General features: G+C 37.3%; 56 protein-coding genes and 1 riboswitch (1 of these 57 running past the window's edge). Of the genes, 29 read left to right on the top strand and 27 right to left on the bottom strand.

Features of this window, described 5'->3' with window-relative positions; all coding sequences use genetic code 11:
* Both IEX65_RS26070 and IEX65_RS26065 read right to left on the bottom strand, forming a co-directional pair.
* Positions 1-266 carry the beginning of a phosphoglycerate mutase family protein gene (locus IEX65_RS26070; RefSeq protein ID WP_188771004.1) on the bottom strand. The gene continues 616 nt to the left of window position 1, outside the view, so the window shows 266 of its 882 coding nt (coding positions 1-266); the start codon lies at positions 264-266; the stop codon falls past the left edge of the window.
* Between the two features lie 77 nt (positions 267-343).
* On the bottom strand, positions 344-1,483 hold the full coding sequence (locus tag IEX65_RS26065) for a DUF3179 domain-containing (seleno)protein (protein WP_188771002.1): 1,140 nt from the start codon (positions 1,481-1,483) through the stop codon (positions 344-346).
* A gap of 198 nt (positions 1,484-1,681) precedes the next feature.
* Here IEX65_RS26065 and IEX65_RS26060 point away from each other — a divergent pair, with 198 nt between their 5' ends.
* A complete protein-coding gene (locus IEX65_RS26060) occupies positions 1,682-2,137 on the top strand; it encodes a helix-turn-helix domain-containing protein (protein ID WP_188771000.1) in 456 nt (151 codons plus the stop codon).
* A 10-nt stretch (positions 2,138-2,147) separates the two neighbouring features.
* On the opposite strand, the gene IEX65_RS26055 is transcribed toward IEX65_RS26060, so the two are convergent.
* The gene (locus tag IEX65_RS26055; protein WP_188770998.1) at positions 2,148-2,552 is read right to left on the bottom strand and encodes a hypothetical protein; all 405 of its coding nucleotides are present in this window, start codon (positions 2,550-2,552) and stop codon (positions 2,148-2,150) included.
* A 73-nt stretch (positions 2,553-2,625) separates the two neighbouring features.
* Here IEX65_RS26055 and IEX65_RS26050 point away from each other — a divergent pair, with 73 nt between their 5' ends.
* Entirely contained in the window at positions 2,626-3,606 is a 981-nt protein-coding gene (locus IEX65_RS26050) for a sulfite exporter TauE/SafE family protein (protein ID WP_188770996.1), read from the top strand.
* 74 nt (positions 3,607-3,680) lie between these two features.
* Here the strand turns inward: IEX65_RS26050 and IEX65_RS26045 are convergent, their stop codons facing one another.
* Both IEX65_RS26045 and IEX65_RS26040 read right to left on the bottom strand, forming a co-directional pair.
* Entirely contained in the window at positions 3,681-4,445 is a 765-nt protein-coding gene (locus IEX65_RS26045; RefSeq protein WP_188770995.1) for a DUF2490 domain-containing protein, read from the bottom strand.
* A gap of 126 nt (positions 4,446-4,571) precedes the next feature.
* On the bottom strand, positions 4,572-5,174 hold the full coding sequence (locus IEX65_RS26040; RefSeq protein ID WP_188770993.1) for a trimeric intracellular cation channel family protein: 603 nt from the start codon (positions 5,172-5,174) through the stop codon (positions 4,572-4,574).
* A gap of 74 nt (positions 5,175-5,248) precedes the next feature.
* Here IEX65_RS26040 and dnaG point away from each other — a divergent pair, with 74 nt between their 5' ends.
* The 3 genes from dnaG to IEX65_RS26025 all read left to right on the top strand — a co-directional run bounded on the left by dnaG (position 5,249) and on the right by IEX65_RS26025 (position 8,731).
* Positions 5,249-7,222 (top strand): DNA primase, encoded by a 1,974-nt coding sequence (dnaG, locus tag IEX65_RS26035; RefSeq protein ID WP_188770991.1) that lies wholly within the window; start codon positions 5,249-5,251, stop codon positions 7,220-7,222.
* Positions 7,223-7,337: 115 nt separating this feature from the next.
* Entirely contained in the window at positions 7,338-7,754 is a 417-nt protein-coding gene (gene arfB / locus IEX65_RS26030; RefSeq protein ID WP_188770989.1) for an alternative ribosome rescue aminoacyl-tRNA hydrolase ArfB, read from the top strand.
* A gap of 80 nt (positions 7,755-7,834) precedes the next feature.
* Entirely contained in the window at positions 7,835-8,731 is an 897-nt protein-coding gene (locus IEX65_RS26025) for a PE-PGRS family protein (protein WP_188770987.1), read from the top strand.
* A 3-nt stretch (positions 8,732-8,734) separates the two neighbouring features.
* On the opposite strand, the gene IEX65_RS26020 is transcribed toward IEX65_RS26025, so the two are convergent.
* The 3 genes from IEX65_RS26020 to IEX65_RS28100 are packed head-to-tail and all read right to left on the bottom strand — an operon-like array spanning position 8,735 to position 10,317.
* The gene (locus IEX65_RS26020) at positions 8,735-9,946 is read right to left on the bottom strand and encodes a M20 metallopeptidase family protein (protein WP_188770985.1); all 1,212 of its coding nucleotides are present in this window, start codon (positions 9,944-9,946) and stop codon (positions 8,735-8,737) included.
* 1 nt (position 9,947) lies between these two features.
* The gene (locus IEX65_RS28105) at positions 9,948-10,109 is read right to left on the bottom strand and encodes a hypothetical protein (protein ID WP_229250912.1); all 162 of its coding nucleotides are present in this window, start codon (positions 10,107-10,109) and stop codon (positions 9,948-9,950) included.
* A gap of 1 nt (position 10,110) precedes the next feature.
* Positions 10,111-10,317 carry a hypothetical protein gene (locus tag IEX65_RS28100; RefSeq protein ID WP_229250910.1) on the bottom strand — a complete coding sequence of 69 codons (207 nt, stop codon included), beginning with the start codon at positions 10,315-10,317 and terminating at the stop codon, positions 10,111-10,113.
* A 108-nt stretch (positions 10,318-10,425) separates the two neighbouring features.
* On the opposite strand from IEX65_RS28100, the gene IEX65_RS26010 reads away from it, so the two are divergent.
* Positions 10,426-11,280, top strand: a complete 855-nt coding sequence (locus IEX65_RS26010; RefSeq protein WP_188770982.1) for a phage tail-like protein — start codon at positions 10,426-10,428, stop codon at positions 11,278-11,280.
* A gap of 70 nt (positions 11,281-11,350) precedes the next feature.
* Here IEX65_RS26010 and ffh read toward each other — a convergent pair whose 3' ends face one another.
* Together ffh and IEX65_RS26000 are read right to left on the bottom strand one after the other, a co-directional pair.
* Complete coding sequence (gene ffh, locus IEX65_RS26005) at positions 11,351-12,667, bottom strand: signal recognition particle protein (RefSeq protein ID WP_188770980.1); 1,317 nt, start codon at positions 12,665-12,667, stop codon at positions 11,351-11,353.
* A gap of 189 nt (positions 12,668-12,856) precedes the next feature.
* On the bottom strand, positions 12,857-13,369 hold the full coding sequence (locus IEX65_RS26000; RefSeq protein WP_188770978.1) for a DUF1697 domain-containing protein: 513 nt from the start codon (positions 13,367-13,369) through the stop codon (positions 12,857-12,859).
* A gap of 144 nt (positions 13,370-13,513) precedes the next feature.
* On the opposite strand from IEX65_RS26000, the gene IEX65_RS25995 reads away from it, so the two are divergent.
* Positions 13,514-15,796 carry a T9SS type A sorting domain-containing protein gene (locus tag IEX65_RS25995; RefSeq protein ID WP_188770976.1) on the top strand — a complete coding sequence of 761 codons (2,283 nt, stop codon included), beginning with the start codon at positions 13,514-13,516 and terminating at the stop codon, positions 15,794-15,796.
* 63 nt (positions 15,797-15,859) lie between these two features.
* Here IEX65_RS25995 and IEX65_RS25990 read toward each other — a convergent pair whose 3' ends face one another.
* The 3 genes from IEX65_RS25990 to IEX65_RS25980 form a co-directional block, all read right to left on the bottom strand.
* Entirely contained in the window at positions 15,860-17,062 is a 1,203-nt protein-coding gene (locus tag IEX65_RS25990) for an NAD(P)/FAD-dependent oxidoreductase (RefSeq protein ID WP_188770974.1), read from the bottom strand.
* A gap of 4 nt (positions 17,063-17,066) precedes the next feature.
* Entirely contained in the window at positions 17,067-17,558 is a 492-nt protein-coding gene (locus IEX65_RS25985; RefSeq protein ID WP_188770972.1) for a pyridoxamine 5'-phosphate oxidase family protein, read from the bottom strand.
* A gap of 103 nt (positions 17,559-17,661) precedes the next feature.
* A complete protein-coding gene (locus tag IEX65_RS25980; protein ID WP_188770970.1) occupies positions 17,662-18,135 on the bottom strand; it encodes a hypothetical protein in 474 nt (157 codons plus the stop codon).
* A gap of 856 nt (positions 18,136-18,991) precedes the next feature.
* On the opposite strand from IEX65_RS25980, the gene IEX65_RS25975 reads away from it, so the two are divergent.
* Positions 18,992-19,729, top strand: coding sequence for a tetratricopeptide repeat protein (locus IEX65_RS25975; RefSeq protein WP_188770968.1), 738 nt, complete (start codon positions 18,992-18,994; stop codon positions 19,727-19,729).
* Between the two features lie 50 nt (positions 19,730-19,779).
* Here IEX65_RS25975 and IEX65_RS25970 read toward each other — a convergent pair whose 3' ends face one another.
* From IEX65_RS25970 to IEX65_RS25940, 7 genes are all read right to left on the bottom strand, one after another.
* The gene (locus IEX65_RS25970; protein WP_188770966.1) at positions 19,780-20,820 is read right to left on the bottom strand and encodes a glycoside hydrolase family 43 protein; all 1,041 of its coding nucleotides are present in this window, start codon (positions 20,818-20,820) and stop codon (positions 19,780-19,782) included.
* A gap of 137 nt (positions 20,821-20,957) precedes the next feature.
* A complete protein-coding gene (locus IEX65_RS25965) occupies positions 20,958-21,542 on the bottom strand; it encodes a hypothetical protein (RefSeq protein WP_188770964.1) in 585 nt (194 codons plus the stop codon).
* Positions 21,543-21,726: 184 nt separating this feature from the next.
* The gene (locus IEX65_RS25960) at positions 21,727-24,732 is read right to left on the bottom strand and encodes a PVC-type heme-binding CxxCH protein (RefSeq protein ID WP_188770962.1); all 3,006 of its coding nucleotides are present in this window, start codon (positions 24,730-24,732) and stop codon (positions 21,727-21,729) included.
* A gap of 191 nt (positions 24,733-24,923) precedes the next feature.
* Positions 24,924-26,120 carry a C40 family peptidase gene (locus IEX65_RS25955; RefSeq protein WP_188770959.1) on the bottom strand — a complete coding sequence of 399 codons (1,197 nt, stop codon included), beginning with the start codon at positions 26,118-26,120 and terminating at the stop codon, positions 24,924-24,926.
* A gap of 129 nt (positions 26,121-26,249) precedes the next feature.
* The gene (locus IEX65_RS25950) at positions 26,250-28,184 is read right to left on the bottom strand and encodes a carboxypeptidase-like regulatory domain-containing protein (protein WP_188770957.1); all 1,935 of its coding nucleotides are present in this window, start codon (positions 28,182-28,184) and stop codon (positions 26,250-26,252) included.
* 179 nt (positions 28,185-28,363) lie between these two features.
* Positions 28,364-29,641 (bottom strand): methionine adenosyltransferase, encoded by a 1,278-nt coding sequence (gene metK, locus IEX65_RS25945; RefSeq protein ID WP_188770955.1) that lies wholly within the window; start codon positions 29,639-29,641, stop codon positions 28,364-28,366.
* Between the two features lie 76 nt (positions 29,642-29,717).
* Positions 29,718-29,823, bottom strand: a riboswitch (SAM-I-IV-variant riboswitch).
* A 296-nt stretch (positions 29,824-30,119) separates the two neighbouring features.
* Positions 30,120-31,076, bottom strand: coding sequence for an ABC transporter ATP-binding protein (locus IEX65_RS25940; protein WP_188770952.1), 957 nt, complete (start codon positions 31,074-31,076; stop codon positions 30,120-30,122).
* 131 nt (positions 31,077-31,207) lie between these two features.
* Between IEX65_RS25940 and IEX65_RS25935 the strand changes: the two genes are divergently transcribed.
* Positions 31,208-31,915 (top strand): NUDIX hydrolase, encoded by a 708-nt coding sequence (locus tag IEX65_RS25935; RefSeq protein WP_188770950.1) that lies wholly within the window; start codon positions 31,208-31,210, stop codon positions 31,913-31,915.
* Positions 31,916-31,978: 63 nt separating this feature from the next.
* Positions 31,979-33,508: a cryptochrome/photolyase family protein gene (locus IEX65_RS25930; RefSeq protein ID WP_188770947.1), complete on the top strand. Its 1,530-nt coding sequence runs from the start codon at positions 31,979-31,981 to the stop codon at positions 33,506-33,508.
* A gap of 29 nt (positions 33,509-33,537) precedes the next feature.
* Here the strand turns inward: IEX65_RS25930 and IEX65_RS25925 are convergent, their stop codons facing one another.
* Complete coding sequence (locus IEX65_RS25925) at positions 33,538-35,058, bottom strand: AAA family ATPase (protein WP_188770944.1); 1,521 nt, start codon at positions 35,056-35,058, stop codon at positions 33,538-33,540.
* A 62-nt stretch (positions 35,059-35,120) separates the two neighbouring features.
* On the opposite strand from IEX65_RS25925, the gene hemN reads away from it, so the two are divergent.
* From hemN to IEX65_RS25905, 4 genes are all read left to right on the top strand, one after another.
* Positions 35,121-36,488: an oxygen-independent coproporphyrinogen III oxidase gene (gene hemN / locus IEX65_RS25920; protein ID WP_188770942.1), complete on the top strand. Its 1,368-nt coding sequence runs from the start codon at positions 35,121-35,123 to the stop codon at positions 36,486-36,488.
* Between the two features lie 213 nt (positions 36,489-36,701).
* Positions 36,702-37,916 carry a serine palmitoyltransferase gene (spt, locus tag IEX65_RS25915; protein WP_188770940.1) on the top strand — a complete coding sequence of 405 codons (1,215 nt, stop codon included), beginning with the start codon at positions 36,702-36,704 and terminating at the stop codon, positions 37,914-37,916.
* Between the two features lie 113 nt (positions 37,917-38,029).
* Positions 38,030-38,488: a nuclear transport factor 2 family protein gene (locus IEX65_RS25910; protein ID WP_188770938.1), complete on the top strand. Its 459-nt coding sequence runs from the start codon at positions 38,030-38,032 to the stop codon at positions 38,486-38,488.
* Between the two features lie 220 nt (positions 38,489-38,708).
* Positions 38,709-39,131, top strand: coding sequence for a VOC family protein (locus IEX65_RS25905; protein ID WP_188770935.1), 423 nt, complete (start codon positions 38,709-38,711; stop codon positions 39,129-39,131).
* A gap of 197 nt (positions 39,132-39,328) precedes the next feature.
* On the opposite strand, the gene IEX65_RS25900 is transcribed toward IEX65_RS25905, so the two are convergent.
* Together IEX65_RS25900 and IEX65_RS25895 are read right to left on the bottom strand one after the other, a co-directional pair.
* Complete coding sequence (locus IEX65_RS25900) at positions 39,329-39,787, bottom strand: nuclear transport factor 2 family protein (RefSeq protein WP_188770933.1); 459 nt, start codon at positions 39,785-39,787, stop codon at positions 39,329-39,331.
* Entirely contained in the window at positions 39,784-40,167 is a 384-nt protein-coding gene (locus IEX65_RS25895; RefSeq protein ID WP_188770931.1) for a hypothetical protein, read from the bottom strand. Before IEX65_RS25895 ends, IEX65_RS25900 begins: the two co-directional genes overlap by 4 nt.
* A gap of 125 nt (positions 40,168-40,292) precedes the next feature.
* Between IEX65_RS25895 and IEX65_RS25890 the strand changes: the two genes are divergently transcribed.
* The 6 genes from IEX65_RS25890 (at position 40,293) to IEX65_RS25865 (ending at position 43,629) form a co-directional block, all read left to right on the top strand.
* Entirely contained in the window at positions 40,293-41,261 is a 969-nt protein-coding gene (locus IEX65_RS25890; protein WP_188770928.1) for a helix-turn-helix transcriptional regulator, read from the top strand.
* Between the two features lie 158 nt (positions 41,262-41,419).
* Positions 41,420-42,019: an HD domain-containing protein gene (locus tag IEX65_RS25885; protein ID WP_188770926.1), complete on the top strand. Its 600-nt coding sequence runs from the start codon at positions 41,420-41,422 to the stop codon at positions 42,017-42,019.
* A 155-nt stretch (positions 42,020-42,174) separates the two neighbouring features.
* A complete protein-coding gene (locus tag IEX65_RS25880; RefSeq protein ID WP_188770924.1) occupies positions 42,175-42,501 on the top strand; it encodes an ArsR/SmtB family transcription factor in 327 nt (108 codons plus the stop codon).
* Complete coding sequence (locus IEX65_RS25875; protein ID WP_188770922.1) at positions 42,491-42,988, top strand: SRPBCC family protein; 498 nt, start codon at positions 42,491-42,493, stop codon at positions 42,986-42,988. Before IEX65_RS25880 ends, IEX65_RS25875 begins: the two co-directional genes overlap by 11 nt.
* Entirely contained in the window at positions 42,985-43,194 is a 210-nt protein-coding gene (locus IEX65_RS25870) for a hypothetical protein (protein WP_188770919.1), read from the top strand. Before IEX65_RS25875 ends, IEX65_RS25870 begins: the two co-directional genes overlap by 4 nt.
* Before the next feature lie 3 nt (positions 43,195-43,197).
* On the top strand, positions 43,198-43,629 hold the full coding sequence (locus IEX65_RS25865; protein ID WP_188770917.1) for a DUF1801 domain-containing protein: 432 nt from the start codon (positions 43,198-43,200) through the stop codon (positions 43,627-43,629).
* 25 nt (positions 43,630-43,654) lie between these two features.
* Here the strand turns inward: IEX65_RS25865 and IEX65_RS25860 are convergent, their stop codons facing one another.
* Both IEX65_RS25860 and IEX65_RS25855 read right to left on the bottom strand, forming a co-directional pair.
* The gene (locus IEX65_RS25860) at positions 43,655-43,846 is read right to left on the bottom strand and encodes a cold-shock protein (protein ID WP_188770915.1); all 192 of its coding nucleotides are present in this window, start codon (positions 43,844-43,846) and stop codon (positions 43,655-43,657) included.
* Between the two features lie 115 nt (positions 43,847-43,961).
* Entirely contained in the window at positions 43,962-46,229 is a 2,268-nt protein-coding gene (locus tag IEX65_RS25855) for a purple acid phosphatase family protein (RefSeq protein ID WP_188770914.1), read from the bottom strand.
* On the opposite strand from IEX65_RS25855, the gene IEX65_RS25850 reads away from it, so the two are divergent.
* The 8 genes from IEX65_RS25850 to IEX65_RS25815 all read left to right on the top strand — a co-directional run bounded on the left by IEX65_RS25850 (position 46,208) and on the right by IEX65_RS25815 (position 55,352).
* Positions 46,208-46,480, top strand: a complete 273-nt coding sequence (locus tag IEX65_RS25850) for a hypothetical protein (RefSeq protein ID WP_188770912.1) — start codon at positions 46,208-46,210, stop codon at positions 46,478-46,480. The two genes, IEX65_RS25855 and IEX65_RS25850, sit on opposite strands and share 22 nt — an antisense overlap.
* 83 nt (positions 46,481-46,563) lie before the next feature.
* Positions 46,564-47,679: an AccI family restriction endonuclease gene (locus IEX65_RS25845; RefSeq protein ID WP_188770910.1), complete on the top strand. Its 1,116-nt coding sequence runs from the start codon at positions 46,564-46,566 to the stop codon at positions 47,677-47,679.
* On the top strand, positions 47,679-49,322 hold the full coding sequence (locus IEX65_RS25840; RefSeq protein WP_188770908.1) for an HsdM family class I SAM-dependent methyltransferase: 1,644 nt from the start codon (positions 47,679-47,681) through the stop codon (positions 49,320-49,322). Before IEX65_RS25845 ends, IEX65_RS25840 begins: the two co-directional genes overlap by 1 nt.
* Positions 49,323-49,444: 122 nt before the next feature.
* Positions 49,445-50,758 (top strand): M20/M25/M40 family metallo-hydrolase, encoded by a 1,314-nt coding sequence (locus tag IEX65_RS25835; RefSeq protein ID WP_188770906.1) that lies wholly within the window; start codon positions 49,445-49,447, stop codon positions 50,756-50,758.
* A gap of 176 nt (positions 50,759-50,934) precedes the next feature.
* Positions 50,935-51,573, top strand: coding sequence for a hypothetical protein (locus IEX65_RS25830; RefSeq protein ID WP_188770905.1), 639 nt, complete (start codon positions 50,935-50,937; stop codon positions 51,571-51,573).
* A 77-nt stretch (positions 51,574-51,650) separates the two neighbouring features.
* Positions 51,651-52,421, top strand: coding sequence for a LuxR C-terminal-related transcriptional regulator (locus IEX65_RS25825; protein ID WP_188770903.1), 771 nt, complete (start codon positions 51,651-51,653; stop codon positions 52,419-52,421).
* Between the two features lie 73 nt (positions 52,422-52,494).
* Positions 52,495-54,831, top strand: a complete 2,337-nt coding sequence (locus IEX65_RS25820; protein WP_188770901.1) for a TonB-dependent receptor — start codon at positions 52,495-52,497, stop codon at positions 54,829-54,831.
* A 56-nt stretch (positions 54,832-54,887) separates the two neighbouring features.
* Positions 54,888-55,352, top strand: a complete 465-nt coding sequence (locus tag IEX65_RS25815; RefSeq protein WP_188770899.1) for a hypothetical protein — start codon at positions 54,888-54,890, stop codon at positions 55,350-55,352.
* Between the two features lie 105 nt (positions 55,353-55,457).
* Here the strand turns inward: IEX65_RS25815 and IEX65_RS25810 are convergent, their stop codons facing one another.
* Positions 55,458-56,057, bottom strand: a complete 600-nt coding sequence (locus tag IEX65_RS25810) for an NAD(P)H-dependent oxidoreductase (protein ID WP_188770897.1) — start codon at positions 56,055-56,057, stop codon at positions 55,458-55,460.
* Between the two features lie 95 nt (positions 56,058-56,152).
* Here IEX65_RS25810 and IEX65_RS25805 point away from each other — a divergent pair, with 95 nt between their 5' ends.
* Entirely contained in the window at positions 56,153-56,518 is a 366-nt protein-coding gene (locus tag IEX65_RS25805; protein ID WP_188770895.1) for a winged helix-turn-helix transcriptional regulator, read from the top strand.
* On the opposite strand, the gene IEX65_RS25800 is transcribed toward IEX65_RS25805, so the two are convergent.
* A complete protein-coding gene (locus IEX65_RS25800; protein WP_188770894.1) occupies positions 56,500-57,375 on the bottom strand; it encodes a winged helix-turn-helix domain-containing protein in 876 nt (291 codons plus the stop codon). The two genes, IEX65_RS25805 and IEX65_RS25800, sit on opposite strands and share 19 nt — an antisense overlap.
* Between the last annotated feature and the right edge of the window lie 296 nt (positions 57,376-57,671).

The following is a 57,671-nucleotide window of genomic DNA, read 5'->3' as shown; positions in this document are numbered from 1 at the left end:
AAAAACTTGGTCTTTGTACCATCAGCCCAAGTTGCCTCAATTTCATGCACAACATTGATGGTTGTTTGTGTAATTAGGCCCGTTTCCGAAATATTAAAACTTGTATTCGTCCCCAATTTCTTGAATGTAGCAGGTTCAGATGTTTTTATCTGATAACTCTGCTGGTCGATAAACAACATACGATTATAAAAATCGGCCGACACGATAACTGGCTTGGGTTTGGCTTCTTCTTTGGTACATTTAAAAGATACAAATGCTATCAGCATTACGCCCAAAAAGGCAAAATTTTTAATCAGTTTTTGTTTTTTTAGATGAAAGCACAACATATTTCTACGCTAAATTTTCAGTATTTTTGGGTTGTAGGGTGGAAAGTCTGCCAACTATGCCAAAACTCTTGATAGGCCTTCACTTTTATGAGTGACTCAGAGCCATTGACTGACTTTCCATTTATCATAAATTTTCGATTATCAACAATAATGGTATCACTTCTGAGTTGAAACTTAGCTTCTTTGCTCGGACGCTCAAAAGCAAAGAAACTTTTATTATCAGCCGCCAAAACTAAGGCAATCGCCTTCGCTCCTACTTGCTCGTTTATGACTCTTTCTTTCTTCAATCGAAGCCAATCGAAGGCCTTACTATCCTTCCCGATTGCTACACCTACTACCCACGATTTCTCTTTCCACGATAACGAATCTGTACGGGTCAAATCGCTCTTGCTTTTGCCTTTTTCGTACTTGGCTGTGCTATCGTATTTTTCCTTAAAATGCTCATCGGGTTGCATAATTAAGCTGTTGGGGTGCAAAGCCAGCCATTTTTCGAGCGATGTTTGTTCCGAAAATAATTCAGGCAATGTTTGTCCTTTCAGCTTTCCGATAATTGCCTCACCGTTGGCTTGTCGCCACCAACTTTTGGTGGTTTCGTCTTCAAACATGGCATTAAAATGGTCCATGCCTACCAAGCGAAACTTTTCGGGTTTTCCGCCAACAATCGGCTCATAAATACGCCCTGTTCGGCAAACGGTGCAGTACGTGACCATTATTTTCTTCCCTGCCAGCGTATCAAGCACTTGATGATGATAGCCAATCAGCGAAATCGGATATGCTCTTGCTTGGCCGTTTAACTCTATACCAATTACAATTCGGTCTTTCTCTATTTTATTTGCTTTCGCTGGCTTCATTTGCAAACTTTGTGGCTGATAGAACATCGTATCGGCCGCCATTTGAAAATTAAACGCATAAATAGCCCCAAAAACTAACACCAAACCACCTAAAGAAAGCCATTTAGAAGTCTTGAATGCTTGCAAAAAACCAACAATCAACAACAAAACAAAGAATCCACGAAACGCCCAACGCCAAGTGTAAAGAAAATACGCTAAGTCGATACTTCGTATTCGCTGGCTACCTGGCAGCGGCATGATGAAATAAACATTCAAGAACTCGAACAGAATTAGTCCGATTATGCCCAAGTAAAAAAGTTTTTTCATCGACTTCGAGTGCTATACTTTTGAATGTAATTGTCTGTGCTTAAAGATTATAAGAGCTTTTAGTATTATTTAATCATTCACTGGTCAATAAATAAGATTTTTTAATCTTTGACGAATTGATTAAATTGCAAAACAAAGTAACAAACATTTAAAATATATTCCAAATTTTCGGAAATAAAATAGTAAAATTCCTAAATAATGGAAAATAAATTCGGCTCGAACCTCAGGATACTACGAAAGAAACAGAAATTAACCTTAGAATCATTAGGAGAAAAACTAAAGATAAGCAAAAGTGCTATTTCAGATTATGAAATCGGCAAAACTTTTCCTCCATTAGATGTTTGTGAATTAATTAGTGATTTTTTTGGAATAAATATCGACGACTTAAGAAATTCCGATTTCACGGAATTAAGTCTTGAACAAATTGAAGAATTATACGGCTCTAAAGCTAAAAATAAGCCTGCAAAAGAAACAGGCGACGATTTCAGTAATGAAAAAAAGCAATTAGAATTCCATAATAAACTACTGAGTCAACAAATAGAAGGGCTGCAAATTCAACTTAAATTGACCAAGCAGATTGTAGAAAGTAAGGATTCTGAGATAAAATCATTACAAATTCAGGTTAGGCTTTTGGAAGAAAAAATAGCTAATTAATAGCCAATTTTTATAAAGTAGAAGGGTCGTTTAAAGGTCTATTTTTTATACTTTCCTGCTTAGATAAAATCAAATTTTCAATAGATTTAGTTGTATCTTCGAGTGTTTCGTTTTCGCCTGTTAGCTTTTTTACTAAATTCAAAACATGAGCTTGTGTCTGTAAGATAACCTCTAATTGAATCTGATTTTGGGCGATTTGCTTCTGATTACGAACAATATTTATCTGATTATTGACAATGATTTCTTGATTACGAATAATCGTAGCTTGGTTATGAATCACCACCTCATGATTATCGGCATTTTGTTGCTGATTCTGAATCATAATATCATAGTTTTCTACGATTCTCCCCTGCATTTCTTTCAAAAAATCTTGCTCAGCAAGCAATTTCTGCAAAATCTCTTCAATATTTTTCATTAGATGGTATGCTTAAAATCAATATTTGCGACTAAATTTGTAAATCACTTTTACAAAAGTAACATATTTTTTTATGTCTGTCGAGAAAACTTCTAAAAACAAAATCCCATATTTATACATCGGCTTCGTGGCCATTGTGCTGAGTTGTTGGGCTTTTTATGTTACCTCGACCGATAGTTTTTATATCTTTGCCAAACATTGGGCAGCGGTTCTGACAATGATATTTGGGGCATTTATCGCAGGCTCAAGCCCCGAAGGAAGTGCAGCTATCGCTTATCCTGTTTTTACCCTTTTGCTCAAAATAGAGCCAGCAGTTGCTCGAAATTTCGCTTTTGCCATTCAAAGCATCGGCATGACTTCAGCATCGTTATTAATCTTGGGACTAAAGATAAAAGTCGATTGGAATTACATCAAATATGTAACATTCGGCGGAGTTTTCGGACTGATTTTTGGCACTTATTATATCGTTCCTCTGATTTCTCCACCACTGGCAAAGCTATTTTTTGTCTCGCTTTGGCTTAGTTTTGGACTAATTTTGTGGTACGAAAACACGAAACCACAACGTGAAGTTTTTGATAAAATTCAGAATTTCATGCATTCGGATATGGTGAGATTAATCTTTTTCGGACTAATCGGAGGTATGATTTCTTCTCTTTTCGGTACAGGAATCAATATTTTTACGTTTTGTCTGATGACTATCTATTACCGAATCAACGAAAAAGTAGCTGTTCCTTCATCGGTAATCATCATGACGCTCGAAACGCTACTTGGTTTCTTCATTCACGGAGCTGTTATCGGTGATTTCCAGCAAGAAGCGTTTGAAATGTGGTTGGCGTGTATTCCGTTTGTGGCATTTTTTGCTCCGCTGGGTTCGTTTGTGATAAGTAAATTACCTCGCAAAGCCATTGCAACTTTCCTCTATATTATTCTGATTGTGCAGTTTATTGGTGCCATGTGGGTACTAAGGCCATCGCTTCCACATTTAGGGCTTTCAGCCATTACGCTCATAGCAGGGCTTGCCACTTTTGCCTATTTGGCACGTTTGAAAAGATGAGAAGATACGAGATATTAGATTCGAGATACGAGAGTTCTCCAATCCCGAATCTCAAATCTCGTATCTAAGAAAAATCAATAATACCAATACTGTACATCGTCCCAGTTGATGGTGGTCGTGAATGATAATTGTAGCAAATTCAAGAAACGCATATCCTGTTTTTTGTTTCTGACCAAAGATTGAAAACCATAGCCCACTTCAATTCGGTTTTTGCCTGTCGTATAACCCAAACCGATATTCGACCAATTTTCTGATAACAAAAGTCCATTCTTTGAGCTAACAGGACCATTTGTTGCACCTTTCAAATACAAAAACACTTCGTTGGAAGCCAAAGCATAAAAGCCTCGCTTATATTTTTTTGTGTCATACAATGGATAATTCAAACCCAGTTGATAACGAAAAATTGAGGCATCGGAGCGAACATTAGTTTGTAAATTCAGTGGACTACGCCATTCAAAACGCCCACGATTATTGGTTGTTAGTTTCCCGATTTTGTAATTATAGGCAGTTTGCAGCACAATCCGATTTTCGTTTTCTCGCAAACCAAAAATATCATGTCGGCCGAAGGCATATCCGCCACCCACATTCCATTTATCGGTCAATTTATAATTTAGCAACAAATGCGGAATAAAATGTGTATGTCCTGATGGAAAGTTTTTCTCTCCTATTTTTAATGTCGAAGTATTCACTACCGACAAAATATGCAGGTTATAGCTAAGTTTGGGCGTGATTCTACCCGTTTGAGAATAATTGGTCGCAATGCCTCTTAAATGCAAATCTTGTGAATTTGCCTGTATGATGGTAAGGAAAGCCATTGCGAAGAAAGTAAGCTTCTTCATGGTTAGTTTTTTTGAAGAAAGCTACTCAAATCTTGTGCCATTCAATGCGTTAACGAATTTTAGGCAAAGAAATATTCGTTTTCACGGCAGTGTAATGTAGCACAATTTTGAAAATTGTGTTACCAATCAATCAACTTTCGGTAATGAAATATTCATTTTTACGGCAATGAGCCTTATTCCGAAAATCGTCAGAATCGTAATAATATCAACAATTTGAGCAGAAACATTGAGTTTTTGAAGTAAAAAGAAGATAATTCCGCCCAAAATACAGGCCGTAGCATAGATTTCTTTTCGGAAAAGCGTTGGAATTTCGTTGAGCAAAATATCTCGAATCACGCCACCAAAACAGGCTGTAATCGTACCCAAAATCAAGCACGAAGGAATATCCAACTGAATAGCAATGCCTTCTTGAATACCTCGGAGCGTAAAAAATCCAAGTCCCAAAGAATCGAAAAAAGTAAGGGTTTTATCCAATTTTTCGATACGGTTTTTAAATAAAACAGTAATGAGTGTAACGCCTGCAATGAGCAGAACAATAGAAGAATCAAGAATCCATTTTACGGGTAAATGACCAATCAGAATATCACGGATTGTTCCACCGCCGACCGAAGTCACGAAAGCCATTACGGCCAGCCCAAAGACATCAAGTTTTTTACGGATTCCTGCCAAAGCACCCGATGCCGCAAAGGCAATTGTTCCGCCAATATTGATAAAAGTATAAAATTCCACCGTACCTTTGTTTTTTTCGGAACAAAAGTAGCACAAAATGTGTCATTTTGATTAAGTAGTGAGTAAATTGCAATATGCGGATAAGTCAAGAAACAGTTCAACAGATTATTCAAGCCGCCGACGTAACGGAAGTTATTGGCGAATACGTTTCTCTCAAAAAACGGGGAGCAAACATGATAGCCTGTTGCCCTTTTCATAACGAAAAAACTCCTTCGTTTTACGTTTCGCCAGCCAAAGGCATTTATAAATGTTTTGGCTGCGGTAAAGCGGGCGATTCAGTGCGTTTTGTGATGGATATCGAAGGCATCGGCTACCCCGAAGCCCTTAAGCATTTGGCAAAAAAATATGGTATTGAAGTAGCCGAAAAAGAAGTAACCAACGAAGAACAACAAGCCCAAAACGAAAAGGAAAGTCTATACATCGTACTGGATTTTGCTAATAAATATTACCAAGACCAACTTTGGAAAAGCCCCGAAGGACAAAGCATTGGGCAGAGCTATTTTAAAGAACGTGGCTTTAATCATACCACGATTCAGCGATTTGAATTGGGTTATAGCCCCGATGGTTGGGATGCGTTCACAAAACACGCTATAAAAAATGGGTTTTCGATAGATATTCTCGAAAAAGCAGGACTTTCGATTGTAAAAGAAGGCAAAGGCCCCATTGATAGATTTAGAGGACGAGTAATTTTTCCGATTCATAATGTAGGAGGAAAACCGATTGCCTTTGGGGCAAGGATTCTGAAAAAAGACCCGAATGCACCAAAATATCTGAACTCACCCGAAACGGCCGTTTACCACAAAAGTTATATCGTTTATGGTATTCAGCAAGCCAAAAATCCGATTCGTGTAGAAGATAATTGTTATTTGGTAGAAGGCTATACCGATGTAGTTTCGTTGAGCCAGTCGGGCGTGGAGAATGTGGTGGCTTCGTCGGGAACTTCGCTTACAAAAGAGCAGATTCAGTTAATTAGGCGTTTTACGAATAATATTACGGTGCTTTACGATGGAGATGCCGCTGGTATCAAGGCCTCGTTGCGTGGAATTGATATTATTTTGGAAGAAGGACTAAACGTAAAAGCCGTAGTTTTTCCCGATGGCGATGACCCCGATAGTTTTATTCAAAAAGTTGGTAGTCAAGCGTTTAAAGAATACGTTCAGCGAACCCAAAAGGATTTTATTCGTTTCAAAACCGAAATTTCACTCAAAGATGTTGGTCACGACCCAATCAAACGAGCAGAAGTAATTAAAGAATTGGTTGAGACCATTTCTAAAATTCCTGATTCTATCAAACGTTCGGTTTTTTATCAAGAAGTAGCCAATCTGATGGGCATCGAAGAGCAAATTTTGATTACGGAAGGAAACAAAATTTCGCTCAAAAAAGTAAACGATGCCGAAAAAGACCGTCAACGCCAAAATCGAGTTCAGCCTCAGCAAGTTGGCGATTTAGATGTTTTGGTTGAGCGTCCAGAAGTTTCGCCCAGTTTTCCTGTTGAAAAAACTGAGGCTCAACGCTCAGCGGTTTCTTACCAAGAAGAAGAATGTATTAGGCTTTTAGTTTGTTATGGCACGCACGTTTTAGACCGAAATGTAGTTGATAATATTGATTTTACGTTGACAGATTATATTTTCAACGAAATCAGAGATATGGTTTTTGAAACGCCAACGTATCAGAAAATCTTGGCGATTTTTCGAGAATTTTATCAGAATCATCAGATTCCTGATACTTCACATTTCACGAGCCACCAAGATAGTGAGATTCAACAACAGGTAATAAACTGGCTTTCAACACCGCACCAATTGAGCGAAAATTGGCTAAAGAAAGAAATTTATATTCCATCAGAAACCGATAAATTGGCCGATTTGGCCTACACGAACGTACTAAGGCTAAAAAAGACTCGTTATGAAGCTGATATGACGAAGCTATCGAACCAGCTTTTGGAAGCCCAAAGCTACGAAGAGCAAGACCAGATTTTGGTAAAAATGATGCAGCTAAAAGAGGTCATTAAGAAGATTGCGGGCTTGCTCGGGACTGTTGTACAGGGCTGAAAAATTACCATTACCCACAGGCTAAAGCCATGTGGCAATTGATTCTATAAGTTGCCACATGGCTTTAGCCTGTGGGTTACTATAAAGTTATTCTTTATCCACAAAAGAATTGAAAATGCAAATAGATATAAAAACCATAGATTTTCTGCCCGAAATTGAATTTCAGACCTCCCGCAGTGGAGGGCCTGGTGGACAGAACGTAAATAAAGTAGAAACAAAAGTAGAGCTGAGATTCAATATTGCCACCTCTACCCTACTGACTGACGAACAGAAAACGAGATTACTCGAAAAATTACAAAGTCAGTTAGTGCAAGAAACAATTCTGAGTATTTCGGCACAAGAAAAACGTAGCCAATTGCAGAATAAAGAGCTGGTTATCAAGAAATTCTATAAAGTTTTAGAAAAGGCTTTTCATGAAAAAAAGAAACGAATTCCATCGAAAACACCACAAGCAGTAGTAGAAAAACGCTTGAAAACGAAGAAAATTGATGGCGAGAAGAAATCACTTCGCAGCCAAAAGATTGATTTTTGATGTTGATTACAACCTTTAAATACTAAAAACCGTCTTTCTGAACATAAACCCAATAGCCGAACCCAAAATTTAAACACACAATGCGGATATTCATTCTCTGTTCAATCATCATTTTTACGCTCAGTTCGTGCGATTGGTTCGGAAAAACGCCTACGCCTACTCCTACCGAAACAATTCCTGATTTTGAAACTACACCTAAAAGTTCGCTATTACCAAACAATATCGCTAATGAAGCATCGGGAGTAGCTGATAGTAGAAGTATGCCAGGCAATGTATGGGTGCAAGAAGACGGCGATAACCCTAATTTATTACATCAGTTTTCACATTCGGGCGAGTACAAGGGAAATATTCAAATGCCTTTCCCAAATCGTGATTGGGAAGATATTAGTATAGGCGTTGGCCCAGAAAGTGGCAAAAACTACGTTTATATTGCTGAAATAGGCGATAATAATGCCGCTTACAACAACCAATATTATATTTATCGTTTTTTAGAACCTCAGTCTCTTGCAGAAAAAGTTACGAATTTTGACAGAATCTCTTTTCAGTATCCCGATGGCAGCCGAGATGCCGAATGTATTTTACTCGACCCTGCTACCAAAGATATTTATATCGTTACGAAACGAGAATTTAATGTAAGAATTTATCAGTTACCTTATCCTCAGTCAACTACCGAAATTCAAACTGCTAAATTCGTACAGGCAATTCCATTTTTAATTATTACAAGTGGCGGAATTTCGAGCGATGGCAAAGAGATTGTACTCAGAAATTATGACGCTCTCTATTATTGGTACAGAAAAGAAGGTGAAAGCATAGCTACTACGCTCGCACGTAATCGAGATAAACTACTACCTTATACAAAAGAACCTCAAGGCGAGGGGTTTTGCTTCGATAGAAACAATAAAGGATACTTCACGAACAGCGAAAGACCAGACGGCACAACTGGGCCTACTTACTTGTATTATTATGCTAAAAAATAAAAGCTATTTTTCGGTAATCTGAACTGCTATTTGATAGAACATATTGCTTCCTATTTCGAGCAATTCATCAGGAAAATCAAAGGTTGAGCTGTGTAGTGGGGGCTGATTAACGCCCGAACCAATACCAAACATAGCACCTTTATATTTCTTGGTAAAAAGTCCAAAATCTTCGCCAAATTCAAATGGTTTTTCGAGGTCGAGAATTTCGAATTTTTGGGCTTTTGCAGCATTTTTTACTTCATTGTAGGCAGTTGCATGATTATTATTTGCATTGAAAGTCTCAAGCCATTTTGCCGAAAATTCAAGCTTATGTTTCTTAGCTACATCTTCAACTTTCTGAATAATCTTGGCTTTTATTGCATCGAATCGTTCGTTTTCCCAAGTCCGAAAAGTATAACCAATAGTAGCTTTTCCTGCTGAAGTTCCATAGGCTTTTTCGCCCATCTCGATATGTATGGGAGTAGCTACAAAGAAATCTGCACTTGATTTATCAGGATTATTCAAAGAATCGAAGTACTGTATGATTTCGGCAATTGCCATTGCAGGATTAATTCCTTTTGATGGCTCGGCAGCGTGGCTTGTTTTACCGATTAACTCAAAGACTCCACTTTCTACACAAGGTGTAAAAAGACCTTTCTTCGCAATGACAGTACCCATCTGAAAACCTGCAAAATTATGATAGGCAAAGGCATAATCTATCTTAAACTGCTTAAAAATGCCAGATTCAATAGCATCTTTCGCACCCGCTCCTATTTCTTCAGCAGATTGAAAAAACAACAGTATTTTACCTTTTTTTAAAGGTTTTTCCATCAATTTTTGAGCAAAACGAAACATCGTAGCAGCATGACCATCGTGTCCACACTTATGAGAAACCCCAGCCTGTGTAGAACGATGAGCAAAATCATTATCTTCTTGAATCGGTAACGCATCTAATTCGCAACGAAACAAAATTGTCGGACCGCCGGGCGACGTTCCGCTTTCTACTCCATCAACTTCAGCCAAAATCGAGTGCATCGAAAAACCTTGATGGATTTTCGTGATGCCCAGTTTCTTCAATTCCGAAATCACATACGCACTGGTATTTTTTTCAAGCGTTGAAAGTTCGGGATTTGCATGAATATGACGACGAAATTCGGTAGCAATGGTCATGTTTTTCTGTGAAAAGGCGTTGAAAGTAATAACGATGACAAAGTGTAATAATAGTTTTCTTAACATTTCAAACAGCTAATAATGTCTCTGCCGAAACCCTCATTTCATTATGAATTTTTCTTATCATTTCGAGAGTTAACTGACGTTTTCTATTTAAAACCACCGAAACTCTACTCACACTTACAAAATATTCCACTAAATCTTTTTTCTTCAACCCATCTTCTTCCATTTTAATTTTCAATTGGGTCTGGAGTTTCGATATGATAATGTTTTGATTCATAATCTTCCACCAAAATAGATACTAATTCCAAAGTTTCTTCTTCGGGGCTACCCTCTTCACAATCAATTAACGAATCATTAATTGCCAAATATACTTTATATTGTTCTTGGCTTTTGATTAGCTTCAATGCTGATTTTATTTCTGATAATGTTTTCATTTTGAATAAACTTTACCGTAGAATAAGTTTAGAGACAACTTATATTGGATAAGATAAATGTGGTAGTTAGTATTGCTTGTTCTAAATCTATATTAAATAAAATTCTTTATGAAAACAGTAATAACACATTTGTTCATGTTATTAAGTTACTACTCTCTTGGACAATCTTTTACATCAAATCCAAATTTTTTATCTATTCCAAATTTAAGCACAAGCCAAAGAAACAACCTGTCTAACCAACAAGCAGGGAATATAATTTTCAATTCTGATAATAAGAATATCAACTATCATAATGGAAGCAATTGGATTTCTTTACAAGGAGAGCAATATTCAAATGTTCAACATTTTACACTTCCTCAATTTATAAATGCAAATAGTGAGTTTACTTGGAATGTTCCAAATGGTATTTCAAAAATATTTGTAGAGATTTATAGCGGCGGAGGCTGTGGAAATGAATATGGTGGAGGCTGTGGTGGAAATTATGGAATAGCAACTATACCTGTGAGTGCAGGTCAGCAAATATTTGTAATGGTTGGTGAAGGTTGTGGTAGAATTGCAAATAATGTTGTTTCTGGAAGAGAAAGTTACATTCGTATCGGAAACTCTTACTTTGTAGTTAAAGGCGGTGGAAATTTCAACTTAACATCTTCTTATGCACCATTTACACTAAATATACCAAATGCAAATGGATACGCTATTTCTGGAGAATCTGGTACATCTACAAAAAACTCTTACTTCTATGATGGTTCAAATTACTACAAAAGAATAGAGTACGGCAACGGAGGAGCAAGTCCTAATCATAATAACGGAGGAAAAGGCGGTACTTCTCAACTAACTTTACCAAACAATGGTGGTAGTTCATTTGGAGCCACTTACGGCGGATTTCCTGGTGGTGGAGGCGGTGGATACGGCCCTAATAGTAATACATTAGGGGGAGATGGATTGATTTCGATATACTACTAATCTAATCTGCAATACAAAAAAGGTCAACGAGCAACCTGCCCATTGACCTTTTCATTTTCTAAGTAAAATCTTATTTGAAAGCCTTCATTTTACCCGATGATTGCATCTGATTTACTTTTTTCATCATGCTTCTCATTTGGTCGAATTGCTTCAAGAGATTATTTACTTGTGTAATATCTGTTCCGCTACCTGCGGCAATTCTTTTCTTACGGCTACCATCAATAATATCTGGTTTTTCACGCTCTTTCGGAGTCATTGATTTGATAATGGCTTCAATTGGCTTAAACGAATCGTTGCTAATATCAATGTCTTTGATTTGTGAACCAACCCCTGGAATCATACCCATCAAATCTTTGATATTTCCCATTTTCTTGATTTGCTCTAATTGCGTCAAGAAGTCGGTCAAATCAAACTTATTCTCACGCATTTTCTTGTTCAAGCGGCGAGATTCGTCTTCGTCGAAAGCTTGTTGAGCTCTTTCTACGAGGGAAATCACGTCACCCATGCCCAAGATTCTACTCGCCATACGGTCTGGGTAGAAGATATCAAGAGCATCCATCTTCTCACCTGTAGAAATAAACTTGATTGGTTTATTTACAACGGCTTTGATTGAAAGGGCTGCACCACCACGAGAATCACCGTCGAGTTTGGTTAGTACTACGCCATCAAAATCAAGTCTTTCGTTGAAGGTCTTAGCAGTATTTACGGCATCTTGACCCGTCATCGAGTCAACTACAAATAAAATCTCACTCGGTGTGATGGCTTTCTTGATTTCCTCTACCTCTTTCATCATCACCTCATCAACTGCCAAACGACCCGCCGTATCGACAATCACAACGCTCTTACCTTTCGATTTTGCGTAAGCAAGTGCATTTTTAGCAATATCAACGGCATTTTTGTTTTCAGGCTCAGCAAAAACTTCTACACCGATTTGCTCGCCCAATACTTGCAATTGCGTGATGGCCGCAGGACGATATACATCACAGGCAACCAGCAATACTTGGCGACCTTGTTTTTTGATGTAAGAAGCAAATTTTCCCGAAAAAGTAGTCTTACCCGAACCTTGCAAACCTGCAATTAAAACCACTGCTGGAGAGCCCTTTAGATTGACACTCTGAGCTTGTCCGCCCATGAGTTCCATTAACTCTTCCTGTACGATTTTTACGAACAATTGCCCTGGCTCAACCGCAATCATCACCTTACGGTCGATTGCTTTTTCACGCACACGGTCGGTTACGTCTTTGGCAACTTTATAGTTTACGTCGGCATCCATCAAAGCACGTCTTACTTCTTTGACGGTGGCTGCCACATTAATATCAGTAATTCTGCCCTGCCCTTTAAGGGTTTTGATGGCTTTATTTAGCTTATCACTTAAATTTTCAAACATTTTTCAGTTAACAATTATCAATTAGCAATTATCACGAACAACAATTGCTACATCGGTGAGTTAAAACAAGTTGCAAAGATAGTTTTTTTAGTGCCAAAAATGTAGAACAATTTTCTAAATTGTTCAATTCATACGATACAATTTAGAAATCGGACTGCCGACGCAGTTGTTCTACAAAACTAAAATTAATTATTCGAGCATTTTTTCGAGTGTATTGATATTCCGAACGGTGGTAGTGCTTTTGTATTTTGCTTTGGCGGTGATTTTAGAAAAAGGAGTATTCAAACTTTCGCCTTTTGGAACTTTCCAATAAAGCACGGTATTTCCTCTGGCTATTTCCTCATCTACACTTTCTGCAATAGTTGCCAGTTCTTCAAAAACAGATTCACTTTCTACAAAAATTACATAAGCGTGATTACTTTCGTCCTTTTGGAATGGGTATTTAACAACGATTTCGTCCAAAACATCAAAGTCATAAAGTAGCACAAAAGCCTGATAATGAAAGGTTTCTGTAAGTCCTTTTTCAAGAATTACCTTTATTTCCGAAATATTTTTCTCCGATTCAAAAACTACATTTCCAGTTTGTAAATAGGTTGCAACATTTTGAAAGCCCATATCTTGAAAGGCATTTTTCAAATCGGGCATTTTGATTCGGATATTTCCGACGTTTATTCCTCTTAGAAAAGCAATGTATTTTTTCATAATTTAGTGTTTATTTGGCTCAAAATTGGACGTTTATTTATTGAGATGCGATAATAGAAAAGTATTTTGTATTTTTATCTAAAAATCTTTACAACTTTTCTCAGAAAATACAGTCAATAACCGCTGAACACTAAATCTAAAAATATGAAAGCACACATTGCTACTCTCCTACTCCTTTTTTCTGCTATTTTCGTAAATGCTCAAGATTTGCTTTTGAGCGAAGACTTTGATTATCCAATTGGTGATAATCTGAATAACCACAACTGGAAACCACTCACGAGTACAAGCGATAATCCAATAAAAATTGTGTCGGGTTTGTCAAAAACAGGCTATTCAGCCTCGGGCGGAGCAGCTTATTTAAATAAAAACGGACAAGATGTTGTTCGGTCATTTACGCCTGTTACTGATGAAAAAATCTACCTTTCGTTTCAAGTGGATGTGAAAAAATATTTTCCAGTTGGTAATACTCATTATCCTAAGCAATTTAGTCCTTTGAGTTATTTTATGTTTTTGAGTTCCAAAGAAAATCCGACTATTCCTTTACTGAAATTTTCATTAGTTTCTACAAATTTTGCAGGAATTAATTGGTATTTAGTCGTACGAGATTCAAAAAATGAGATACTATCATTGATTCCTGTTGGTAATAACACTGCGGATTTTAGTTTTTCATACCAACTTACTGGTACGGGTAGCGGACAAGCGTATTTAAGAAATGAAAGTACCAATATCAGTGCATTTAGTGGCGATGGGTTTTATCCAAGCAAAGCTAAAGTCACAAATATTAGTAATGTTGTTTTAAGCCAGAGCGATATAAATGATGGAACAGAATGTACAATAGATAGAATACGAGTCGGAAAAACATGGGGTAGTGTAATGCCATGTGTGCCAGGTTTAGCTTATAAAGATAAATTTATATCTTCATTATCAGTATGGAAATATCTTGAAAATGGAGGAGCTACAACCCAAAATGTTAATCCCAATGACTTCAAAAAGGATGAAATTATTCTTAAAACGTGTGCTAATGAAGAAATATTATCTAATAGTTTGACGGCATATATACACACAAAGATAGGTGCGGATGTTACTGATTTATCAGTAGTTGCTCCAAGTGGGTTTAAGGCTTTAACAAGTTATTACAATGAAACAAACTATACTTATACCAAAACCAATAATATACTAAAATCATTTTACCATTACTACGACACTAACAACTCTTTGGACATTCTGTTAGTAGGAAATTCTGATAAAATAAGTCCGAATGGCAACCCTATTGCTGGTAGTGCTGGTGTTTATGAAGGTGAAATACACTTTACACCTGTTGGCGGATATTGTGAAAAAACTGTCTGGAAAATAAAAGGTATTATCGAAGACTGTGATAATAAAGCCGATTTACTACTTAAAGAAGATTTTGACTACACAAAGGGGGAAACACTTACCCAAAATAACTGGGAGGCACTCACGCCATCAAATACTAATCCGATAAAAGTCGTTGATGGTTTGGTCAAGAAAAACTATACCGCTTCGGGTGGAGCCGCTTATTTGAATAGAAACGGACAAGATGTAAAACGAGCTTTAAAAGCACCAGCCAATGACCAGATTTTCGTTAGTTTTCAGCTCAATTATAAAGCCATGCAGCGAATCAATAGTTTAGGTTGGAATTTCAGATGTGATGAATATCTAACTTCATTTCTGAACCCATCAAACTATTTTATGTTTCTTAGCTCAAAAGAAGAACCTACACGACCACTTCTCAAATTTTCTTTGGTAAATACCCCCGTGTGTTTCGATTACATTACTTTTAATTCACTCGTTGTAAGGGATAAAAATGACCAAATTATTGCTGCTATCTCATTAGGAAATGAGGATTTAACAAAAAAGCAACCAAGCCCTGTCATAGACATAAATTTTAGTTATTTTCTATCGGGAGACAAAATAGGAACTTCGAGTTTGACAACTTCTTATAGAGATTATTATTCTGGAAGGGTTTTAAATCAATCAGTGAGTAAAGTGCGTATTCCAAATTTATCAAATATTGTATTATCGCAAAGCAATATACTTGTAGGTTCGGAAGTGATTGTTGACCGAATCAGGGTTGGTAAAACACTCAAAAGTATAACTGACGGCGTTTCTACTGTTGCTCAGACACAAAGCGATTTAGACACAGAGCCCACCTCACTCAATGCCACTGTTTTCCCAAATACCACTGATGGAAAAATTGATTTATTAATCAATGAAAAAGCACCCGAAGGAGAATTTGAAATAATGATGAGCGATAAAATGGGCAATAAACTATACCAAAACTCAGGTACTTGGGAAAGCCAAAAGTCTGCGATTGAAGAAATTTTAAGCAAAAATGCTTCGGGACAGTATTTTTTGAGCATAAAACAAAATAATAATACAAAGACTATTCGGGTGTTTAGACAATAAACCACTCATGGATTTTCTCCAAGAAGCAAACGAGGCTACGTTTTGAATGTAGCCTCGTTTGCTTTATCTATCAAATCCAAAGATTTTTGCATCATTATTTTGTTTTCCTGTCAATTCATCTCGAATGATTTCGGCCGCTAAAAGGCTAAAAACGATGCCATTTCCGCCAAAACCCATAGCAAAATAAGTATTGGGGCGTTCGTCTACTGCTCCGATATACGGTAAACCATCTTTTGTTTCGGCAAAAGTACCAGCCCATTTAAAATCAGTTCTGAAAAGCAAATCAGGAAAGAGTTTATCGAATTCTTTTTCTAACTGCATCGCCTTTTTATCGTTGAGGGCATCTCGTTTTTTAGGATTATAAAATTCTTCGTCTTTTCCGCCAATCAAAACACGGTTATCATCAGTTGTGCGTAAATACAAATACGGCCGAGCGGTTTCCCAAATGAGGCAGTTATCCAGCCAAAGTTCTTTTTGCTCGAAAGGCTCGCTCACGATTGCAAACGAAGAATTGAATTGTACTACTTTTTTTGATAAAAACTGCTGAGATTCATACCCACTGGCAATAATTAACTTCTTTGCATCTATTTTTAAACCATATTTAGTCGTTAGTTCGACACTACTTTTATGGTGTTTTATTTCGGTAACTTCTGAGTCATCAAAAACTTGCACACCGTTTTTCTGAGCAAAATCTAATAGATGGTGTGTAAATGAATAAGCATCAATTTGAGCTCCATCTTTCGACATCAAGGCGGCTGGGGCCGAAAAACCAAATTTGTTTTTGATTTCTTCTTCTTCCCAGTATTCTAAATCAATGCCTATTTGCTTTCTTAATTCATATTCTTTAGGCAGTTCTTTTGCATCGCTTTTATTCGATGCGTAGTAGAAACTTTTACGCTCCGAAAAACCTACCTCAACGTTTAGTTCTTTTACTATTTTCTCTATTTTAGCAATGGCCTCGATACAAAGTTGGTAGCTACGAGCGGCGTTTTCAAAACCTACGTATTCTTGTAATTCTTGCAATGGAGTATCTATTTCGTATTGTAAAAGAGCAGTACTCGCACAAGTGCTACCCATACCGATTTTACGTTTGTCGATTAATATAGCCGAAATCCCAGCCTTTGCTAAATAATAGGCTATTAATGAGCCAGTTATGCCTCCGCCTAAAATTACTACTTCCGTACTTGCCGATTTCTTTATGGATGGGAAAGACTGAATAATTCCGCTTCTCATCAACCAGAAAGGTTCTTCTGTTCTTAAATCCATTGCATTACATTTTTATAACTTTGTGCGAATCATCGTCCGCTTCAAACCTTTCTGAATTAAAAATCGCTTTTACAATCTTCGCCAGCGAAAGAATCCTATTTGAGCCACTGTCCCAAACCTCAGCTTCATTCACTTTTATCTTTACCAAAACCAAATTGGGGTCGTCAACTCCTTTCGGGAACCATGCTTTGGCCAAAGGTGTCCACAATTCTTCTTTCTTGGCTTTATTGTTGATGATTTCGGCATCGCCATTGATTGAAATATATACATTATCCGTTGGCTCGGCGTATGAGAGCTGTATGCTATCTTTGAGCGAGATTTCTTTCACTAAATCGGTTTCGATACTCGTAAAAAACCAAATGTATCCGTTGTCTTCTATCTGACTGGTGGTCATTGGGCGGCTATGTATTTTATTGCCTTTGCCAAGCGTTGACAACATACCAAACTTCACCGAATCAATGATTTGAGCGATTTCTTTAAATTCTTGATTTTCCATTTTGTTGTATGTTTAGTAAAAAAGTAAACGTAACACGAAACTGAAACAAAAATTGATTGTCAGCAACGTGCCACGTTTTAATCTGGATATATATAAATCCTTGCTATGAAGGAAGAAGTTTATTATCCGAAAAGGTTATTTCTAAAACCTGCATCATGTGATGGATATTTGAAACATACTTATTCATGATGTTTTTTAGCTTCGGAAAATACCTAAAATCAAAAAACTGCATAGCTTTTTGGTATTTGCCTTTGAGGTATTCGTCACCAAATTTGCAAGAAATAACTATCGTCGGAATATTATCCGAGTTTTGAGCCATGCCAAAATAAAACTGAGGTTGGCTTAGTTGTAAGTCTTCAAATAGCACTTTCTTTTCGCTGTCTTCTATGGCCTCATTGAATATCAATTCAAGCTCTTTTACCATTCGATTAGAATCATTTAACTGTTCCTGAAAATGGCTATTCAAATCATGGTTTGCTGTCATGCCCAAGAGTTTTTCGTAAACACGGGCTCTTGATAAATTGATTTTGAAAATGCTTACCAGCTCCCTCAAAATGTCTTTGCTATTGTTTTGCATTTTTATATTTGGCTTAAATCGTTTACTTGTTTGTATATGATTTCCATAAAGCAGCAGCCAGCTAAGAACATCATTTTGGAATATTTTTTATCTAAAACCAAAATTTCAAATAAACAAAAGAACTAATTATAGGGGTAGCAGATTTAAAAGTTGTGCAGATTTTGTTATCCCTATATATAAACAAAAATGTAATTTTAAAGCCGTATGAATTTTAGGTTGTGTTGTAATGGATTTTAATGTTTTTGATTGAGAATTTAGTAACACACTAATAGTCAAAAAAACTATTCCATATAACAAATGGCTATATTTTGGGGAAGTTTTGCAATGAAAGAGAGTTCTTTTGGGGATTTTTTTACACTGATGTGCGGTAATTTTAGTTGTAAATAAAAATGCACAAGCCTACCTAATAGACTTGTGCATTACTGAAATATCTAAAAAATCAATTTACTTTCACCTCCCAGAAGGAACAGCCAATACTTCATTTTCTTTTACTGGGACTCCAAAATTCGGTGTACCGTGTAACTGAATTATGCCTTATTGTAAATCCAACTTTTCATCCGGAGGCTTCTTATTTAGCACCACAAAATAATCCGATTCCAAAAAGCTATAAAGACTAAAAATGTGAGTTTTCACAAAGCCTGACATGGTAAACAAGCCACTTACGTGAGAATTGTTTCAGATATTAATTAATAATGTAGAAAACGCTTTAAAACACCAGTTAGAAGTATTTTTAGTACGTATATTGATGTTTATGGTAATTAGTGATTACATTTCAATAAAATGTTGTATTTGAAAAAACTGATGTTATAATTACATTTGTATTTTATAACTACATCCAATTCAAAAACCATCAGCTGTGTTTAACTTTTTTGATTACACTGACTACTACTACATCATTCTTGCTTTACAAGCATTTTGTTTATTTCACGCATATCGAAATCATAATGACCAAAAATGGTATTGGCTTATTGTGTTCTTGCCTTTGATTGGTAGCCTTATCTACTTATATGAAAATTTCTATAACAGAAAAAATGTACGTAATGTCAAGGAAGGGTTTAAAGGGCTAATTTATAGTAACTATGCTTTAGAAAAATTAGAAAAGGCAGTAAAGTTTTCAGAATCATATACAAATAAAATTAATCTTGGTGACGCATATACAGAAAGAGGGAGATATGAAGAGGCTATAAAATTATATGAGTCTTGTAGAAATGGTATTTTTAATAATAATCTTGAGCTTACCCAAAAATTATCAAATGCCTATTTCTTAAATAAAGAATACAATAAAGTTATCGAATTAAGTAAGGAAATTGAACCATTGGGAGAAGCTAAAATAGCTTATGCTTGGGCATTACACTACACAGGAGATACCGAAAAAGCTGAAAGTATTTTCAAACAAATGGATAGACGTTTTTCTAATTATGCAGCTCGATTAGAATATGCTTCTTTTATGATAGAATCAGGACAATCAAATAAAGCATCAAATTATTTAGATAATATCATTGAAGAATTTGATTCCATACACACTTACGAGAAAAAACTAAAAAGTATAGTTTTAAAAGAAGCCAAAAGATTAAAGAAAAGTATTAATAAATAGAGCAAGTAGAGGTTGCTCTATTTATTTTACAAAATACCAGTTCACGATAACTACTTCCCCGAAGGAACAGCCAATACTTCATTTTCCTTCACAGGAACTCCAAAATTCGGCGTACCGTCGGCATTCCAAGTAAACTTTTGCATTCTTGGTGAACGAAATTTGCCACAACCTTGATTAGGCTCGGAATTGGCATGGTAAAGAATCCAATCTTCTTTACCATCGGCCGATTTGAAAAAGGAATTATGTCCTGGTGCAAAAACTTTATTTTCGGGAGATTGCTTGAATAATGGTTCTGGAGATTTCTTCCAACTTTTCGGATTCATCAAATCGGCATTGGCATCGGCTGTGAGCATTCCAAGAGCATAAAAATCTGTCCAGCAGCCACTTGCTGAATAAATAATGAATAATTTCTTGCCGTGTTTCAATATTTGTGGACCTTCGTTTACGTTTACGTGTTTAAGATTTGGCTCATTCAAATCACCGTGCTTTTCCCAGTCAAAGTCTGAGCCAGATATTTTCGAGCGTCCGCCCGTAATCGTCCACGGATTTTTCATTTTAGCAATATAAATGTTTTGTTGACCATTTTTGTCACCTTCCCAGCCTGACCAAACCATGTATAATTGCCCACGATGCTCAAAAACATCGCCATCAATCGCCCATTTATCGGCCGACTCGTCGGCAACTTTCCCTTTAAATGTCCAATCGCCTTTCATTGGGTCAGGCGAAGGATTTTCAAGCACATACATTCGGTGATGATTGTTATCGCCATCATCACCCGCAAAATACATATACCATTTTCCTTGAATAAAATGTATTTCGGGAGCCCACAATTCTTTTGAGTACATCGTTCCAGTGGGCGGTGTCCAAATTGTCTTCGACTCAGCGGTTTTCAAATCTGCTAAGTTTTTGGTTTTCCAAATCGTCAGCTTGTTTTGTTGTGTGTGGGTGTAATAATAATAGCCGTCTTTATAAAAACTATACGGGTCTGCTCCTGACGGTAATAATGGATTGGTAAAAGTAGAGGAGTTTTGGGCAAATAGAGCATTGATAAACATCAAAGCAAAGCATAGACTCAGAACATTTTTTTTCATAGGATGTTTTGTTTAATAGACTGGATTTTGCAAAACTACTCAAAAATAAAACAGGAGCATAACGATTGCTATGCTCCTGTTTATCTATAAAAAATAATATTGTTTTACTGCTTCTTCAAAGTACGTAATTTCAAGTTTTAGTAAATTAAGTACTTCAACTTTAATACACCATCTATTTTTCCTAATTCATCAAAAGTACCTCTAATTTTATACGTAGCCCAAAAAGTTTTTGGGAAATAACCTTGCTGGATTTTATTTCTTTCCGTAGTGACTTCACGAACTTCTACTACCTCAATGTTTTTATTTTCTCCTTCAAGAAGTTTAATGTTATTTGCTTTTTTGTAGTAAACATTCCATGATAATCGTTGTCCTACTATATTTTCAGCCTTCTGACCAACAACTAAAGAGTTTTTAAGAAATTTATATAAACTATCTTTTGGGTTTTCGGCATGAGCATAAGCATTAAAAAACCAAGCACCAACAGTAATACAATCATCTCCACTAAAGAATAACGAATTAGTGACAATGGCTCCAGTATATTCTCCATTAGGGTTCACGCCCAACACTCTTACAGTATTTATATTAGCACTATCTTTCTCAGATATTACCACTTGCTTTCCAAATAACTCTCCTTTAAACTCGGAATATTCTTTTGGAACAGTTTCTTGCCTACTACAAGACCCAAAAGTCAAGAACAATATTAATACAAACGTGTATTTCACAATAAATAAATTTAGTTATTCGGAATCGAGTAATTAATTTAAAGTAAAAGAGTTAATAGAATATTGATGTGTGTGATTTAACGGCTTTAATCTGATTTAATGGTAAAAATAATCATTTTTTCATAAACAAAACAGGAGCATAACGATTGCTATGCTCCTGTTTATCTATGAAAATAATGGTGTTTTACTGCTTCTTCAAGGTACGCAAATACTCCACTAAATCAACCATTTCTTGTTTTTGTAGTGGGAATTTCGGCATTAGCGATTCTTCGTTTTCTTCCATCGAAACAATATCAGCACGCTTGAAAGCAGTTGGGTTTGTGCTACCGATTTGCTTAACATTTATATCGTTTTCGGTTTTACTCAAAATCATTCCTTCTACTTCTGTGCCATCTTTGAGCTTGAGTTTGTAGCCTTCATAACCAAAACTAATACCTTGACTTGGGTTGATGATAGCCGAGTAAAGGGCAGTTTTGGATAATTTACTGCCGATTTCGGTCAATGCAGGGCCGAAGTTTACACCCTCACCTTTTACTTGGTGGCAAGCCGTACAATACATTTTAAATACTTTTTGTCCGCTTGCTACATTTCCTACACCTTTTGCCAGTTCGTTGATATCGCCCAATTCTTTGTCCAATTCCGCACCAAACATTTTCATGGCATCAGTACGAATATCGCTGTGCCATGTTCCCAACAAAATCTTCTTGGCAATCGGCATTACTTCTTCCGAAACCTTATTGGCTTTTACTAAATTCCACAAAATTTCTTCACTATTCCAGCCGTACATGGCGTACATTGCTTGGTTACGTACACCTTTGCTGAGATTTTTGTTATTGAATAAAGTTACTAAATAATCGGTTACAGGTTTTTCGTCAACGCCACCATAAACGCCAATTGCTTTACGTACAATATCTTCATCTTTGTTTTGAGTAAGCTTTTGAAATTCACCTAAACCATTCATTTTTATTTGAATTTTGGCCGCTTCTCCACCTAAAACCGAATCTTTCATTGCCATTTCTGTTAGGCGAGCCACTTGGTCTTTTAATTCGTAGCGTTTTACTAAATCCAGATAATCGGTTGGATTTTTTATACCATCCAAAACTTTTGGTAGAAGACTCTTGAAAAGTGGGTCTTGCTTGGCAGTATTCATATCTAAATGCTTGAAAACCAAAGTCATGATGTCACCCGTTGCATTTCCGCCATCAAGCATTCCGAGTAAAATTTTTGTTTTCTCTGGATTACTTTGGAAATCAAAAGCACGGAAATAACGCAGGTTATCTTTGCTTGATTTTGCCAATTCGGCCAATCGGAAAATATTATCAGTTGAGCGACTACGCCATACTAAGTCCTTAGCAGCAGCATCTGTTTTCCATTTTTCGCCTGCTTTTGCCAAATAACTCGCAAAAAACGTATCCCACTGATTATCAGCCGAAATACCGAGTGCTTCTAAATACCATCTATCCTTGCCATCATATTGGCTGGCCAGTATTGCCCAAATATTGGCAGCGGCTGACGAAGTTTTATGATGAATTGCTAAAGCAACTTCACGACGCACTTGTGCCGATGGGTCGGTAGCGAGTTTTTGAAGCAATGCAGTGTTATCAGTGCTTAATTCACGAGATAAACGAATAGCCGTGATGCGAATATCTTCGTCAGCATCATTGGCAGCTTCTTGCAAATACTTCGCTTCTTTTCCCTTTATTTTACCTAACAACCATAAGGCTCTGGCACGCATTCTTGAATCATCATCTTTCCATAATTTCAATAGTGCTTCTTCGGCTTTTTCTTGCATTGAGTTCAGTTTTGTCCAAGCCAAGTAACGTACGGCTACATTGGCATTTTGGAGGGCTTCAACACAGCCTTCGGCGGTTTCAAAATCAAACTTTGGCACAGAATAGGCCTCACCTTTGGGAGCAATTCTATAAATACGTCCACGAAGCGAATCGCCCATAGCATGACCACCCACACCTGGGTCGTACCAATCGGCTACGAAGATTGAACCATCTGGGGCAGTCGTAACATCTGATGGGCGGAACCATTGGTCACGCTTCGAGCCATCTAAGATATTATTGATTGTTGCCGTAAAACCAGCACCATTTTTAGTAACTGGATACGAACGCACAATGCTCGGGCCAGCATCACAGTGAATGACTTGGTTTTGGTATTTTTCAGGTAAAAGCTTTCCTTCATAAACAATCATACCTGTTGGCGAACCAGCACCTGTTTGCAATAAATTTGGCACAACGCCAGGGTCGTTTAAATGCCAGTGACGAAGTGGAATTTCAGACTCCCAATTAGTGCGGCGTTCTTGCCAGCTTGCACCTGTCATTTCATCTTTGTAGCCATAATTGCCATAGTCCATTACGTAGTTGATACGCACGCCTTTGTTGCCATCATCATCATTATCCGACTGCCACATACGGCCGTATGAATCAAGGGCTACTTCGTAATTATTACGGAAATTATGCCCCAGAATCTCAACATTTGAGCCATCAATATCGCATCTGAAAACTTTTCCTTGCTTGTAAGTAGAAAATGGTCGACCTAAATCATCGGTTAATTCTTTACCGTTTTTATCGCTGAGCGTTTGTACTTCATTGCCACCATTGAAATAGAGTTTTCCGTCAGGCCCAAACGTAAAAGCATGAATGGCGTGGTCGTGCTGAACACCCTTCAAACCAGTGAAAATAACTTCTTTTTTATCGGCTTTGCCATCGTTGTTTTCGTCAGTAAACAAAAATACATTTGGCGAGCAAGAAACGATTGCTTTATTACCCAAAACTGAAATTCCGAGAGCAGAATTGATGTCTTCACCTTGATAAAAAACCGTACTTTTATCGGCTTTTCCATCTTGATTAGTATCTTCCATAATCAAGATTCTATCACCCTTTTTGTTGTACGGATTCTTCGGATTTAGTTTATTTCTGTAATTATATCCTTCACAAATCCAGACTCGTCCCTTGGCATCAATGTCCATATTGGTCGGGTTCATCATCATTGGTTCGGACGCAAAAAGCGTTACTTCCAAATCAGAGTCAGCCAACTGAATACCATCAAGAGCGTGTTCTACCTTACGCTTTTCGTCGTCGGTTAGCTTAGAATAACTTTCATCTGAAAGCGTTTTCTGGGTTTGCTTACAGGCAAAAACCACAAGGAGCGTAAAGACTGAAAAAATGATTGATTTTTTCATTTTTATATAATTAGTTGAATATTTTTATGAATGTACGAAGTTATGCAATAAGTGTAAGTTTGACAAATAACTTTGGTTTGTTTTAACGTCGGCAAGGCTTCGAGCCTTGCCGACGTTTGTAAATCACTTCTTAACTTAGACTTTGAGCGAACTGAAATTGCAACGGCGAACTAAAAGTTCGCTCCACAAAGCTATTTCTTTAACGAAACAATTCCTTTATCTGTACCTAAGATGCGTCTGGCTCGTAAATATCGGCCAGCATTATGGGCGTCGTAGCGTGGCGAACGCTCATCAAAACTACTGATTTTTACCATACCCGATGAATGAATAAATTCTTTGTTGCCCAACCACATGCCTACATGTACGACACGTTCTGACTTTTCGGGCGTAGCTTTTTCGCCAAAAAACAATAAATCTCCTACTTGAAGGCTATCAAAAGGCACTTCTACACCCGACCAGACTTGTTGTGAGGCATCACGGGGCAATAGAATTCCGTTTGATTGATAAATCATGCGAGTAAAACCGCTACAATCTACGCCTTTCCATGAAGTTCCGCCCCATAAATAGGGTAAACCTTGCATTCTGAAAGCCGCATTAACTAAATTTTGTTCGGAAGCCGTAACTGACTGTTTCCATTCTTGATGTCCGATGGCTTCTTTTTTCAAGATAAAAGCATTGCGGCCATCGGGGTAGATTACTTCATAAAAGTCTTGTAATGTATCTTTTACAGCCAAAACATTGCCCCAAGTAAGGTCAGAAATGGTCTGAGAATTTTCGTCGGCTTTGGAATACGAAAAACCGTAAGGCTTGGCAAACATCAAAAATTTATTGGCTTGATAACGGTCGAACTGGTATTGAGTAATGCGAGCGAAAGTCGAGCCATCTGTCCACCCAATGTAATTATCGGGGGTTTGAATCATGTACCAATTTCGCTCTCTATCAAGCACTTTTAAAGGCGTTCCGAGTAAGGCTTGCGAAGCTAATTCGGCAGATTCTTTGGGCTGACTACGTAAATTTAGCACCGAAATATTGGCAATACCACAATTACGATTTTCGAGCAGTTCGTTATCGGGTAATAATTTCACAGCATCAAGCAAACTATAACCATTTGATTTTAAGCGATTTAACAAGTCTTTTTTAGCTGCGGGCAAATTGGTTTTACCCACAATTCGGTTAGAGTCAAGTTCGGCCTGAAAAAATGCTACTCGCTTATCAGGAGCGTATTTTTTACGCACTTGCTCGATGATTGCATAAACGGTTGGTTTTGATGGCGGTGGAGTTGAGGTTTGAGGAACGGTTGTAGGTTTGGCAATCTGAGCCATTGTCGAGAGCGATAACAGACAAAGCAGACTCAGAATAATACTCCTATTTTGTTTATTGAGTTTCATTCAGATTGATAGTTTTTGCTGCGAAATTACTCATTCTTTTTCAGATTGAACAATGTGTTTTGGGCGAATGTTTTATGACTGTGTATCGCAGCAAAAAGTAATTTGTTAAAATACTTTTTATTAACTCATTTATAATCTCACTCTATAAGTAAGACCAAACCAAAAGTTGCTACTTATCTTTGGAAGTTGTAGATTAGATTGATGGGACATCGTTAGTCGGCTATCATCTAAACTTATCTTAACTTTACTTGGAAACAACTCAAAAAAGCCTATTTCCTTTATCTGGAATGATGGGATAGAGCTATTCAATGGGTACATATAATCAATACTTAAAATAAGTTGTTTTGATTTTTTGGAATATATACTTCCCGCAACCCCCAATTTTATTCCTTCAGTTTGTTGGTAAATACCTGTTAATATTGATTTTGAATTAAACTTTTGTTTATCAATAATAATATTTTTCATAGGATTATCAATTCCACCAAAATCAACTCCATATTGAACATTAGCATACTTAATACTCGACTCAACAATGATGGGTTTTCGAGCGGCATTTAGGATTAAACGATACGCTAAACCAATATCATTTTGTTTTATTGAGGTATTACTAAAACGCTTAAAGGAACTACCTAATTGATATGTTATCAGCCAATGTCTATTCAGTTTATAAGACCAACTAACGCCAAAGATGATAGGTAAATTATTCGATTTAGTTACAGATGTTAGATGAAGATTATTGTAAAAAGTATTATTCAGATTTAAGTCAAAATTAGCATCGAACGATTGAATTGGACAATAAGACAAATTCCAATCTAATTGTAGGTTAGAGAGTATTTTTCTGAAATAGTTTACTTCTGTTGAGTGAGGTAGCTTAGTTTCTGTCTTGGTACTGTCAATATCTTGAGACTGAACAGCCCGTCTTAACGAATCAATCACGTTAGTTTTAAAAGCTAAGTCTATCTGTTTTTTTAGGTCTTGGGTTTGGTCAATTACACTATTGTATTCATTAAAGAAATCGTCGGATGTATTCGATTCATAGCGACTAATTACATCCACATAATTAAATTGTTTATCATACGAAAATACTTTAACAGAGTCAGAATCAACGGAAGTAGTTACATATTCTGCTGTCAATGAAAACCTTTCTTTTGTAGCCTTAAAATTACCTACTCCTTTGTAGTACTTTAGGTACCAAAAATCATCTTTTTTATCGAAAATGATAGTTTCGGTATAATCTAAACGGATAAATTTAAGTTCTTTTTTATCTAACTGCTTGAAAGTTTCGATTTTGAGATATGCTAAATCCGTTTTATCAATATAGATTTTGCCGTTGAAAACACTGTCTTTGTCCGCAAACGCAACGACATAAACTGGCTTTCCTTCATACGAAGTTATTTTTTCAAGTTCGTAATTATATCTTCTGTAAGACTTCGGATTAATTATGCTTTCTCTCTTCAAAACCCTATCACCTCTAATAGATAAATAAGGTCCACCATGAAACCTTACACCATTTTTCTCATAGGTTGGATGAACGATTTTACGAGTTTTCAGTACCTGTACTTGCCCTTGATACTCCGCTCCTGCCAATGTGTAGGGAGGCTTGTAAGTTTTAAACACACTTTCCGAAAAATAATTAAATCTACTTGAATCAATGCTTTCGTTTACTTCTCGATAAAAACCTGTCAAATACGTTGCTTTTTGAGGATAGTTTTTTGTGATATTCTTATAGGCATTTTTCAGCAATACTCGAAGTGCCGAGTCGGGCATTATCACAACTTCCTTGAGTTGATTATTTTCCGAAAGAAAAACCGTATCGGGTAAAGCATTTGAAGCTATATTTTTCGACAAATATCCTATGTAGGAAATAATAAAAGTTCCCTTCTTCACCGAAAGCGAAAACTTCCCATCGTCATTGGTAGTCGTTCCTAAATTGGTATCTTTTACTCTGATGCTCGCTGACGGTAAAGGCTGCTTCGTGAAACTATCACATACAACTGCACGAAAAGTTTGAGTGTGGGATTTTAAAGCAAAAAGAAGTAAAATCGATAAAAGTCGTAGCTTCATCAGTAATTGCAAATAGTTGTTTTTTATTAAATTTTGCAATATTACTCATTCTTTTTCAGATTGAACAATGTATTTTAGGGGAATGTTTTGACGCAAAACCACAAGTTAAAAACTTGTGCTACTATAAACAAAAAACGGAAGCCTCTCGACATCCGTTTTTCTATCTTAAACTTAAAGAATTATAGACCAAATTTTGCTTTTACAGCATCAACGTAATCCAATTTTTCCCAAGTGAAAAGTTCTACTTCTTTCGTAACTGTTGTGCCATCTGGCCCTTTGAAAGTTTTAGTTACTACTTCGTTTTTACGTCCCATGTGGCCATAAGCGGCTGTTTCTGAGTAGATTGGGTTACGTAATTTCAAACGTTGCTCGATTGCGTACGGACGCATATCGAAGATTTCAGCTACTTTTTGAGCGATTTCACCATCAGTCATATCAACCTTAGCAGTTCCGTAAGTATCAATAAACAAACCACATGGTTTTGCAACACCGATAGCGTAAGAAACTTGTACGAGTACTTCGTCGCATAGACCAGCCGCTACTAAGTTTTTAGCTACGTGGCGAGTGGCATAAGCTGCCGAACGGTCAACTTTTGAAGGGTCTTTTCCAGAGAAAGCACCACCACCGTGAGCACCTTTACCACCGTAAGTATCAACGATAATTTTACGGCCTGTCAAACCTGTATCTCCGTGTGGTCCACCGATTACGAATTTACCAGTTGGATTGATGTGGTACGTGATTTGGTCGTTGAATAAAGCCTGTAAATCAGCTTTCAACTTAGCTTGTACACGTGGGATAACGATATTGATAACGTCAGCCTTGATTTTTGCCAACATTTCTTCATCAGCCGCAAAATCATCGTGCTGCGTAGAAACTACGATTGTATCAATTCTTTGTGGAACGTTATCGTCAGAATATTCGATTGTTACCTGAGATTTTGCATCTGGACGTAAATAAGGAATCAAATTTGGCTCATTATTACGGATATATGACATTTCTTGGAGAATAGTGTGAGCTAAATCCAAAGCCAATGGCATATAATTATCAGTTTCACGAGTGGCATAACCAAACATCATACCTTGGTCACCAGCACCTTGAGCATTTGCTTTTGATTCGAAATCATCAGCAGTTTTACGGTCAACACCTTGGTTGATGTCTGCCGATTGGTCGTGAATAGCCGAGATAATTCCGCAAGAATTTGCTTCAAACATATACTCTGACTTCGTATAACCGATTTTACGGATTACTTCACGAGCAATAGATTGTACGTCAAGATACGTTTGTGTTTTTACTTCTCCTGCCAAAACTACTAAACCTGTCGTTACTAAAGTTTCACAAGCTACTTTAGAAGAAGGGTCAAACGCCATAAAATTATCAATGAGGGCGTCTGAGATTTGGTCCGATACTTTATCTGGGTGGCCTTCCGATACAGATTCAGAAGTGAATAAATAAGGCATAAATGCTATGTTTTTTAAATGATTTTAAAATAAATTGGTAGTTTCCAAGAAATTGAAGAGGGCTTTTTTGAAGAGAAAAACAAAACATTTTTGACTTTAGAACAGCCCGCATCTTTTGACCACCGTAGCGTTTGCGACTCGGTTGGTTTTCTAAAATTAATTAGAAATTCTTGATACCGATACAAAGTTGGGAATTTACCGATACAAAACCAAAAGTTTAGAATAAATTTTTATCTAAATTTTATTCAACGTACACAGAAAATATCTACTTTGGTTTTTGAGAATAGATTTTTTATCTATTTAATATTGATTGAAAAGATATTTTAACTTAAAACTATATTCATTTTTTGCCACAATAGATACCAATAAGACATGATTAACCTCAGTAGAGACAGGGCATGCCCTGTCTCTACATCAATATCTATGCTTTGTCTCTACGTAAATATCGACGGCGTCATAGAAAATGTTTAATAACCAATTAATCAAGTTGCCTGATTTTAATTCCTATTTTTTCCCCAACATTAAGTTTATCAAAACTATACATTTTTAGATTGAAATCTTCAACTTCTAAAATTACCTCATAATACGCTCCCAAAAATTTAACCGATACAACCGTACCTTTGATAGCTGACTTTTCAGAAACTCGAATCTGCGAGGGGCGAAGGAAAGTTCTGAGTTCTGAGTGCTGAGTGCTGAGTTTTAACTCAGAACTCAAAGAAGTTTCCCCCGTAATCTCAGCCACATACTGATTGCTTGGGTTTCGATAAATTTCTTCGGGCGAGCCAAGTTGCAGAGCATTACCGTTTTGCATGATTAGCAATTCATCGGCCATTCCGTAGGCATCAGTAACATCGTGCGTTACGAAAATACAACTTACTTCTTCGGCTTTGATGAGGTTTAATACTTCGTTTTTTAGTCGGCGTTTATTTACAGCATCCAAATGGCTGAAAGGCTCATCAAGCAACAGTAATTTTGGTTCTTCGGCAATGGCTTTAACGATGGTAGCACGCTGCTGTTCTCCTCCCGAAACTTGTCGAGGCACATGATGTTGCACATGAGTTAAACCACTAATTTCAAGGAGTTTATCTACTCTTTCATTCCTGTAATTTTCTTCATAATAACGCAATTCATACGCAATATTGGCACGGATTGACATATTCGGAAAAAGTCCGTAGTCTTGCCGAACGAGTTTAATGTCTGGATGCCCAGCAATCAGTTTTTCGGAGGGTGGTGTAATACGTTCATTATCAAGCAGAAGTGTTCCAGAGTCGGGTTCGTAGAGAGCCGCAATTAAGTGCAGAAGAGTTGTTTTTCCTGAGCCACTTTCGCCCAAAATCGCTAAAATTCTACCTTTTTCGAGCGTGATTGAAATATCATTAACTGCCTTTACTCCCTCGAAAGACTTATGTAAATTATTGATTTTTAGCAATGACATTTAGGCTTTTTTGTGCAAAAATACGAGTTTTTTAGAGAAAATACCTACTTTTGTTGTGCATGGATGGCTACTTCCTTATATTGCTAATAATTCATGACACTGACCTACAATTATAATCTATAAAACCCTGAATGTTAGAACTTTATAAACAACAGACCAAATGTTTGGTAGCTCTCGACTCCATCATTTTTGGTTTTGATGGCGAAGAATTAAAACTTTTGTTGGTAAAACGAGGTGTACAAACCGACCACGATACATGGTCGTTGATGGGTGGCTGGCTCAAACCCAACGAAAGCCTCGACCAAGCAGCCGAGCGAATTTTATTTGAATTAACGGGAGTGACAGGCATTTTTTTGGAGCAACTCAATGCCTTTGGCGACCCCAGCCGTGACCCTGTTGAGCGTACAGTTGCGGTGGCGTATTATGCGTTGGTCAATGTGAAAGACTACGAAACCAAGATTTCGGATACGCACCATGCTCAATGGTTTTCGATGCAAGATTTACCTGAATTACTCTTCGACCACCGAGAGATGATAAAAATTGCCATCGAACGCTTGCGTTATAAAGCAGCTTTTCATCCGATTGGCTTTGAATTAATGCCCGAGAAATTTACGATTCCGCAGATATTAAATCTCTATGAAGCGATTTATGGCAGTAATTTCGATAAGCGAAATTTTAGCAGAAAAATCCTATCGACAGGGCTTTTGATTAAGTTAAAGGAAAAACAAAAAGGTTTCTCGAAAAAAGGGGCATTTCTTTATACACTCGACACCGAAAAATATAAAAAACACAGTGATTCGTTCTTGAATTTTATCCCAAATCCTGAAGGATTGGTTTAATCACGTGTAAACAAATAAGTGTATAATTAGTTAAACCCATGAAACATTTACGAAAAAATTTTCATGGTTCTTCGACTAATACTGGGCGACCAGCTCAATCATAATCACTCTTGGTTTCAAGATAAAAGCACTAATATTTTGTATGTAATGATGGAAATGAGGCAGGAAACTGACTACGTGAAGCATCATATACAAAAGGTCATAGGCTTCTTTTCGGCTATGCGTTCGTTTGCTCAAAACCTTGAAAATCAAGAACATAGCATCATTTATTTACGTTTGGACGATGAGCGAAACACACAATCGCTGACCAAAAATCTTGAGTGGATTATTGAGCAAAATCAAATTACAGAATTTGAATATCAACTTCCCGATGAATATCGCCTTGATGAACAATTGAAGGCTTTTTCAAGCACGCTTAATATTTCTACAAAAGTTTATGATACTGAACATTTCTTGAGCCGAAGAAACGAATTGGGTGATTTTTTCAAAGGAAAAAAGACTTTTCTGATGGAAAGTTTCTACCGTATGATGCGAAAGAAATACGGGATTCTGATGGATGGAAACGAACCACTCACAGGACAATGGAACTACGATGCCGACAACCGCAAAAAACTTCCAAAAGAACACCGTCCCGTTGAGCCTTTGGTTTTCAGTCGAGATGTTTCGGAGATTTACCAACTTGTACAAAACCAAGAAGTCAAGACCATTGGTAGCGTAAACGCCAAGAATTTCTTTTGGCCAGTAACTCGACAAGAATCCTTACAATTATTGGAGTTTTTTGTGAGAAATTGCTTACCGAATTTTGGCACTTACGAAGATGCCATGGCCATGCAATATTGGTCGATTTACCATTCACGATTATCGTTTTCGATGAATATAAAATTGCTTTCACCATTGGAAGTGGTTGAGCGAGCAGTTGAGCATTGGCAACAAAATCAAGATGATATTTCAATCGCTCAAATCGAAGGTTTTGTAAGGCAGATTATCGGTTGGCGAGAATACATGAGGGGTATTTATTGGAACAAAATGCCTGATTTTCAAACACTTAATTATTTTGAACATCAACAAAAACTCCCCGATTTCTTTTGGACTGGCAAAACCAAAATGAATTGCATGAAACATTCCGTTGGTCAATCATTGAATCTGGCTTATGCACACCATATTCAACGATTAATGGTCATTGGCAATTTTTGTTTGCTGGCGGGCATCAATCCCGATGAAATTGATGAGTGGTATTTGGGCATTTACATTGATGCCATTGAGTGGGTCGAAATTACGAATACTCGTGGTATGAGCCAATATGCCGATGGCGGAATTGTTGGCTCAAAACCTTACGTTGCCTCGGCTAATTATATTGATAAAATGAGCGATTATTGTGGCTCGTGTTTTTATGATAAAAGCAAGAAAGTTGGTCATAAATCGTGTCCGTTTAACTCGCTTTACTGGCATTTTTATGAACGAAATCGTGCTAAACTCGAACGAAATCCACGCATCGGTATGGCTTACGTTACCCTCAATAAAATGCCCGACCAACAAAGAAATGAAGTTTTACAACAAGCCGAAATTTATTTAAAAAATATTGAAGAATTGTAAACCCGTAGGAACGTCCAAACTGGACGTTCCTATGAATCCATCACAGGAATATCCTCTACTTTTATCAAACTAATATCCGCTTTTTCAATGCCTTCACTCACAAGGCGATTCGCTTGTTTTTCGTAAGTTTTCTCAAAAATATTACGAGCCAGACGACCATTTCCGAAAGATGCATCTCGGTCTTCGTAAAGTTCTTTGAATAACTTATAGACTTTTTCTTGTGCATCATCATTTACTTTCAGTTGCACTTTGGCGGTTTGCAACAAGAAAATATCGACCAATTCTTCGGGTGTATAATCTTTAAAGGCAATGTACTTATTAAACCTCGAATGTAAACCAGGGTTTGAGTTGATAAATTCTGTCATTTTTTCTTCATAACCCGCCACAATCACTACAAAATCATCACGATTATCTTCCATAAATTTCACAATCGTGTTCACAGCTTCGGGGCCATAAGTGTCTTCGGTATTGAGAGCGTAGGCTTCGTCAATAAACAAAATTCCTCCCATCGCTTTTTGGCAAACTTCACGCACTTTCAGCGATGTTTGTCCAGTATAACCAGCTACCAAGCCACTGCGGTCGGTTTCATATAATTGTCCTTTGCTCAGTACGCCCAAAGCTTTGAAAATTTTAGCCAAAAGCCTCGCAATCGTTGTTTTTCCCGTACCAGGATTTCCATGAAAAACCATGTGCAACGAGCGGTCGGGCAGCGTAATGCCTTGCTCTTTTCTGATTTTCTCGATTTTTAGCACATTTACTAAACTTTTCACTTCTTCTTTCACATTCTCCAAACCTACCAAAGCGTTCAATTCCGCCAAAAGTTCATCCAATGTTTTTTCTGGTTCGGTTGATTGTTTTGTTCCTTTCACGGTGGCTTGAGAATCTTCAGTTAGTGACTGCTGTTTATTTTCTTCGGCCTGCGGAACTATCATTTTTGAAAGTCCATCAAGTCCACGTAAAATGACATGAAATGGATTATTTGTTTGCGGTAAAGGCTCACCAGTTTGTTCTTCTTGTGCGTAAATATCTCTTTCACGATAAAGTTGTGGTTCTTTTCCTGCCAATCTATCTTGCACAACTGCATAGAAAGCCGCAATGTATTCTTCGAGCGTATTATCAACTTTTACCTTACGTTCTGCCGTACCAAAAACTACTGAATCGGCCGTTGGACAACGCACCGTAACGCTTTTATCATAAGGAAATTCTATCACTTCAACATCGCCGTAGTTATCGCTATCAACCAATAAAATGCGTTGCGTTGTAGCCAAAAGTAACACATGTCGAGTATTCCAATAACCATGCACCGAGGCATCAATGTATTCGTTTTCGTGAATAATGCTTGGTAAAGCCTTTAGTTCATTCCGAAGCATTAATTCAGCAAAAGGGTTCAAATCTATTTGGCGTTTGATTTGGTTGTAGGTTCGCATTGATAAAAATATTTGAATAAAATCTTTCGATAAATATAAGCGATTCTTGAATGAAACTTTATTATTTTTTTGACCAAAGGCTGATTTTGAGTTCTGTATCTTAGTTTCTGATTTTGGAAACATGACATTCCTCATCATTTTCCAGAAACATAACTTCTATTTTTGCGTGAAAATTAAGTAAACGCATGGCAGATTCTTCGCTTATAAAAAAATATGATGTAGCTGGCCCCAGATACACCAGTTACCCGACTGTACCACATTGGCAAAACGAAACTTTCGATGCTCATAAATGGCAGAATCGTTTGGTTGAAACCTTTTCCGCAACTAATACAACTTCGGGCATAAGCCTCTATATTCATTTACCGTATTGCGAAAGTCTGTGTACGTTTTGTGCTTGCCACAAGCGAATCACCAAAAATCATGCGGTAGAAGAGCCTTATATTCAAGCAGTTTTGAAAGAATGGGCCTTGTATTTGGCTATTTTTCCCGAAAAACCGCAGATTGCCGAAATACATTTGGGAGGTGGAACTCCCAGTTTTTTTGCTCCAGAAACTCTCCGAATGCTTATCGAAGGCATTTTGAAAGATGCCACAGTAAGCCCCGAACACGAATTTAGTTTTGAAGGACACCCCAACAATACAAGTGCCGAACATCTCCAAACGCTCTATGATTTAGGTTTCCGAAGAGTAAGTTTTGGTGTGCAAGATTATGACCCAAAAGTTCAGTTGGCCATTCACCGCATTCAGCCTTTCGAGAATGTCAAAAAAGTGACTGAACTCGCCCGTGCGATAGGCTATACGTCCATCAGTCACGATTTGGTTTTTGGTTTGCCGTTTCAGCAACTTTCTTCCATCGAAGATACGATTCAGAAAACCCTCACGCTAAAACCCGACCGCATTGCGTTTTACTCGTACGCACACGTGCCGTGGATTAAGGGTAACGGACAACGTGGATTTGATGAAAGTAATTTGCCAAGTGGCGAAGAAAAACGAGCTTTATATGAGCGTGGGCGAGCAATTTTTGAGGCAAATAATTACGCAGAAATTGGCATGGACCATTTTTCGCTTCCGCACGATAGTTTATATAAAGCCCAAGAAAATGGCACACTTCACCGCAACTTCATGGGTTATACCACCACCCAATCGAAAGTTTTGTTGGGACTTGGGGCATCGTCAATAAGCGATAGCTGGACGGCTTTTGCACAAAATATCAAAGAAATTGAGCCTTATATCGAAAAAGTAAACGGTGGAGAACTCCCTGTGTTGAAAGGACACATTCTCAGCAAAAAAGATTTATTTATTCGTGAACAAATTTTGAATATTATTTGTAATTTAGTAACTTCATGGAAAATTTCAGATTGGACGGCAGCAGAGAAAGAAACACTGCTCGAAAAGCTGGAAGATTTTGCTGATGATGAACTCATCATCTACAATGAGTTTGGGCTAAAAGTTCTGCCAGCAGGAAAAGCCTTTATTAGGAATATTTGCATGGCATTCGATGAGCATTTAGCACAGACCAACTCGACACAGAAATTGTTTTCAAAGACGATATAAAAACCTTTACTACGTAACCCAAAAAGCCTTTACAAATTCTTGTGAGGGCTTTTTTTATACTTTTAAGTCTGATTTGTATTCATAAAATCCACTTTTCGCTATTTTTTAGCAAAAAAGTATTTCTTTCAGATACGAACAAACTTATAATTTTTTGAGGAAAGGCCCCCATCCTAACCTCAATTTTGATGTCCCATCCCAAAATTCCAAAAATCAATGAAAAACCAACATGCAACACAACGATTGCAGTTAAACGCTCGTATTACGGGCATGAAAAATGCGGGTATTTACCCCTATTTTCGCCCAATTACATCTGACCAAGACACTGCCGTGAGAATCAACGGCAAAGATGTTTTAATGTTTGGCTCAAATAGCTACTTGGGCTTAACCAACCACCCGTACGTTCAAGACGCCGCCAAGGCTGCCATCGACAAATATGGCACAGGGTGTGCGGGTTCAAGGTTTCTGAATGGCACGCTCGACATCCACGTCGAGCTGGAAGAAAAACTGGCAAGATTTCTGGGCAAAGAATCAGCACTGATTTTTAGTACAGGTTTTCAAGCAAATCTGGGTGTTGTGTCGTCGATAACTGGCCGACACGACTACATCATCATTGATGAAGCCGACCACGCTTCTATCTATGAAGGTACACGGCTTTCGTTTTCAAAGGTACTGAAGTTCAAGCATAATAATCTCGAAAGTCTCGAACGCATCCTTTCATCGCTTCCCGAAGAGCCCATCAAACTCGTGATTGTTGATGGCGTGTTTAGTATGGAAGGTGATATTGTGAAACTACCCGCAATGATTGATTTATGCCACAAGTATCAGGCAATGATTATGATTGACGATGCTCACGGACTGGGCGTTTTGGGCGAACAAGGCCGAGGAACAGCCAATCATTTTGGTTTGACCAGCGAGACCGACTTAATCGTAGGAACATTCAGCAAGTCATTGGCTTCGTTGGGTGGTTTTGTGGCAGCCGATGCCAAAGTGATTGACCACATCAAGCATACTGCTCGTTCGCTTATTTTTAGTGCCAGTGCTACCCCTGCTTCTATTGCCAGTGCTTCGGCAGCCTTAGATGTGATGCAAAACGAATCGTGGAGGATAGATGCCTTGTGGGATAACACTCGCTTTGCGGTGGACTATTTGCAATATTTAGGTTTTGATATTGGCGAAACACAATCGCCGATTATTCCAATCTATATCCGTGACGATAATAAGACCTATCTGATGACCAAAATGCTGATGGAAGAACAAGTTTTTGTGAATCCAGTAGTTACGCCTGCGGTGAGGGCAGAAGATAGTCTGATACGACTTTCGTTGATGGCAACGCACAACTACGAGCAAATAGAAACGGCCATCGATAAAATTTACAAGATTGCCCAAAAGCTTGATATACCACTTTACGAATACGCAACAGCCGTATAGAGGGTATCGTATAGATTAGTGTTTTATTGCCAAAATACTTTGAATTTTCGGAGTATTTTGGCAATTTTGGTTTAGTACGCAACTTAGAACTTTTAACCCGTAAATCTCAAGACATGAAAAGGCTAATCCTCACCCTCCTGCTATTCAGTTTTATTATTTCTTGCACAAAAAAAGAAACTACAACCGAAAAGCCAGCCACAACACAAAACCCTAACGAGGCTCTCATTAAACAATACTATGAATATTTTAATACTCATGAATGGACGAAAATGGCTGAAATGTATGCCGATACTGCTGATTTTAAAGACCCATCGTTCGGAACAGAAATTGTGAAGCAAACGCACCAACAAACCAGCACAAAATATGCTGAACTAAACAAGATTTTCCCAAATCTACATGATGAAGTAGTGGCAATTTATCCTTCTGGTGAAAAACACATTACAGTTGAATTTATCTCGACAGGAACGGCAGCCGATGGCTCAAAGTTTGTGCTACCCATTTGTACGATTTTCACGATAGAAAATGGCAAAATCACTAAGGACTTTACTTACTATGATAATTTTCAGGAGTAGGCTTAGTGAGTTTTAACAATGGAAAAAATACTACCGCACGGGCAGCCCCGAAAACCTTCGCAAATTTGAGAGTTAGCGGTCATTTTAAAATGGAGAAATAACTAACCTACTTGAGCTGAAGAATACTTTGCCGTAAATACGCCTTAAAATTGTCGGATTGCCCACCCTTAAATAATTCAAAAGAAAGTTTATTTTGAGGAATATTTAAACAAAATAGACAATGAAACAAATTTTCATCAATTTACCAGTAAAAGATGTGGAAGCATCAATGGCCTTTTACACACAATTAGGCTTTAAAGTCAATCCTTTATTTACATTTGATGACCAAAAATGTATGGTTTGGAGTGAGCAAATATATGTGATGCTGCAAACGCTGAAAATGGCTGAATCAGGAAATAAAAAAAATCTTACTGACCCGAAAAAAAATACAATTGCAACCTTTACACTTCCTGTAGAAAGCCTTGACAAGGTTAATGAAATTATTGAAAATGGTTTGAAAGCTGGAGGCACAGAACCAACACCCATGATTGACGAAGGGTTTATGCAGGTAAGAAATCTTGAAGACTTAGATGGTCATATTTGGGGAATAATATACTTGGACATCGACAAATTTAAGGAAATGACTAACAAAAAAACAGAGTAATGCCCCCCTAAAATCATATCAATAGTGCTATTAAACAGCATTTATATCTCTTTTAGGGTGCATTCAAATCCATAGTGATATTGTCAGACCTTCCAACATCCGTTTTTACAAAAATAAACCACTAAATTAAATCAAGTTAAAATTTATAACAGAACGCTTGAGTCACAAATTGATACTCAAACGTTCTGCTTTGTTTATCATTTCCCATAAAAATAATCTTCCTGCTTAATATCCGCAGAATAAATCTTGGCCGTAATTATCTTACCATTTTCGATGCTATATACATCATAATTGATAACATCTAATACTGCCCCAGCTTGTCTGGCAGCTTTGAAATGTAGTTGACAAAGCACTTCGTTTGTGCCAGTGGCTATAATTTTAAAATCGACTAATTGAAAGGTCTTTGAAGTAGCTACGTTGATGGCTTTTGACATTGCCAGCACTTCTACCAAACCCTTTTTGGTGCCTGATGTAAGGTTATTTCCTGGTTGTATCCACTCAATGTTTTCGTCCAAAACTTTTCTGAATGTTTCAGCATCATGATTTTTTACGGCTGCAAGAAAAGTAGTCACCAGCACCTCATTCGGTTCATTTTGTGCCGTGCTGCTATTCAAGAAGAATAATTGCACGGTCATATAGAGTAATAGCTTTTTCATTGGGGGCTTGTGGTTAATTTTAAAGATTTATATTGCAAGAAGGCCATCAGAGCTACCCACAACCCAACAGCAGTTATAAGAGCATAGCCAATAGTAGATAATTTAAATAACCCCAAAGACACAATCAGTAAACTGGCAGCAACCCAAAGGCAATCCAATGAAACAATCAGCTTTACAAATAGTATTTTAATCGGCTCTTGAAGGCTTGTTATGAAAACTAAGCCTGCAAAAAATATCAAGAAAATACCTACTTCTGATACTGCCCAAGCATGAGGCGTGCCGAATAAATCAGCCAAATATTGGTTGAAAATAACTAACAAAATACCTGTTGCACCCGAACTGGTAGCATTAATGAGCAATACTTTTTTTAAATTTGACATAACGATACAATTGTTTAGAAAATCATTCAAATGGCTTATTTGTCATATAATATCAACTACTAAATGACACAGCAAAGGTACATTTGTGAAAAAAGAGCGAATTGACAAAAAACGACAAAATGAAAATGAACGCATCATTTGTGCTAAACCTAATTGAGTACGCACAGACAAGAGGAATAGATAAAAAACTAATTGACGACGAGATACCTAATCTACCAAAGAATTGGCATAGCGATAATGCCACAGTTAAAGTCGAAGATTTTTATAAAATCGTGAGCCTTATCCAAAAATCATTATCGGAAGACGGCTTAGGCATACGAATAGGTAATTTCTTTAATTTGCAGGCATTGGGACTGATATACCAAATTTCTTTACAGTCAAGTTCGATTACCGAGGCTTTTCACTATTTGAAGAACTTTGCCACGATTGCTTTTCCGTTCCTCCAATTAACAGTATATATATCGCAAACTGATGCTAAAATCCTAATTTTGGCTGATAATCAATTTGTTAAAGAAAACACTATTGTCTTAGAATCAATCATGACTATCATCAGTCGTGAATTGACTTTGATGGCTGATATTGACTTAAAAATCATAAAAACTTCGCCCAATGTTACAGCCGACTACCCACCGGACTGGCAATTTGGAGAATTTTACTCACTCAGTTTTACTCCCAATATCTTGAAAGCGGCCTTGCAAGATAGAACCAAACAGCAGTTAGAATTTTTAGTACCTGCCTTCATGAAGCTCATGGAATCGTATAAAGAAGACGAAACATTCTGCACAAAAACCAAGTTGATGGCCTTGCATTTAGCCAAACCCGAACTCCCCAATTTGGAAACGGTGGCCGATGCGTTTTATTTAACCCCACGAACATTCCAAAGACGACTATCGTCTGAAAACCAATCTTTTAGGTTTATTATTGAAGAATTAAGAAAAGAAATTTCCTCCAATCTAATTCTACACAAGCGATTTTCGATTACAGATATTACCTATATTTTGGGCTATTCCGAGCCTGCTGTTTTTATTCGTTCCTTCAAAAAATGGTTTGGTAATTCGCCCGATAGAATGAGAAATATTACTGCACTAATTTAAGATTAATGCCTTCTTTAATCTAAGTTTATAGTTATTTTTGTGTTAGGTACTTTACGAAAACACTCCATTCATCGCTGAAAATATTTAGCCAAACTAAGCTTTTATACTACCTTTGAGTTTCTTAATCTGGCACCAACAAAAACGCCTCAATATAAAAAATGCAAACCGACAATTTATTAAAACAAGTAGCTTTCATCAAAGAAATTGATAAACTGAAGTACATTCAACGTAAAACCAAGCTTTTTAATAGCGATAGACACGAAAACGATGCCGAACATAGTTGGCACTTGGCAATGATGACCATTGTATTGGCCGAACATTCTGACAAGCCAATTGATGTGCTGAAAGTGTTAAAAATGGTTTTGATTCACGACATCGTAGAAATTGATGCAGGCGATACTTTTATGTATGACACTCAGAAAAACCACACTAACACCGACGAAGAATTAATGGCTGCCAAACGAATTTTTGGGCTTTTGCCGACCGAACAAGCCGAAGAGTTTATTTCAATCTGGCAAGAATTTGAAGAAGGGCTGACCGACGAAGCAAAATTCGCAAAATCAATGGACCGTTTTGAGCCTTTACTCCAAAATACCTCAAATAATGGTGGCACTTGGACTGAATTTAATGTGCCGTATCAGAAAGTTTATGACAAAAAAAAGGCAATCAAAAATGGTTCGGCTACTATCTGGAACTATGCCGAAAACCTAATCAACGAAAGTGTTAAAAAAGGAATTTTGAAAAAACACGTCGAATAAAAATATACTTCCATCCTACTAAGCCTCGAAGGGGTAATACCTTGCCCCTTCTATCTCTCAAACTCCAATAATCAGAAAAAAATCAAAATAAATTTGCGAAACCGAAAAGTTGCACATAAATTCGCAACCAATTAGTTTCGTAAACGATAAAACACATGAGAAGAGATATTTTTCAAGCAATTGCAGACCCAACCAGACGAGGCATCATTGCCTTGATTGCCTTACAGTCAATGACACCCAACGCCATTGCCGAAAACTTCAACACGACACGCCAAGCGGTGTCGAAACATTTACGTATTCTCACCGAATGTGAGCTTGTCAAACAAGAGCATCATGGCCGAGAAATTTATTATACGCTCGAAATCGAAAAAATGAAAGAAATAGACCAGTGGCTGGAGCAATACCGCAAGATTTGGGAAACTCGATTCAATCAACTCGATGATTTACTATTAACAATTAAAACACAAAAGAATGAAAAATGACTTATTTTTTGATTTTACTGTTGACAAAACAGCCAAAACGGTATTCATCACTCGTGAGTTTGCTGCCGAACTACCGTTAGTGTGGGATGCGTTTACGAAACAAGAATTACTCGACCAATGGGTAGCTCCTGCACCATTTGTATCAAAAACAAAATACATGAATTTTGAGGTGGGTGGTCAAAGATTTTATGCCATGATAAGTCCAGAAGGGCAAGCACGTTGGGCGATTCAGAAATACACATCAATTACTCCGAAGACCAATTTTAAGATGTACAATGTATTTGCCGACGAAAACGAAAACCCAGAACAGTTTGGCTCTGACTGGGATTATAATTTCAGCGAAGAAAACGGCATTACCAAAGTTAGCATTACAGTTTTTAATGAATCGTTTGAGCGTATGGAAAGCATCCTCGAAGGCTTCCGACTTGGCTTTACGGCATCTTTACAAAACTTGGAAAGTCTATTAGCAGCTTCATCGGCACAATGATTTTTGTTTTCAAAACATCGGTAAAAACTAAGAAACAGATAAAAGCATTTAAGCCACAAATCGACAATATTTTGCCAAAAGCCAAATGGAATTTTGACCTTGAAGATTGTGACAAAATCTTGCGAATTGAGAGCGAAGAGAATATCGTGCATGAAATTCAGAAATTGCTAACTATCCATAGTTTTTACTGCGAAGAATTAGACTGACACATGGAAATTCAAGAACAAATCGTGGGCTATATTGATAGCCAAACCGAGCCAAAGCAGCGTGATATGCAGGCATTACATCAGCTTATGTTGCAAGCTTTACCCGACTGTAAACTTTGGTTTTTTGATGGTAAAAACGGCGATAACAAAACTGTTACCAATCCAACTATTGGGTACGGAGTTCACACCATCAAATATGCAAATGGGAAAACAAATGAGTGGTTTAAGATTGGAATGAGTGCCAACACAACTGGCATTTCTGTTTATATTCTTGGTATCGAAGATAAAAAATACTTAGCCCAAACTTACGGGCAAAGGCTGGGAAAGGCAAGCATTAGTGGGTATTGTATAAAATTCAAAGCTTTGAAAGACATAAACATTGGTGTACTTGCAGAGGCAATTAGCACGGAAGCTCACCAAACCGCAAAACCATGATGGCGATGCGGTTTGGCTGAGAAATTTAGGCTTGTCTTACATTTACAGCGTTAGGCCCTTTTCTGCCTTGTGTAACATCATATTCTACCTCATCATTTTCACTGATATCCTCTTTTAAGCCTGTCACATGTACAAAAATTTCTTCCCCTGTGTCATGTGAAGTGATAAATCCAAAACCTTTTGCTGCATTGTAAAATTTTACTTTTCCCCTTGCCATTATAAAATTGATTAAAATTAAAAATTAGTCCAATATACAAGGAATTATTGTATTTACAATAGCTGTAAGAAATAGCCCAATTTTGAAGCATAAAATCACAATAAATCAGCCAAATCTATGGGCTTCGTTTGTCAACACTCGTTCGGGCATTTGCGTTTGTACAACCTGTGATGCTCGCACTAAATTTCACGCCACTTTGTGCCTGAAATCCAGGTAAAAGCATCACATTATTAGCCGCTTTATAGCGGACATCAGCCCCTGCATTTATCAAATTACTAGCCGAAATGCTCTGCCCAGCTTCGTATTTGAGCAGTGAGTTGGCCGTAATAGCACTCGACAAATTCCATGCTTGTTGACAATTTTGAGTAGTTATCTGAATCAAAAAAGTATCGGCTAAGCACTCAGCACCATCTTTCACGATATACTGCGTATTATTGATAGGCGAAACCACCAAACTACGACTCGTAAAACCACCATTTGGCCAAGTGTAATCACCTATCCATGAGGCATTTAGCGTAATATTAGATAAGTTAGTGGACTGAGTGATGGTTTGTTTGAGGTTTACGTCTTTCATCATCGTAAACTTATCTCTGATTACCTCATCATCGGCAATCCATTTAGCATCGAGTCGGTTTGCTTCGATTTCTAAATACAACGAGCCACCATTGGCAGTGTGCGAAAAATACATAGCATCGTGCGGATACGTAGCCTGTGTACTGGTAGCCCAACCAGCCGAACCTGCCACCACATACATAATACCCGTATTGGGTAAGCTCGAAGTTTTGATATACGGACAAGAATCGGGCGAACCATCGTATTTCCCACTCGACGAAGTTGGGTTATGAATACTCGCATTGAAACTCGGTTCAAGCCCCGTGTGACCTTTCATGAGACGAGAACGTTCGTAGTTGTGGCTATGTCCGCAAAGCACTAAATCTACTTTGTACTGCTCCAAAATCGGTACTACATTTTGGCGGATAAATTTCAGTTCGTTTTCGGTATCGGAGTTGTGGCTGCCCATTGTGTATGGTGGATGATGCCAGTACAAAATCGTCCATTTTTGGGTATTGGCGGCCAAATCGGCTTTCAACCACGTAATTTGTGGACTTGTAGCATCATAAATTCGATAATTATTGGCGGTTTCGGTGCCGTACGAATCCAAACTTACGAAATGAATATTGGCGTAATTATATGAATAATACTCTTTGTGATTCGATGCCACCCCTCCTACTTCGGCATTACTTGGCAAACTAAAATTGCTGTAATAAGGCGTTATGTGGTCTTGTTGTGCAGTTCCTGTGGCATAATAATCATGGTTGCCAGGAGTCGGAAAAAGCACCGTTTGCTTCATGATTCGGTCGTTTTGGTAGGGCTGAAAGAAATTCGTTTGGTATTCCGAATCCAGTCCCGAACTGTAAGCGTTATCGCCCAGAAGTAGCCATAAATCAATGTATTGGTTGCCTACATACTCCAAAAACTTGTTTTTTACAGCCGTTTGGGTGGTAGTTCCCGTTCCGCAGTCGCCCGTTACCCACACACGGGTTTTCTTTTCAGTGCCAATCACTGGGGCGGTTAAGAAATAGTTTTGAGCAGTGCCTTGCAGCACCTCAGTTGTGGTGCCGATTGAGTAATAATATTGCGTATTGGGCGAAAGTCCCGACAGATTGACAATATGCTCGGTAGTAAGTGTGGCATCGCTTACGCTACTGCCCAGATTGGCGGCACTCGTGCCATAGCTGACTTTGGTAGTAGAAGCCACGTTGGTTCGCCAGCGAATCTGCATACTGTTTGAAGTTCCCATCTGCAAATACGGCCCACGACTAACGGTATAGCTTGAAGTAAGTAATTCGCAATCGAACGAAATATCTGAACTGGTGATGGCCGTTTGATGAATCTCGACGGCCACTACGTTGTTTCCTACTTGAAAATTGGAGGCCGAAATGCTGGTTTCGAGCCACGTATTGCCATCATCGGTAGCGTTGGTTGCGAGTGTTTGGTAGTTGGGGCTGGCCGCCAAATTATCTCTAAAAACCTCTACTCCATTGACATAAACCGCCACGCCATCGTCTCGCTTGATGCGGAGAAGATAGCTTGTAGACAACGATGAAATACTAACAGTTTTCCGAAAATAGGTAGTGATATATTTATTGCTGGCATTACCACCGTAGCCCACAACGGTTGCTTCATCGCCATCACCGTAGCCGAGTTGTGAAGGCCCCGAAGCCCACGAGGCATCATTGAAACCTACGCCTCGCCATACTGTGCCTTGGTCGGTGCCATTATCAAGGTATTTCCAGCTTTGTCCGCTCGAAATGACTGGTGTTTGGGCAAAAACAGACATCGCCAACAAACACAAAAACAATGTATAGTACCTCGCAATCATTGGGAAGAAGGTTAATAGGTTATTATACAAAGTTTATGATTTTTAGGCGAAAAACCCTACAAAAACACGCTTTATTTTGGTATCTCTACCGTAAGATAAATATAGTTTTGATTGTTTGGTTTGAGGTTGGGATTTTTGGAAATTGCAGGTGGAGTAAAGTATATAATTATACTTTGGCTTTGTTTTTCAACGATGTAAAAAGTAAGACTGGGTTTTTGCATATTTCAAACGTTAAGCGTAATTTGCTGTAAACACCAATACAAACATTCAACTAAGTGCAAAAACTGCCCAAAAAGGTTTAACTTTGCAGAATAAACTTTCATAGTTGAAGAAGATGAATTATTACGAAAGAATTCGAGAATTAACAAAAAGTGTTCCTGTAGAATTGGTGGACTTTGAACAACCAAGAGACCCAGCAAGAACCCCTACCCAAGCATCTTCCAATTTCATCACAAATAAAGAACAAGGCGATTGGGCTGAAAATCTTGTTACACGAGCAATTAATGAAACTTCAAATAACTTTATAGCTGTGAAATATGGTAAATCTGATGATTTAGTAGCAGGGGAAGATGGCTTTGATACTTTTTATCAAGACTTTCAAACCGAACTTGATACCATAGGTAAACGACCAGACTTATTAATTTTCAAAAAAGTAGATTTTGACAGCAGTTTAGGCTTTGATATTAGCCAAATTCCTCACAATCAAATAACAAATTATGTTAAGAAAGCCGTTGCGGGTATTGAAGTTAGGTCAAGTGCATTTTTAATAGACCGTTACGAAGAAGCAATGCAAGTAAGAACTGAAAAGTTTACTCAAATTGCATTACAAATAAAAGACCAAATTCTTTCTGAATTTTTAGACGTTTTACAACATCCTGCAAGGCAGAGTTATATTGACTTATTAAACGGAATTACATCAAAAACACTTAATATTACGGATTTTAGAACACCAAGTTGGAGTTCTTCCGAAAGATTAATTCAAGTAAAAGAGCTTTTTAAACAATTAAAAATAGCTATAAAAGAAATTCAAAAAAGAGATTATCTTTCAATTACCCCAAAAGTTGAAGATATAAAAGTTGTTTATAAATGGATTGAAACCTTCAATGTTCCTCATTTTTACTTTCAAGTATTCTTCGACAAAGTTTATGGTATTTCCTTTGAACAAATTCTGACAATTATATCAGATTCTGACAATGATGGAGTAATATTTTCGGTAGAGACTGACACAAAAAACCAAAATAAAACAACTATAAAAATCAATTCAAAGTCTGGAATACCTATTGCTTCAAGAGTTGATGAGCCTTTACACGAAAGCGTAAGAAAAGAAATGGACAGAGGAAGATTACTCTTTTATGTAACTTTCAAAGGTGGTACTGCATACCTTAATATAGAGAATTTAAAAACTATTTTAGGAATTAAAACGGGCGACGATTCGCAAAACGATTTCTGATGATAGTTATCAAACAACATATTTTAAACAATTCGCTTGAAAATGATTATTCAAAATCAATTTCATTTGAGCATCGTAAAAGTTTTGCCCAATTTTTCACTCCTTTTTCTATTGCAGATTTAATGGCAAAATGGATTTTAGGAAATGAAAAACTTCATTCTGTTTTGGAACCTGCTTTTGGATTAGGCGTATTTTCAAGAGCAATTTTGAACCATAAAGAAGATGTTCAAATCAAAGGCTTTGAAATTGATACTACTATTTATGAAAATGCAAAACTGTATTTTGAAGATAATGAAAATGTAAATCTTCTTTTACAAGATTATATGTACAATGATTGGAAAAATAAGTATGATGGAATTATTTGTAATCCACCATATTTTAAATTTCACGATTATGACAACAAGAGCATTTTAAAAGAAATTGAAACAAACCTAAAGTGTAAATTAAATGGTTTTACTAATCTCTACACTTTATTTCTTTTAAAATCTATACATCAATTAAAACCAAATGGACGTTGTGCTTACATTATTCCTTCGGAATTTTTAAACTCTGATTACGGAAAATTAGTAAAAAACTATTTAGTAAAAAGCAAAACATTAAGACACATAATTGTAATTGACTTTGAAGAAAATGTATTTGATGGTGCCATAACTACTGCATCAATTATCCTTTGTGCAAATGATAATCTAACCGATAGAGTTCAGTTTAGTAATATTCAATCAATACAGGATTTGAGTAAAATAGATGCTCTAATTACAACTTATCCTAACTTTTCAGACACAGAACAGCGGAATGCCGCCCAAACCTATAATTTTTCGGAATTAAATCCAGAAGTTAAATGGAAAGCCTATTATCAGAAGCAGAATAGCATTAAATTTAAAAACCTTGTACCTTTTTCAACTTATGCAAAAGTAGTTCGAGGAATTGCTACAGGCTCAAATGAGTATTTTACTTTTAATAAATCAAAAGCCCAAGAGTATGGTATTGACGAACAATATTTATTGCCTTGTATATGTAGTGCAAAAGACGCAAAAACAGCTTTTTTTACAACACAAGATTTTGAAGCGTTAAAGAATAATGACAAACCTGTATTTCTTTTTAATGCTCGAAACGCAACAGAAAAAAGCATACTTTCCTATATACAAAAAGGAGAAAAAGAAGAAATAAATAAACGATTTCTAACAGCAAGTAGAACACCTTGGTATTCTTTAGAAAATAGAAAGCCAGCACCAATTTGGGTTTCAGTATTTAATAGAACTGGGTTACGATTCATAAGAAATGAAGCAAATATTTCTAATTTAACTTCTTATCATTGTATTTACCCCAAACAGACAGACTTGTTTTCAGCAATTAGCATTGATTTACTTTTTGCTTATCTTTTGACAGATACTGCCAAGCAAATTTTTGAAGATAATAGCCGACAATACGGTAATGGTTTGCAGAAATTTGAACCCAACGACATTAATAAAGGAATGATGCTTGATTTGGGATTACTCAACACGCAGACTCAACACAAGATTTTAGATTTATATAATGAGTATCGACTTGCAATACTTAATAATCAAAATGGAGAAAAAATAATAAGCGAAATTGACAAAATATTAACCAACGAATATGTCGAAAAAGGTATAACCCTTCGTTAGACGGAATTTATAAACATTATGAATCCACCTATTCTTACCCCATCACCAAAAACTAAAAATCCTAACAACTACTTGCTGAAAAATCACTAAATTGGCGTTCACTTTCAATAAACTAAACATCTATGAGAATATCTTTAAGTATAAGCCTTGTTTTGTGTGTATTCTTTGCCTCGTTCGAGAACGCCTTTTCGCAAGAAGATGAGGCGGGCAAAACGGGCAAAATCGCTCCTGAGTATCAGAAAGAAATTGCCCAATTGGCTCAAAACAAGCAAATTCAAGCAGCTTTTCAAGTCATTTTATCAGAAAATAAGCGAAACCGAGAAGACCTAATTATGCTCAACGAAATTCCTGCTCCGCCATATAAGGAAGAAAAAAGAGCGGCTCGTTTTGCGGCCATGCTCAAAGAAGCAGGTGCCGATTCGGTCTGGATTGATAAAGTTGGCAATGTAATAGCCCTACGCAAAGGCAAAAACTCCAACCGTTGCGTGGGTTTTGATGCTCACCTCGACACCGTTTTTCCCATCGAAACTGATGTAAAAGTAAAATTCAAAGGCGATACGCTCTACGCTCCTGGTATTGGCGATAATACTCGTGGTTTGATTTTACTTCCTTCTATTTTACGAGCAATGGAGGCCGCAAAAATCGAAACTCAAGCTGATGTTTTGTTTATCGGAACTGTCGGTGAAGAAGGGCTGGGCGATTTACGTGGTATAAAATATTTGTTCAATGGCGAAGGCCGAAAAATAGATTCTTGGATTGCAGTTGATGGCGGAGAAATTAGCCGAGTAAACACAATGGGACTTGGTTCGTATCGCTACCGAATCACTTTCCGTGGGCCGGGTGGACACTCGTGGGGAGCGTTTGGTTTGGCTAATCCGCAGCACGCTTTGGGTTCGGCTATTCATTATTTTTCTACTTCGGCCGATAAATACACCAAATCAGGTGCCAGAACCAGCTATAATGTGGGCAGAATCGGTGGTGGTACTTCGGTCAATTCGATTGCGTTTGAATCTTGGATGGAAATTGATATGCGTTCGGAGTTTCCCGATAATCTCAATCAAGTCGATGCTATTTTGAAGGCTTCGGTAAAAAAAGCTCTCGACGAACACAACGCCATGAAACGTATGGGGCCAGCCCTAACGGTAGATATTGTAAAAATTGGCGACCGTCCATCGGGTGAATTACCAGAAACCCTTCCATTGATTCAAAAAACAATGGCGGTTTCAACATTTTTTGGCGAAACTCCACAAATCACTCGTGGTTCGACCAATTCAAATATTCCGATTTCAAAAGGAATTCCAGCCGTTACGATTGGCCGAGGTGGCAAAAGCGGCAACGCTCACTCGCTCAACGAATGGTGGTACGACTTTGAAGGTCATAAAGCCATTCAAGCGGCTTTGCTTACGTTGGTTGCTGAAGCTGGTTTGGCGAAATAATATTAAGCAAATATGGTACACTATTTTTCTCAGAATTGTAGGTGTACCATATTTACAACTTTGTATCCGTTAGGCTAAATGTTTATTCCGTCTATGTATCTGCTCTTGCCGTAAATTCCTCAAAACCATACATTTATGCCATTCGGTGAGCGATAAAACCACCAAATAAAACGTAAATGCTAAAAAAACACTCGGTTCTGATTGGAACAACAGCTTCGTTGTTGTTGCTATCTATCGCCATGATGGTTTACCCAGGAGGCTCGGTCTTCGATAACAACGCTGTTGGCTTCGACCTAACAAAAAACTTTATCAGTAATCTTTTCGGAGCAAAAGCCTTGAATGGCTCAGACAACCCAGCAAGATATTGGGCAGATGCAGGAATGATTTTTTTTGCGGTGAGTTTTGCGATGTTTTTTATGAGATTTTCGGAGAAAATTCCGCAAAAAAGTGCTGCCAATGTTATAAAATACGCAGGGGCGGGCGGAATGATTTTTACGTTTTTAGTCGTTACACCATTGCATGATATAATGATTACGATAGCCAGTACAATGTTTCTGCTAAGTATTTTTTATATCACAGTTTTTGTTCTAAAATCAAAACTCTATTTCCTCAAAGTCTTGTGCGTTATCAGTATGCTGAATTTTTATTTTACTTTATACCTTTATGGTTTTGGCAACTTAGTTTATTTGCCAATCATGCAGAAAATCACCTATTTTAGCATGATAATCTTGATTTTATTGCTTGATTATTTTACTACGAAAGAAGATTTTGAGCATATCAAAATTAGCAATTCGCATAAAAACGTAGCTAATTAATCAGAATCTTTGTTGCTAATATGCAATTACTATAAGCTGTAAAAACGTTATTATAAAAGGCCAATTTTTAAATTAAAATGTCAGAGCATAATATCATACAAGAAGTTTTTTTCAAGTTTTTGATGCAGTATAAATACGATGAAAAAGATTTAGATTATTCATCAATACCCAAATACATAAGCACGTTTCAAATCTTATCTGATATTGGTAATTCGGGTATCAGCGTTTTCGATATCAACAAAAAAGAAATGGCATTTTATTCGGCAAACTACGGTAAACTGCTTGGTTATGTTCCGTCTGATTATGCTGAGACAAGTTTCCAGTTTTTTGATGATAAAATTCACCCAGACGATAAACCAAAGTTGGTTTTGAATGGTATCTCGATTCTAAAAATGTTCAACCAATTTTCGAGCGACGAAAAACTTAATCATAAGTTAATTAACGAATACCGAATGCTCAATGCTCAACAGAAATACATACGACTCATTGAGCAACATCAAATACTGGCATTGGATAAAAAAGGTCAGGTTTGGTTACTGCTGGGTATTGTTGATATTTCGCCCAATCAAGAAGAAAACGACCACGTTAAAAGCCAATTATTGAACTTCCGAACAGGCAGTTTTATTCCTTTCGAAGTATCTCAAAAAGCTGATTTGGAACTTACAAAACGAGAAATAGAGATTTTAAAATTGGTAAAAGAAGGCCTTTTGAGCAAAGAAATTTCAGATAAACTCTCGATAAGTGTGCATACCGTCAATACGCACCGTCAAAGGTTTTTAGAAAAACTCGGAGCCAATAACTCAATGGAAGCAGTTATGTTTGCCTCAAAATTTGGATTGTTAGATTAAAAATAATGATAAATCAGTATTGTAGAAAATTGGGTTTAGAAAGACTTTTGTGCTTTCTAAAATACTCAAAATTATGACTCGTAAAGCTATTATTATTTTTATCTTTTTATTTACAAAGCAGTTATTCGCACAACCTACTCAACGGATTTTCGGCACGGTCATCAACAGTGCCTCGAATGCACCCGTTCCATTTGCTTCAGTAGTACATCTCTCGGTAAAACCCCTATTTGGTACTACAACCGATTCGCTCGGTAATTTTACCATCACCAATGTTCCCGTCGGACGATACGACCTGAAAGTAACTTCGGTAGGCTTCGAGCCAACGATTATCAGAGAAATACTCGTGATTTCGGCCAAACAAACTTTTTTAAACATTCAATTAACCGAAAAAAGCTCATCACTCAATGAAGTAACAATCAGACCACGAGTAAGCAAAGAGCAGCCGCTCAATACAATGGCAACCGTCAGTGCCAGAATGTTGAGCGTTGAAGAAGCCAAACGCTATGCAGGAGGATTCGACGACCCCGCTCGTTTAGCATCTTCATTTGCTGGCGTTGCGGGCAATACCGACGTCAATGGAATTATTGTAAGAGGCAATGCTCCCAAATTTTTACAATGGAAAATGGAGGGTATAGAAATACCAAACCCTAACCATTATGGCGATTTGAAGAGTTTTGGCGGAGGCTCGTTTACGGCACTCAGCAGCCAGATGTTGGCCAACTCCGATTTTTTTACGGGAGCATTTCCCGCAGAATATAGCAATGCACTATCGGGTGTATTTGATATTGCCATGAGAAAAGGCAATAATCAAAAAAGCGAACACACTTTCCAAGCTGGGCTTATTGGTATCGACGCATCGTCGGAAGGACCTTTCAAAAAAGGTTCTCAGGCTTCTTATCTATTCAATTATCGGTACTCAACTTTGGCTTTGTTAGGCCCAATACTTCCCGAAAATGTCGGTGGTTTAAAGTTTCAAGACCTTTCGTTCAAACTAAATTTTCCTACCACGAAAATGGGTGTATTTTCGATATGGGGAATCGGACTGGCAGATAAAACAGGGGCAAAAGCAAAAACTGATAGCACCCAATGGAAATACTATAACGATAGAGAGCAAGACAACATTCAGCAATATATGGGTGCCTTAGGAGTAAGCCACAAACTATTTTTGAGAAATAATGCGTATATCAAAACAACCTTAGCCACCACCACCAACGGAACAGATTGGACTACCGAAAAACTTAATACTCAACTAAATCTACTGCCAAAAAGTAAGATTTCGGTAGCAAATTCAAACTTTGTAGTATCATCATTTATTAATAAGACTTTCGGTACTAAACACACCAATAAAACTGGAATACTGCTAACAGGAATGATGTACGATTTGCTATTAAGTAAATCATTTTCGGCCGATTTACCTCAGAAAGAAATCATCAATTCAAGTGGTTTCAGTTCTTTGCTATCAGCTTATAGCAACTCATCGGTTAGTTTATCAGATAAATTATTGGTGAATATCGGCATTAATGGTCAGTTTTTTACTTTGAATAAGCATTACACCATTGAGCCGAGGTTCGGGCTACGTTATCAAGTAAAACAAAATCATTCGATTGGACTTGCCTATGGGCTACACAGTCGCTTAGAAAGACTAAACTATTATTTCAATAATTCATTGGCAACGGGGCAAACCGCCGTAAACAAAAACCTCGACTTCACGAAAGCACATCACTTCATACTAAGTTATGACTGGAACATTTCAGATTTAGTCCATTTCAGAATCGAGCCTTACTATCAACAATTATTTTCTGTTCCAGTCGTGGCCAATAGTTCATTTTCGTTCATTAATCTCCAAAACGATTGGTTTTTTGCCGATAAATTAGAAAATACTGGTAAAGGTAAAAATTACGGCATTGACATTACGGTTGAAAAATATATCTCGAAAGGTTATTATTATTTACTAACAGGCTCGTTGTTTAGCTCAACTTACAAAGGCGGCGATAATGTATGGCGTGACACGAGGTTCAACCGCAATTACGTATTCAATTTTTTAATTGGAAAAGAGTGGCAAATCGGACAAAGCAAACAAAACACCTTGAGTTTAAATACTCGAATAACTTATCAAGGTGGTAATCATTACTCGCCAATCAATATTGCCGCCTCAACCACATCACAAGAAGTTATTTTTGATGAAACCAATGCTTTCAAGATGCAATCAGAGCCATCATTAAATGTGCATTTTACGGCAAGTTATAAAATCAACAAAAACAAAAGTTCTCGTGAAATAGCCCTAAAAGTATTGAATATGACAAACCAACCCGATTTCAATGGGTTTCATTATAACCTTATCCAACGCAGGGTCGATAAAGACTTAACATCAGTAGCCATTCCGAATTTAAGTTACAAAATAGAGTTTTAGATAAAACTGAAACTAAGCAACTATTAAACATCGTTATTTGGCAAAAAGCCTATAACATGACTATTAAAGCAACAAATTCGATAATTATCGCTAAAGCTATTAAAAGTGTATTTGAGTTTATTTCTAACCTTGAAAACGACAAACTTTGGAGAAAAGAAATAAATAACACTACAATGAGTAGCAAGCCACAAATCAACGCTCTTGCAATCGAAAACTCTTTTTTATCAAAGCGAGTGCCCAATCATATTTTGCAGTTAAAATGCACAGAGTTTAGTGAAAACAAACAGGTTATTTATCAGACTTTACCCGACTCGCCATTCTTTTTGAAAAGTGATAGACGGGTAGAGTTTATTTCATTCAATGAAACAAAGGTGATATACGGCATTGAATTTGATAAAAATATTGTTCGACATGGCTTAGGTTTTACTCTCCCAACATTCATCATTAATTGGGTTACAAAAACCGATATGCAGAAGTATTTGACTAAATTGAAGGCCGTAATTGAGGGTACAGAATCATGACTATACTCTTTATAAAATATAAGTTGTAACCTCAAAAAATTAAAACAGAGAATCCATCTTTGTTTCATAAATCTTATTGGGTTACAACCTAAATTTATCTATTCACTACACCAATTCTACCACATTTTCTAAAGCCAAGCGAGTCTTTGGCTTCACCGATGGTTGGTTGGCATCTTCGGCGGCTCTGTATCCGATGGCTACTGCAAAAAGCGTTGTGTAACCTTCAATATTCAAAATTTTGTCATATTCTTCGGTTTTGATTCCTTCCATTGGGGTCGAATCAATGCCTAAGGCTGCACACGCCGAAAGGAAAAAACCTAGCGAAAGATACACCTGATGCCCAAACCAAGCCTTGATTTCGGCTTCGGGTTTTGGTTTTATAAACTGATTGAAATAACCGACTGCTCCTTCAGGCAAATTTTGCTTGATTTGCTGCTCAAATTTCTCCACATCATCAATCGCACTAAAAACTACCAAGTGGCTTGCATCTCTGATTTTTGGTTCGTTGAAAAACGAAACACTGGCCAACTCATTTTTGAGTTTTTCGTCAGAAATGATACTAAACTTCCACGGTTGGCTATTGATTGATGAAGGGCTTAAACGCAAAACCTCACTGAGTTGATTAATTTTCTCTTCCGAAATCTTTTCATTCGGATTATACTTTTTAGTAGTGTAGCGGCTTTCGGCCAACGCTAAAAAATCCATTTTCTATTGGTTTAAATTAAACTATCATTTTTATAGTTGCAAAACTAAGTATAGTAGTTTAACTTTGCAAGAACGGTCAAAATGTATAGTATAAAATGTATTTGATAGACAACAAAGAATATCCGTGTAGTACAAGCCTAACGATGAAGTATATAGGCGGAAAATGGAAGTCGGTTATTTTGATTCATTTGCTTCAAAGAAAGCGATACAATGAATTAAGGAAAGAATTACCGATGGTTACGGAACGAACGCTAAGTTTGCAACTCAAGGAGTTAGAAGCAGATGGACTGATTATCCGCACGGTTTATACATCCAAACCTCCTTTGAAAGTTGAATACGAGTTAACCGACTTCGGGAAAACCCTCATTCCGCTGCTGAAAGCCATTGCGGAATGGGGAAAAGAAGCCGCACAAACCAACGAAAATATAAGCGTGGCGAGCTGTCAGACCTCCAGTTTGTAGCCTTTTCCGTGAATATTGGTGAGTTTTACGGCAGGGTCTTGCTCCAGTTTTTTGCGAAGTTTCGAGATAAACATATCCAAACTTCGGCCTACAATTACGCCTTCGTCTTCCCAAACCTCTTTTTGTAGGCGGTTGCGGTCAACGATTTGGTTGAGATTGCTCGCAAAAATGCTTAATAATTTAGCCTCTTTGATGGTAAGCGAGATTTTCTCCGATTCAAAAATCAACAATAACTCTTCGGGCAAAAACTCAAACCGTCCAATTTGTATAGCAGCTTTACTTATTGGTAATTCTTCGTTGATTTCATTGCTTGAAGATTCTGTTTTTCTGAATCTTTGAGCAACAAAAGCAATAAGTCCAACACCAAGTAAACCAAGCCCCAACAGATATAAATGTTTACTAAACCAGTTTGATTCCTCAAATTTTATATTGATACAATAACGTTTGCTGGGTTGCTGACGCCCTAAACAAGGCACAATATTTTTCTGATTTACACCCAAAATTGCATAACCAAAAATCACCTTTGAAGTATTACATTCGATAACATTTACAATATAATTACGTGGTAAATCATTGCTCGAAATTACTCTGTCAATGATACTCACCAACGAATCAGGCTTGAACGTAAATCCACTTTCAAACGGAATCTCGAACTCATTATCGGCCAAACGATTAATTGGCAACACCGTTGAGGTAGTATCGCCCGTATAACGTAACACTCGGTTGGAAATTTCACGCATGATGATTACCTCCTTTGCCGCTTCAAAATCACTCTTATCTGATTTCTCTGCCACAAACGAAACTATCGTGAAAAGCAAACAGCTTACGATGAAAAAGGGTAGAATCTTTGACTTCATAAAACAAAAATAAACAATCTACGTCACAAATAATTGCTTTTACAATCATTTTACAAGTCGTTTACAGTCTATTTACAAGGCTTTTAGCAATTTTATGATTTGAAGCCAGTAGATTTGTCAAAAATCTGAGGGTTAGTTCAACGTATTTGTACTGCATAAACTTTAAAAGGAAATGTATTGTCTGATAATTAAAAAAACAAATCAGATATTGTCACGCATAGAGACAAGGCATGTGCCGAGCGAAGTAGGGTTGAACCCTATTAAGGCGAAATGGAGTTGTCCTTTTTAATTAAAAT

The organism is Emticicia aquatilis (genome assembly GCF_014644295.1).
GTDB lineage: Bacteria > Bacteroidota > Bacteroidia > Cytophagales > Spirosomataceae > Emticicia > Emticicia aquatilis.
This window is presented reverse-complemented; position numbering and strand designations above follow the sequence as displayed.

Bases quoted from the DNA above. Each gene is read 5' to 3' on its own strand.
- IEX65_RS25960 (WP_188770962.1), bottom strand. From the start codon at position 24,732: ATGAAAAAATCAATCATTTTTTCAGTCTTTACGCTCCTTGTGGTTTTT.
- spt (WP_188770940.1), top strand. From the start codon at position 36,702: ATGAAAAACCAACATGCAACACAACGATTGCAGTTAAACGCTCGTATT.
- IEX65_RS25925 (WP_188770944.1), bottom strand. From the start codon at position 35,058: ATGTTTCCAAAATCAGAAACTAAGATACAGAACTCAAAATCAGCCTTT.
- IEX65_RS28100 (WP_229250910.1), bottom strand. From the start codon at position 10,317: ATGAAAACATTATCAGAAATAAAATCAGCATTGAAGCTAATCAAAAGC.
- IEX65_RS25990 (WP_188770974.1), bottom strand. From the start codon at position 17,062: ATGGATTTAAGAACAGAAGAACCTTTCTGGTTGATGAGAAGCGGAATT.
- IEX65_RS25835 (WP_188770906.1), top strand. From the start codon at position 49,445: ATGAGAATATCTTTAAGTATAAGCCTTGTTTTGTGTGTATTCTTTGCC.
- IEX65_RS26010 (WP_188770982.1), top strand. From the start codon at position 10,426: ATGAAAACAGTAATAACACATTTGTTCATGTTATTAAGTTACTACTCT.
- IEX65_RS26000 (WP_188770978.1), bottom strand. From the start codon at position 13,369: ATGAAAAAATACATTGCTTTTCTAAGAGGAATAAACGTCGGAAATATC.
- IEX65_RS25895 (WP_188770931.1), bottom strand. From the start codon at position 40,167: ATGTCAAATTTAAAAAAAGTATTGCTCATTAATGCTACCAGTTCGGGT.
- IEX65_RS25995 (WP_188770976.1), top strand. From the start codon at position 13,514: ATGAAAGCACACATTGCTACTCTCCTACTCCTTTTTTCTGCTATTTTC.
- IEX65_RS25805 (WP_188770895.1), top strand. From the start codon at position 56,153: ATGTATTTGATAGACAACAAAGAATATCCGTGTAGTACAAGCCTAACG.
- IEX65_RS25825 (WP_188770903.1), top strand. From the start codon at position 51,651: ATGTCAGAGCATAATATCATACAAGAAGTTTTTTTCAAGTTTTTGATG.
- metK (WP_188770955.1), bottom strand. From the start codon at position 29,641: ATGCCTTATTTATTCACTTCTGAATCTGTATCGGAAGGCCACCCAGAT.
- IEX65_RS25830 (WP_188770905.1), top strand. From the start codon at position 50,935: ATGCTAAAAAAACACTCGGTTCTGATTGGAACAACAGCTTCGTTGTTG.
- IEX65_RS25955 (WP_188770959.1), bottom strand. From the start codon at position 26,120: ATGAAACTCAATAAACAAAATAGGAGTATTATTCTGAGTCTGCTTTGT.
- ffh (WP_188770980.1), bottom strand. From the start codon at position 12,667: ATGTTTGAAAATTTAAGTGATAAGCTAAATAAAGCCATCAAAACCCTT.
- IEX65_RS25950 (WP_188770957.1), bottom strand. From the start codon at position 28,184: ATGAAGCTACGACTTTTATCGATTTTACTTCTTTTTGCTTTAAAATCC.
- IEX65_RS26020 (WP_188770985.1), bottom strand. From the start codon at position 9,946: ATGTTAAGAAAACTATTATTACACTTTGTCATCGTTATTACTTTCAAC.
- IEX65_RS26065 (WP_188771002.1), bottom strand. From the start codon at position 1,483: ATGAAAAAACTTTTTTACTTGGGCATAATCGGACTAATTCTGTTCGAG.
- IEX65_RS25980 (WP_188770970.1), bottom strand. From the start codon at position 18,135: ATGCAAAACAATAGCAAAGACATTTTGAGGGAGCTGGTAAGCATTTTC.
- IEX65_RS25890 (WP_188770928.1), top strand. From the start codon at position 40,293: ATGAACGCATCATTTGTGCTAAACCTAATTGAGTACGCACAGACAAGA.
- IEX65_RS25840 (WP_188770908.1), top strand. From the start codon at position 47,679: ATGATAGTTATCAAACAACATATTTTAAACAATTCGCTTGAAAATGAT.
- IEX65_RS25875 (WP_188770922.1), top strand. From the start codon at position 42,491: ATGAAAAATGACTTATTTTTTGATTTTACTGTTGACAAAACAGCCAAA.
- IEX65_RS26025 (WP_188770987.1), top strand. From the start codon at position 7,835: ATGCGGATATTCATTCTCTGTTCAATCATCATTTTTACGCTCAGTTCG.
- IEX65_RS25910 (WP_188770938.1), top strand. From the start codon at position 38,030: ATGAAAAGGCTAATCCTCACCCTCCTGCTATTCAGTTTTATTATTTCT.
- IEX65_RS25850 (WP_188770912.1), top strand. From the start codon at position 46,208: ATGTATAGTACCTCGCAATCATTGGGAAGAAGGTTAATAGGTTATTAT.
- IEX65_RS25810 (WP_188770897.1), bottom strand. From the start codon at position 56,057: ATGGATTTTTTAGCGTTGGCCGAAAGCCGCTACACTACTAAAAAGTAT.
- IEX65_RS25845 (WP_188770910.1), top strand. From the start codon at position 46,564: ATGAATTATTACGAAAGAATTCGAGAATTAACAAAAAGTGTTCCTGTA.
- IEX65_RS25930 (WP_188770947.1), top strand. From the start codon at position 31,979: ATGGTTCTTCGACTAATACTGGGCGACCAGCTCAATCATAATCACTCT.
- IEX65_RS25800 (WP_188770894.1), bottom strand. From the start codon at position 57,375: ATGAAGTCAAAGATTCTACCCTTTTTCATCGTAAGCTGTTTGCTTTTC.
- arfB (WP_188770989.1), top strand. From the start codon at position 7,338: ATGCAAATAGATATAAAAACCATAGATTTTCTGCCCGAAATTGAATTT.
- IEX65_RS26045 (WP_188770995.1), bottom strand. From the start codon at position 4,445: ATGAAGAAGCTTACTTTCTTCGCAATGGCTTTCCTTACCATCATACAG.
- IEX65_RS25870 (WP_188770919.1), top strand. From the start codon at position 42,985: ATGATTTTTGTTTTCAAAACATCGGTAAAAACTAAGAAACAGATAAAA.
- IEX65_RS25900 (WP_188770933.1), bottom strand. From the start codon at position 39,787: ATGAAAAAGCTATTACTCTATATGACCGTGCAATTATTCTTCTTGAAT.
- IEX65_RS26055 (WP_188770998.1), bottom strand. From the start codon at position 2,552: ATGAAAAATATTGAAGAGATTTTGCAGAAATTGCTTGCTGAGCAAGAT.
- IEX65_RS25865 (WP_188770917.1), top strand. From the start codon at position 43,198: ATGGAAATTCAAGAACAAATCGTGGGCTATATTGATAGCCAAACCGAG.
- IEX65_RS25860 (WP_188770915.1), bottom strand. From the start codon at position 43,846: ATGGCAAGGGGAAAAGTAAAATTTTACAATGCAGCAAAAGGTTTTGGA.
- dnaG (WP_188770991.1), top strand. From the start codon at position 5,249: ATGCGGATAAGTCAAGAAACAGTTCAACAGATTATTCAAGCCGCCGAC.
- IEX65_RS28105 (WP_229250912.1), bottom strand. From the start codon at position 10,109: ATGGAAGAAGATGGGTTGAAGAAAAAAGATTTAGTGGAATATTTTGTA.
- IEX65_RS26060 (WP_188771000.1), top strand. From the start codon at position 1,682: ATGGAAAATAAATTCGGCTCGAACCTCAGGATACTACGAAAGAAACAG.
- IEX65_RS25855 (WP_188770914.1), bottom strand. From the start codon at position 46,229: ATGATTGCGAGGTACTATACATTGTTTTTGTGTTTGTTGGCGATGTCT.
- IEX65_RS25820 (WP_188770901.1), top strand. From the start codon at position 52,495: ATGACTCGTAAAGCTATTATTATTTTTATCTTTTTATTTACAAAGCAG.
- IEX65_RS25885 (WP_188770926.1), top strand. From the start codon at position 41,420: ATGCAAACCGACAATTTATTAAAACAAGTAGCTTTCATCAAAGAAATT.
- IEX65_RS25985 (WP_188770972.1), bottom strand. From the start codon at position 17,558: ATGGAAAATCAAGAATTTAAAGAAATCGCTCAAATCATTGATTCGGTG.
- IEX65_RS25905 (WP_188770935.1), top strand. From the start codon at position 38,709: ATGAAACAAATTTTCATCAATTTACCAGTAAAAGATGTGGAAGCATCA.
- hemN (WP_188770942.1), top strand. From the start codon at position 35,121: ATGGCAGATTCTTCGCTTATAAAAAAATATGATGTAGCTGGCCCCAGA.
- IEX65_RS25940 (WP_188770952.1), bottom strand. From the start codon at position 31,076: ATGTCATTGCTAAAAATCAATAATTTACATAAGTCTTTCGAGGGAGTA.
- IEX65_RS25815 (WP_188770899.1), top strand. From the start codon at position 54,888: ATGACTATTAAAGCAACAAATTCGATAATTATCGCTAAAGCTATTAAA.
- IEX65_RS25880 (WP_188770924.1), top strand. From the start codon at position 42,175: ATGAGAAGAGATATTTTTCAAGCAATTGCAGACCCAACCAGACGAGGC.
- IEX65_RS25935 (WP_188770950.1), top strand. From the start codon at position 31,208: ATGTTAGAACTTTATAAACAACAGACCAAATGTTTGGTAGCTCTCGAC.
- IEX65_RS25970 (WP_188770966.1), bottom strand. From the start codon at position 20,820: ATGAAAAAAAATGTTCTGAGTCTATGCTTTGCTTTGATGTTTATCAAT.
- IEX65_RS26050 (WP_188770996.1), top strand. From the start codon at position 2,626: ATGTCTGTCGAGAAAACTTCTAAAAACAAAATCCCATATTTATACATC.